The sequence below is a fragment of the Devosia sp. 2618 genome, assembly GCF_040546815.1.
In the GTDB taxonomy this organism is placed as follows: Bacteria; Pseudomonadota; Alphaproteobacteria; order Rhizobiales; family Devosiaceae; genus Devosia.
In genome coordinates, this window is sequence record NZ_JBEPOO010000001.1 from 2,410,084 (window position 1) to 2,467,754 (window position 57,671).

Annotated in this window: 49 protein-coding genes, 2 tRNA genes, 3 pseudogenes and 2 riboswitches (2 of these 56 only partly in view); of the genes and pseudogenes, 19 read left to right on the forward strand and 35 right to left on the reverse strand. The window is 59.0% G+C overall.

Translation table 11 applies throughout. The features are described from left to right. The 7 genes from mdtN to ABIE28_RS12165 all read right to left on the reverse strand — a co-directional run. Window positions 1-186, reverse strand: the beginning of a protein-coding gene (gene mdtN / locus ABIE28_RS12135) for a multidrug transporter subunit MdtN (RefSeq protein WP_354063263.1). It extends 861 nt beyond the left edge of the window; only the first 186 of its 1,047 coding nucleotides appear in the window; it begins with the start codon at window positions 184-186; its stop codon lies beyond the left edge, outside the window. Beyond that, the gene (locus tag ABIE28_RS12140; RefSeq protein ID WP_354063265.1) at window positions 186-458 is read right to left on the reverse strand and encodes a YtcA family lipoprotein; all 273 of its coding nucleotides are present in this window, start codon (window positions 456-458) and stop codon (window positions 186-188) included. The genes mdtN and ABIE28_RS12140 overlap by 1 nt, the downstream gene beginning before the upstream one ends. Window positions 459-596: 138 nt before the next feature. Next, window positions 597-1,484 (reverse strand): MurR/RpiR family transcriptional regulator, encoded by an 888-nt coding sequence (locus tag ABIE28_RS12145; RefSeq protein ID WP_354063267.1) that lies wholly within the window; start codon window positions 1,482-1,484, stop codon window positions 597-599. A gap of 18 nt (window positions 1,485-1,502) precedes the next feature. Next, complete coding sequence (locus ABIE28_RS12150; RefSeq protein ID WP_354063269.1) at window positions 1,503-2,321, reverse strand: ABC transporter ATP-binding protein; 819 nt, start codon at window positions 2,319-2,321, stop codon at window positions 1,503-1,505. Beyond that, window positions 2,314-3,330 carry a FecCD family ABC transporter permease gene (locus ABIE28_RS12155; protein ID WP_354063271.1) on the reverse strand — a complete coding sequence of 339 codons (1,017 nt, stop codon included), beginning with the start codon at window positions 3,328-3,330 and terminating at the stop codon, window positions 2,314-2,316. Before ABIE28_RS12155 ends, ABIE28_RS12150 begins: the two co-directional genes overlap by 8 nt. Then, window positions 3,327-4,346, reverse strand: coding sequence for a FecCD family ABC transporter permease (locus ABIE28_RS12160; RefSeq protein ID WP_354063274.1), 1,020 nt, complete (start codon window positions 4,344-4,346; stop codon window positions 3,327-3,329). The genes ABIE28_RS12155 and ABIE28_RS12160 overlap by 4 nt, the downstream gene beginning before the upstream one ends. A gap of 24 nt (window positions 4,347-4,370) precedes the next feature. Further along, window positions 4,371-5,312, reverse strand: coding sequence for an ABC transporter substrate-binding protein (locus tag ABIE28_RS12165; protein ID WP_354063276.1), 942 nt, complete (start codon window positions 5,310-5,312; stop codon window positions 4,371-4,373). Window positions 5,313-5,713: 401 nt separating this feature from the next. Between ABIE28_RS12165 and ABIE28_RS12170 the strand changes: the two genes are divergently transcribed. The 7 genes from ABIE28_RS12170 to ABIE28_RS12200 all read left to right on the forward strand — a co-directional run bounded on the left by ABIE28_RS12170 (window position 5,714) and on the right by ABIE28_RS12200 (window position 13,316). Continuing rightward, a complete protein-coding gene (locus ABIE28_RS12170) occupies window positions 5,714-6,877 on the forward strand; it encodes an ROK family transcriptional regulator (RefSeq protein ID WP_354063278.1) in 1,164 nt (387 codons plus the stop codon). Further along, window positions 6,874-8,127 (forward strand): M20 family metallopeptidase, encoded by a 1,254-nt coding sequence (locus ABIE28_RS12175; protein ID WP_354063280.1) that lies wholly within the window; start codon window positions 6,874-6,876, stop codon window positions 8,125-8,127. The genes ABIE28_RS12170 and ABIE28_RS12175 overlap by 4 nt, the downstream gene beginning before the upstream one ends. A gap of 25 nt (window positions 8,128-8,152) precedes the next feature. Further along, window positions 8,153-9,202 carry a substrate-binding domain-containing protein gene (locus ABIE28_RS12180; RefSeq protein ID WP_354063282.1) on the forward strand — a complete coding sequence of 350 codons (1,050 nt, stop codon included), beginning with the start codon at window positions 8,153-8,155 and terminating at the stop codon, window positions 9,200-9,202. 25 nt (window positions 9,203-9,227) lie between these two features. Further along, window positions 9,228-10,295, forward strand: coding sequence for a substrate-binding domain-containing protein (locus ABIE28_RS12185; RefSeq protein WP_354063284.1), 1,068 nt, complete (start codon window positions 9,228-9,230; stop codon window positions 10,293-10,295). A gap of 62 nt (window positions 10,296-10,357) precedes the next feature. Next, the gene (locus ABIE28_RS12190; RefSeq protein WP_354063286.1) at window positions 10,358-11,350 is read left to right on the forward strand and encodes an ABC transporter permease; all 993 of its coding nucleotides are present in this window, start codon (window positions 10,358-10,360) and stop codon (window positions 11,348-11,350) included. 13 nt (window positions 11,351-11,363) lie between these two features. Continuing rightward, window positions 11,364-12,563: an alanine racemase gene (locus ABIE28_RS12195; RefSeq protein ID WP_354063288.1), complete on the forward strand. Its 1,200-nt coding sequence runs from the start codon at window positions 11,364-11,366 to the stop codon at window positions 12,561-12,563. Window positions 12,564-12,572: 9 nt separating this feature from the next. Further along, a complete protein-coding gene (locus tag ABIE28_RS12200; RefSeq protein WP_354063290.1) occupies window positions 12,573-13,316 on the forward strand; it encodes an ATP-binding cassette domain-containing protein in 744 nt (247 codons plus the stop codon). 79 nt (window positions 13,317-13,395) lie between these two features. On the opposite strand, the gene ABIE28_RS12205 is transcribed toward ABIE28_RS12200, so the two are convergent. From ABIE28_RS12205 to ABIE28_RS12235, 7 genes are all read right to left on the reverse strand, one after another. Beyond that, entirely contained in the window at window positions 13,396-14,118 is a 723-nt protein-coding gene (locus ABIE28_RS12205) for an SDR family oxidoreductase (RefSeq protein WP_354063292.1), read from the reverse strand. Window positions 14,119-14,130: 12 nt separating this feature from the next. Continuing rightward, complete coding sequence (locus ABIE28_RS12210) at window positions 14,131-14,979, reverse strand: sugar phosphate isomerase/epimerase family protein (protein WP_354063294.1); 849 nt, start codon at window positions 14,977-14,979, stop codon at window positions 14,131-14,133. A gap of 92 nt (window positions 14,980-15,071) precedes the next feature. Beyond that, window positions 15,072-16,163 (reverse strand): autoinducer 2 ABC transporter substrate-binding protein, encoded by a 1,092-nt coding sequence (locus ABIE28_RS12215; RefSeq protein WP_354066445.1) that lies wholly within the window; start codon window positions 16,161-16,163, stop codon window positions 15,072-15,074. A 73-nt stretch (window positions 16,164-16,236) separates the two neighbouring features. Next, window positions 16,237-17,181, reverse strand: a complete 945-nt coding sequence (locus ABIE28_RS12220) for an ABC transporter permease (RefSeq protein ID WP_354063296.1) — start codon at window positions 17,179-17,181, stop codon at window positions 16,237-16,239. Beyond that, the gene (locus ABIE28_RS12225; RefSeq protein ID WP_354063298.1) at window positions 17,178-18,176 is read right to left on the reverse strand and encodes an ABC transporter permease; all 999 of its coding nucleotides are present in this window, start codon (window positions 18,174-18,176) and stop codon (window positions 17,178-17,180) included. The genes ABIE28_RS12220 and ABIE28_RS12225 overlap by 4 nt, the downstream gene beginning before the upstream one ends. After that, on the reverse strand, window positions 18,176-19,681 hold the full coding sequence (locus ABIE28_RS12230; protein WP_354063300.1) for a sugar ABC transporter ATP-binding protein: 1,506 nt from the start codon (window positions 19,679-19,681) through the stop codon (window positions 18,176-18,178). The genes ABIE28_RS12225 and ABIE28_RS12230 overlap by 1 nt, the downstream gene beginning before the upstream one ends. 15 nt (window positions 19,682-19,696) lie before the next feature. After that, window positions 19,697-19,846, reverse strand: a complete 150-nt coding sequence (locus ABIE28_RS12235) for a hypothetical protein (RefSeq protein WP_354063302.1) — start codon at window positions 19,844-19,846, stop codon at window positions 19,697-19,699. Between the two features lie 115 nt (window positions 19,847-19,961). Between ABIE28_RS12235 and ABIE28_RS12240 the strand changes: the two genes are divergently transcribed. The 5 genes and pseudogenes from ABIE28_RS12240 (at window position 19,962) to ABIE28_RS12260 (ending at window position 25,043) form a co-directional block, all read left to right on the forward strand. Beyond that, window positions 19,962-20,750, forward strand: a complete 789-nt coding sequence (locus ABIE28_RS12240; protein ID WP_354063304.1) for a DeoR/GlpR family DNA-binding transcription regulator — start codon at window positions 19,962-19,964, stop codon at window positions 20,748-20,750. A gap of 882 nt (window positions 20,751-21,632) precedes the next feature. Further along, complete coding sequence (locus ABIE28_RS12245) at window positions 21,633-21,806, forward strand: hypothetical protein (protein ID WP_354063306.1); 174 nt, start codon at window positions 21,633-21,635, stop codon at window positions 21,804-21,806. A gap of 106 nt (window positions 21,807-21,912) precedes the next feature. After that, the gene (locus ABIE28_RS12250) at window positions 21,913-22,146 is read left to right on the forward strand and encodes a hypothetical protein (RefSeq protein ID WP_354063308.1); all 234 of its coding nucleotides are present in this window, start codon (window positions 21,913-21,915) and stop codon (window positions 22,144-22,146) included. A 413-nt stretch (window positions 22,147-22,559) separates the two neighbouring features. Next, window positions 22,560-23,238: pseudogene (locus tag ABIE28_RS12255) on the forward strand (DDE-type integrase/transposase/recombinase); the annotation flags it as partial. A gap of 650 nt (window positions 23,239-23,888) precedes the next feature. Beyond that, the gene (locus tag ABIE28_RS12260) at window positions 23,889-25,043 is read left to right on the forward strand and encodes a sugar transferase (protein WP_354063309.1); all 1,155 of its coding nucleotides are present in this window, start codon (window positions 23,889-23,891) and stop codon (window positions 25,041-25,043) included. 91 nt (window positions 25,044-25,134) lie between these two features. Here ABIE28_RS12260 and ABIE28_RS12265 read toward each other — a convergent pair whose 3' ends face one another. The 7 genes from ABIE28_RS12265 to ABIE28_RS12295 all read right to left on the reverse strand — a co-directional run bounded on the left by ABIE28_RS12265 (window position 25,135) and on the right by ABIE28_RS12295 (window position 33,109). Next, entirely contained in the window at window positions 25,135-25,899 is a 765-nt protein-coding gene (locus ABIE28_RS12265; protein ID WP_354063311.1) for a glycosyltransferase family 2 protein, read from the reverse strand. Beyond that, entirely contained in the window at window positions 25,892-27,133 is a 1,242-nt protein-coding gene (locus ABIE28_RS12270) for an O-antigen ligase family protein (RefSeq protein WP_354063313.1), read from the reverse strand. Before ABIE28_RS12270 ends, ABIE28_RS12265 begins: the two co-directional genes overlap by 8 nt. Window positions 27,134-27,316: 183 nt before the next feature. Further along, window positions 27,317-28,177 (reverse strand): glycosyltransferase family 2 protein, encoded by an 861-nt coding sequence (locus ABIE28_RS12275; RefSeq protein WP_354063315.1) that lies wholly within the window; start codon window positions 28,175-28,177, stop codon window positions 27,317-27,319. Next, complete coding sequence (locus ABIE28_RS12280; RefSeq protein WP_354063317.1) at window positions 28,174-29,649, reverse strand: oligosaccharide flippase family protein; 1,476 nt, start codon at window positions 29,647-29,649, stop codon at window positions 28,174-28,176. Before ABIE28_RS12280 ends, ABIE28_RS12275 begins: the two co-directional genes overlap by 4 nt. A gap of 4 nt (window positions 29,650-29,653) precedes the next feature. Continuing rightward, window positions 29,654-30,733 carry a polysaccharide pyruvyl transferase family protein gene (locus ABIE28_RS12285; RefSeq protein WP_354063319.1) on the reverse strand — a complete coding sequence of 360 codons (1,080 nt, stop codon included), beginning with the start codon at window positions 30,731-30,733 and terminating at the stop codon, window positions 29,654-29,656. Then, on the reverse strand, window positions 30,717-31,745 hold the full coding sequence (locus tag ABIE28_RS12290) for an NAD-dependent epimerase (protein ID WP_354063321.1): 1,029 nt from the start codon (window positions 31,743-31,745) through the stop codon (window positions 30,717-30,719). The genes ABIE28_RS12285 and ABIE28_RS12290 overlap by 17 nt, the downstream gene beginning before the upstream one ends. Continuing rightward, window positions 31,742-33,109: a UDP-glucose dehydrogenase family protein gene (locus ABIE28_RS12295; protein ID WP_354066446.1), complete on the reverse strand. Its 1,368-nt coding sequence runs from the start codon at window positions 33,107-33,109 to the stop codon at window positions 31,742-31,744. Before ABIE28_RS12295 ends, ABIE28_RS12290 begins: the two co-directional genes overlap by 4 nt. 212 nt (window positions 33,110-33,321) lie before the next feature. Between ABIE28_RS12295 and ABIE28_RS12300 the strand changes: the two genes are divergently transcribed. Next, a complete protein-coding gene (locus ABIE28_RS12300; RefSeq protein ID WP_354063323.1) occupies window positions 33,322-33,957 on the forward strand; it encodes a hypothetical protein in 636 nt (211 codons plus the stop codon). 158 nt (window positions 33,958-34,115) lie between these two features. Here ABIE28_RS12300 and ABIE28_RS12305 read toward each other — a convergent pair whose 3' ends face one another. The 7 genes from ABIE28_RS12305 to ABIE28_RS12335 all read right to left on the reverse strand — a co-directional run bounded on the left by ABIE28_RS12305 (window position 34,116) and on the right by ABIE28_RS12335 (window position 39,991). Next, window positions 34,116-35,618: an AAA family ATPase gene (locus tag ABIE28_RS12305; RefSeq protein WP_354063325.1), complete on the reverse strand. Its 1,503-nt coding sequence runs from the start codon at window positions 35,616-35,618 to the stop codon at window positions 34,116-34,118. Next, window positions 35,563-36,054, reverse strand: coding sequence for a hypothetical protein (locus ABIE28_RS12310; RefSeq protein ID WP_354063327.1), 492 nt, complete (start codon window positions 36,052-36,054; stop codon window positions 35,563-35,565). The genes ABIE28_RS12305 and ABIE28_RS12310 overlap by 56 nt, the downstream gene beginning before the upstream one ends. 84 nt (window positions 36,055-36,138) lie before the next feature. After that, complete coding sequence (locus tag ABIE28_RS12315) at window positions 36,139-37,221, reverse strand: hypothetical protein (protein WP_354063329.1); 1,083 nt, start codon at window positions 37,219-37,221, stop codon at window positions 36,139-36,141. Between the two features lie 363 nt (window positions 37,222-37,584). Continuing rightward, window positions 37,585-38,127: a site-specific integrase gene (locus ABIE28_RS12320; RefSeq protein ID WP_354063330.1), complete on the reverse strand. Its 543-nt coding sequence runs from the start codon at window positions 38,125-38,127 to the stop codon at window positions 37,585-37,587. 140 nt (window positions 38,128-38,267) lie between these two features. After that, window positions 38,268-38,498, reverse strand: a complete 231-nt coding sequence (locus ABIE28_RS12325; RefSeq protein ID WP_354063332.1) for a hypothetical protein — start codon at window positions 38,496-38,498, stop codon at window positions 38,268-38,270. 185 nt (window positions 38,499-38,683) lie between these two features. Further along, window positions 38,684-39,388: a tyrosine-type recombinase/integrase gene (locus ABIE28_RS12330; protein WP_354063334.1), complete on the reverse strand. Its 705-nt coding sequence runs from the start codon at window positions 39,386-39,388 to the stop codon at window positions 38,684-38,686. Between the two features lie 33 nt (window positions 39,389-39,421). Next, the gene (locus ABIE28_RS12335) at window positions 39,422-39,991 is read right to left on the reverse strand and encodes a DUF6538 domain-containing protein (RefSeq protein ID WP_354063336.1); all 570 of its coding nucleotides are present in this window, start codon (window positions 39,989-39,991) and stop codon (window positions 39,422-39,424) included. A 244-nt stretch (window positions 39,992-40,235) separates the two neighbouring features. Between ABIE28_RS12335 and ABIE28_RS12340 the strand changes: the two genes are divergently transcribed. The 4 genes and pseudogenes from ABIE28_RS12340 (at window position 40,236) to ABIE28_RS12355 (ending at window position 45,496) form a co-directional block, all read left to right on the forward strand. Further along, window positions 40,236-42,077: an ORC-CDC6 family AAA ATPase gene (locus ABIE28_RS12340; protein WP_502913434.1), complete on the forward strand. Its 1,842-nt coding sequence runs from the start codon at window positions 40,236-40,238 to the stop codon at window positions 42,075-42,077. After that, window positions 42,067-43,080: a hypothetical protein gene (locus ABIE28_RS12345; RefSeq protein ID WP_354063340.1), complete on the forward strand. Its 1,014-nt coding sequence runs from the start codon at window positions 42,067-42,069 to the stop codon at window positions 43,078-43,080. The genes ABIE28_RS12340 and ABIE28_RS12345 overlap by 11 nt, the downstream gene beginning before the upstream one ends. A 201-nt stretch (window positions 43,081-43,281) precedes the next feature. Further along, window positions 43,282-43,488, forward strand: a pseudogene (locus ABIE28_RS12350) (DMT family transporter); the annotation flags it as partial. A 112-nt stretch (window positions 43,489-43,600) separates the two neighbouring features. After that, window positions 43,601-45,496, forward strand: a complete 1,896-nt coding sequence (locus tag ABIE28_RS12355) for a DUF7380 domain-containing protein (protein ID WP_354063341.1) — start codon at window positions 43,601-43,603, stop codon at window positions 45,494-45,496. 50 nt (window positions 45,497-45,546) lie between these two features. Here ABIE28_RS12355 and ABIE28_RS12360 read toward each other — a convergent pair whose 3' ends face one another. From ABIE28_RS12360 to ABIE28_RS12375, 4 genes and pseudogenes are all read right to left on the reverse strand, one after another. After that, on the reverse strand, window positions 45,547-45,942 hold the full coding sequence (locus tag ABIE28_RS12360; RefSeq protein WP_354063343.1) for a hypothetical protein: 396 nt from the start codon (window positions 45,940-45,942) through the stop codon (window positions 45,547-45,549). A gap of 78 nt (window positions 45,943-46,020) precedes the next feature. Continuing rightward, a pseudogene (locus ABIE28_RS12365) lies at window positions 46,021-47,502 on the reverse strand (helix-hairpin-helix domain-containing protein); the annotation flags it as partial. Window positions 47,503-48,261: 759 nt separating this feature from the next. Then, a complete protein-coding gene (locus ABIE28_RS12370) occupies window positions 48,262-48,471 on the reverse strand; it encodes a hypothetical protein (RefSeq protein ID WP_354063345.1) in 210 nt (69 codons plus the stop codon). Window positions 48,472-49,312: 841 nt separating this feature from the next. Continuing rightward, window positions 49,313-49,387: transfer RNA gene (locus tag ABIE28_RS12375), tRNA-Gln, on the reverse strand. Between the two features lie 175 nt (window positions 49,388-49,562). On the opposite strand from ABIE28_RS12375, the gene ABIE28_RS12380 reads away from it, so the two are divergent. Continuing rightward, window positions 49,563-49,639 (forward strand) — tRNA-Pro (locus ABIE28_RS12380). Between the two features lie 678 nt (window positions 49,640-50,317). Here ABIE28_RS12380 and ABIE28_RS12385 read toward each other — a convergent pair. Both ABIE28_RS12385 and ABIE28_RS12390 read right to left on the reverse strand, forming a co-directional pair. Beyond that, window positions 50,318-51,415 (reverse strand): ribonucleotide-diphosphate reductase subunit beta, encoded by a 1,098-nt coding sequence (locus ABIE28_RS12385; RefSeq protein WP_354063347.1) that lies wholly within the window; start codon window positions 51,413-51,415, stop codon window positions 50,318-50,320. Between the two features lie 122 nt (window positions 51,416-51,537). Then, entirely contained in the window at window positions 51,538-54,456 is a 2,919-nt protein-coding gene (locus tag ABIE28_RS12390) for a ribonucleoside-diphosphate reductase subunit alpha (protein ID WP_354063349.1), read from the reverse strand. Window positions 54,457-54,568: 112 nt separating this feature from the next. Further along, window positions 54,569-54,723, reverse strand: a riboswitch (cobalamin riboswitch). Between the two features lie 114 nt (window positions 54,724-54,837). Continuing rightward, window positions 54,838-55,025, forward strand: a riboswitch (cobalamin riboswitch). A 192-nt stretch (window positions 55,026-55,217) separates the two neighbouring features. Between ABIE28_RS12390 and metE the strand changes: the two genes are divergently transcribed. Next, a complete protein-coding gene (gene metE, locus ABIE28_RS12395) occupies window positions 55,218-57,473 on the forward strand; it encodes a 5-methyltetrahydropteroyltriglutamate--homocysteine S-methyltransferase (RefSeq protein WP_354063351.1) in 2,256 nt (751 codons plus the stop codon). Window positions 57,474-57,517: 44 nt separating this feature from the next. Here metE and ABIE28_RS12400 read toward each other — a convergent pair whose 3' ends face one another. Continuing rightward, on the reverse strand, window positions 57,518-57,671 hold the end of the coding sequence (locus ABIE28_RS12400; protein ID WP_354063353.1) for a spermidine synthase. The gene runs 524 nt beyond the window's last position; 154 of the gene's 678 nt are visible here — the last part of the coding sequence; the start codon falls outside the window, past its right edge; it ends in the stop codon at window positions 57,518-57,520.

Consider the following 57,671-nt stretch of genomic DNA (forward strand, 5'->3'; position numbering starts at 1 on the left):
GTTGTTGCTCACCTCAATGGCGATGACACGGCCCGGCACGGTGGACGAAATATGAACAATCGGCGCCTCGATTTCGGCGACATCGGAGCGCGGGCTGGTGACGTTGGTGGCCCAGGCCACATAGATCAGCACAATGGTGGCGACGATGATGCCGTAGCCGATGATTTTTCCGAGCAGAGAACGCATCAGCCGATCACTCCCGACCACACAAGCCATCCAAGGATGCCGCAACCGATCGTCAGACACAGGTAGACCAGCGGCGGCGCCGGCAGATGTTCATCGAGCCTCAGGCGGATCAGCAGTGCCCGAACGATCAGCGTGACCACGACGCCACCGACGGCGCAGATGATCCAGGCGGGGAAAAACGATCCGAAAACGGGCACCGAGGGGGCGCGGGCCGTACCGGTGCATCCCACCGAACAAAGCGCTGCCACCACTGCCAGAAAGAGCCTGATCATGTGAGCTTTCATGAACGTTCCAGGTTTCGATACCTGACCTACACATAGATTTCTGCGCGGGTAAACCTCGCGGCGCCATGGCCAAAGCTTTGCCCACCGACAAAATAGCGGTGACACTACGACGGCGCTTACGCAGAACTACTCGACGCTTTGGCGGAGTTGGCCGAGCCGTGCATGGGTATCGATGGCGCGGCCGACATTGCCGGCGGCGAGACAATGGGTGAGCAGATCGGCCACCACCATGGCCCCGATGGCAGAGCTCGCCAGCTTCGACGCGACGCCCATGGATTGGATGGCGACGGTGACCCGCTCGCGATAGGCCTCGTGCAGCTGCACGCCGGAAACGAGGATCGTCTTGGCGCCGATGGCATTGGCATGCGCGATCAGCGCTTCGATATCCTTGCGCTGCACCGCCGCTTGAAACACCACGAGCACATCGCCGGAACGCATGCCGACCACATCATTGGCGAGGGTGAAATTGCTCGATGCCAATACGCGGGTGCGCAGCCCTGCCCGCAGCAGACCGATTGCCAGATGGCGGGCCGGTTGCTCGGACGTGCCCATGCCAAGGCACCAGACCGTATCGGCGCCTTCCAGCGCGGCAACGGCGCGATCAATGGCGTCTGGATCCACTGCCTGCTGGGTGGCCTCGACCAGTTCGAGCGCGGCGGCAAACACCGCATCCCGCGCCGTGCCTGCGTCGCTGCCGACGGCTTGGTAACGACGCTCAAGCCGACGCGGCACCGAGCTGGTGCGGGCAATTGAACGCGTCACCTGCCGCTTGAGTTCTGGCAGGCCCGAAAAACCGAGCCGCCTGGCGGTGCGGATCACTGTTGCGTCGCTGGTGCCAGTCGACTGAGCGAGCATGTCGCCGCTCAGAAAAGCCAGTTCGGCCGGCGGCAGTTGCAGCAAATGGTCGGCGACAAGCCGCTCGGCGCGGCTGAAGCTGGCGGCATTCGCATCATACCGCTGCCGCAACAGCTCATGCGCCGTCGATGAGCCCGGATCGTCGTGGTCGTGATTCATGGCGGTGACGCTAGCATATCAAAGCGTCGGCTTGTCGAAGACGGCGCAGGCCAGAGGCAAACAAAGCGGTGTGCCATCAATGGGATGGGGGATAACCGTGGCGCTGACGCCGAACACCTTCAAGATGAGGTCAGGCGTCAGCAGTTCGGTCGGCGAGCCCGCTGCTAGAATGCCTCCATCGGCCACCGCGATGATGTGGTGCGCATATTGAGCGGCGTGATTGAGATCATGCATCACCATCACCACCGTACGCCCCTGCTCGGCATTGAGCTGGCGCAGCAGTTGCAGCACTTCCATCTGGTGGGCGATATCGAGATATGTAGTTGGCTCGTCGAGCAAAAGAATCGGCGTTTCCTGCGCCAGCGCCATTGCGATCCAGGCGCGTTGACGCTGGCCGCCGGACAGACGATGCAGCGGCCGCTCGGCTAGATCCAGCAGCCCCGCCGCTGCGAGCGATTGCTCGACGACTTCCTCGTCATGCGCACTCGGTTGGGACAGGAACCCCTTATGCGGATAGCGGCCAAAGCGGCAAAGCTGACGCACCGTCAGACCATCAGGCGCAATAGGGCTTTGCGGCAACAGGGCCAGCAGACGGGCCACCGCCTTGCGAGGGCTGGTGACGATGTTCTTGCCATCGAGCAGCACCGTGCCGTCCAGCGGATCGAGCACGCGACCAAGTGTGCGCAACAGCGTGGACTTGCCACTGCCATTGGCCCCGATCAGTGCGGTTATTTTGCCGTCAGGGATGGAGGCGGAGACTTTGTCGAGAATGACGACGCCGGGATAACCGACGCTGAGGCGGTCGGCATGCAGGCGGTCTAGATGCGGGTTAGCCACGGCGTCGTGCCTCCCAGAGCAGCAGGAATAACAGATACGGCCCGCCAATGACGGAGGCAACAATACCGGCGGGAATTTCATTGGGCAGCGCCACCAGCCGCCCAAGCAAATCGGCTAGCAACATGGCGAGAGAACCAACCAGCGCCGTCGCAGGCAACAAATGCACAGCGCGCGAGCCGACCATCAGCCGGGCGATATGTGGTGCCAAGAGGCCAAGGAAACCAATGCTGCCGACGCTGGCAACGGCACCCGCCGTCAGCGCCACCGCTGTCACGATCATGCCCGCCCGCAACAGGCCGGGGGAAATGCCAAGGCTGGTCAGGCTGTCATCGCCAAAGGCCGACAGGTCGAGCATTGAAGACACGATCAGCACCGCAGGCAGGCAGGCCAGCAGCCAGATCGACAGAGCCCTGATGTCACCGGCATTGCTGCCGTAAACGCTACCCGCCAGCCAGACCATGCTCTGGTCGATACCGCCGGGAAACCGCACCATCAGGTATTGCATGGCCGCCTGCGCCAGCGCGCCGATGGCGACACCAACCAGCGCCAAAGTGGTCACCCCACCGCCCAGTCCGCGACCGATCAGCAGCAATAGCCCAGCCGCCAGCCCTGCCCCGCCGACAACGCCGACCGGAATGGCCCAGACCTGCCAGATCGGGGGCAGGAAGATCACTGCCAGCATGGCGCCCAACCCAGCGCCCTTGGTGATGCCCACCACATCGGGAGAAGCCAGCGGGTTGCGCAAGGCGCCCTGCAGCAGCAGTCCGGCAACGGCCAGCGCTGCACCCGACATCAAGGATATGACGACGCGCGGCAGGCGGTATTGATTGATGATGAACGCATCAGCGCCGCCGAACAGCCCATCGACCACCTGCGATAACGATAGCGGCACGGCACCCAGCGACATGCTGAGCAGTGCCAGAAAGATTGTCAGCGCGAGCAGCAACAGGCAGACCGAGGTGGCGCGCAGCAGAGGGTGAACGGTTGTGGGCACAGAAAGAGCGGTCATCTGGTGCGATGCTTCCAGGTGATGATCAGGAACGCGGGCGCGCCGATCAGGGCGGTCACGATGCCCACAGGCAATTCGGACGGATAGCCGACGAGCTTGCCCGCCAGATCTGCTGCAACCAGCAATGCCGCACCGCCAAGCGCGCTCAGGATCAGCAGGGTGCGTTGGTCTTCGCCTGCAAGGCGACGGATAATATGGGGTACCATGAGGCCGACAAAGCCCACCGGCCCAGCCACCGCAACGGCGGAACCCGCCAGTACAACAATAAGAATGGACGCAAGACCGCCAACGCGACGCGCATTCTGGCCGAGCGAACGGCCGGTGCTATCGTCGAGCGCCAAGAGGCCAAAGTGATGTCCGGCGGCGATCGCCGTGCTGATGCCCAGCAACGTGAACGGCAGGATAACCCAGACCTTGGGCCACTGCGCCGAAGTCACCGAACCGGCGAGCCAGAACACGATATCCTGGGCCGCGTTGTTGGCGATCAGGATACCCTGCACCAGAGCCGCCAGCACCAGCTGAATGGAAATACCCGCCAGCGCCAGCTTCATCGGGGTAATCGCGCCCGATAGCGACAGCACCCACATTAGGAATCCGACGCCTGCAGCGCCAACAAAGGCTGGCAGCACCATGCCCCACAGCGCAACGCCGGGGAACGACACGACGCAAATGACAATGGCCAGCGCCGCACCGGCATTGATGCCAAAGGTCTGCGGCGAAGCGAGCGGATTGCGCGTCAGAGTTTGAATCAGCACGCCGGCGACACCCAGATTGGCGCCCACCAGAATGGTCAGGATGACGCGTGGCAGCCGCACATCATGGATCAAAGCGCTATCGACCGAGCCATCGCGGAAAAACAATGCCGTCAGCGAGCGTTCGAGAGACAGCCCAGCAGCGCCCACCATCAGACTGGCGATGGCCGCTGCGGCCATGAGCGCGAGCAAAACCACGCCGACCACGATGGATCGGCGCGCGTCGCGCTGGATAGGGGGCGAGGTGAGAAGGGGCACGGTCATAGCCGACGCCCCTCCCCCAATAGCTTATTTTGCATTGAAGACTTTGCTGAGGATATCGTTGGCAATCAGCTCGGCCGTGCGCAGATCGCGGAAGCGGGCATATTGATTGCGATCGACTTCAAATACCATGCCGGTCTTGACGGCCTCGATGCCCTGCCAGGCCGCGTTGTCCTGTACCTGATCAAAGATCGTGCCACCTGGATCGGTCGCCACCAGCATCACGTCTGGATTGACGGCAACGAGACGCTCAAGGCCAACGCCGCTTTCGACGGGCACATCAGCCTCGACGGCAGCCTGCACACCAATCGCGTCAAACACCGAACCGCTGAACGATGCCGACGTATGCAGCGACCAGGCATCGGTCGTGGCCACGGCCAGAAGGAAACGGCGGTTGTCGCCATCGGGGATCTTGTCGGCAATCGCGGCCATGGCGGCCTCGTGGTCAGCCACAACCTTTTCGCCCTTGGCCTTGTCGCCAATGGCGTCAGCGATGGTCACCACCGCGTCCTTGATGTCTTCATAGCTGCCATCCCAGCTGTTGAGCACGATGGTCGGCGCGATTGCGCTGAGCTGCTCGTAAACGGCAGCATGGCGGCGCAGATCCGCGATGATCAGGTCAGGCTTGAGCGCGCTGACCAGTTCAAGGTTTGGCTCGAGGCGCGTGCCAACCGAAGAATATTCGATGGTCTTGCCGAGTAGCTGCGCAATGCGCTCTGGCTGGTTGTCGTCGGTGACACCGACGGGCGTTACGCCCAGCGAATCCAGCGCCTGAACAAAGGAGAATTCCAGCGCCACGATACGGACTGGCTTACCGGTGATTTCGGTGGTGCCCAGCTCATGAGTGATCGTGCGGGTGTCCTGCGCCATAGCTGCGCCGGTCATGGTCAGCGCAAAAGCCAGCGCCGTCGCCACCAGCGATTTCCAGCCGGCCTTGGCCCGGCCAGTAGAGGTAAAATCTGCGTTCATATCGTCCTCTTTGCGGAGTGAGCCCGGCTCGTCACTGCGTGCGAACCCCAGCTCGCCGCGCCATCGCACGGCATGTCGCGCTTCCTACATTTCTGTAGCGAAGATGACAATATAACTTGTGTAAATTTCTCATGTTTTGTGGGGGAGGGCGGATTGGTGGGTCACCAAATTGCACCACCGCGGTGCCGTTTCCCCAGCAGTTGTCCCGCGCGTCATTGCCTCTAACTACCGTCCCTAAGGCCGCCCGCCTCCGTAAGCCTCAGGCGTTTTCCACCGACCCTTACCCACCCTTGACAGTTTTAAGCCTCCGCGCAATAGTTCGTTCTGTCACCGAACTAACTGGATGTCTTCTTTTGAGCCAGGCGCTAAACATCTCCAGACAGTTTTCACTGCGCGCGGTTATGGAATCGATCGTACAGGGCGGACCTGTGTCGCGGGCATCCATTGCCAAGCAGACGGGCTTGTCCAAGCAGACGATCTCGGAAGTGATGCGCCAGCTTGAGGATGAGGGCTGGGTGCAGGAAGTTGGCCGGACAAGCGGCCATATTGGCCGCACGGCGGTGACGTATGAGATAATCCCATCGGCGGCCTATATCATCGCGGTTGACCTGGGTGGTACCAAGGTGCGCGTCGCTGTCTGCGATCTGGCCAGCAAGGTCTTGGCCGAAGTGACTGAGCCTACGCATGGCGATGGTGGTCTAGCGGTCGTCGCCCAGATTGCACGCCTTGCCGGCGAAGCTGCGCTCAAGGGTGGCGTCGCGCGGGACCGGCTGCGGATCGCGGTGGTCGGCGTTCCCGGCGCTCCTCAGAACAGCGGCGCCGTGCTCCTCGCCCCCAACATCACCGGCTTTGACAGCATGGACGTTGGAGCTGCGCTAGAAGCTCAGCTGGGTTTTGAAGTCATTCTCGAAAACGACGTCAATCTGGCAGTGCTTGGCGAGAGCTGGCTGGGTGTCGGTCAGGGCCTCGACAATCTAGCCTTCATCGCGCTCGGTACCGGCGTGGGCAGTGGGCTGATGCTCAATGGCCAATTGGTGCGCGGGGCGACCAACGCGGCTGGCGAACTGGGCTTTTTGCCTCTCGGGGCCGATCCATTTGAGCCAGAGTCCTTAAGGGCCGGCGCCTATGAGCGGGTCGTTGCATCGCTAGGCATTGTCGCGCGCTATCGCGCTCTGTCAGGGGTTGATGCGCCCGTGCCGGTGATCTTTGAAAAGGCCAATACCGGTGAGGCACATGCCCTCACAGTGCTCGACGAAACGGCCCGCCTACTTGCGCGCGGCATCGGCGCTATTGCCGCCGTTGCCAATCCGGACAAGGTTATTCTGGGCGGCTCGATCGGCAGCAGGCCCGAACTCGTTGCCCGCGTCCAGTCGGCCTTGCCGCAATGCTTCCCTTATCCGGTCGCGGTGGAAGCCAGCGAGTTGGGCAGCCATGCAGCGCTGGTTGGCGCGGCGGCCATCGGGCTTAGCCATTTGCACAACACCCTGTTTGGTGCCGGAACACCAGAGTCGCGCATTTCTCTGCCGCCAGCGAACGCCGTTTCGATGCGGGAGGCGCTACGATGACACTGTCACAGGCTGCCCTCCGCAAGGCACTGGACACTGATGACGCGATCGCCCTGCTGCGCGGCGCCATTGGCCATGACAGCATTACCGGAAACGAGGCCAATTTCGTCGGCTTCCTTGACCAGCAGATGCGGGCGCGCGGTATCGAAGCTGTCACTACAGCCGATTTCGAGCCCGGCCGCCCCAATATCTGGGGTACGCGCAAGGGTACTGCTGACGGTCCGCGGCTACTGTTCATCGGCCATACCGACACGGTGCATGTTGATGGCTGGCGGGAACATTGGGCCGGCGACCAACGCGAGAACCCGTTTGGCGCGCCAGTCATCGATGGGGAAATCTGGGGACGTGGCTCTGGCGACCTCAAGGGTGGCATTTGCACCAGCCTTGCCGCATTGAGCCTGCTCGACCGTGCTGGCGTGCGCCTCAAAGGCAATGTGGATTTCGCCTTTGTCGGTGATGAGGAAAGCGGCCAGCCTGGCTCCGGTGTTTCCGCCGGGGTCAAGGCCCATGTCGCCCGTATCGCCTCGGGCGAACTGCCGCGCCCAGACTTCGTCGTCTATACCGAGCCAACGCGACTTGCCGTTTATCCGGCGCAGATCGGCTTTTTCATTGCCGACATCACCATTACCGGCAAGTCGGCCTATTTTGGCGTGCCAGAGTTGGGACATGACGCGCTCAAGGCCAGCCATGAAATCATGACTGCGCTATGGGCGCATTCGGACGAGATTTCGGCGCGCGCCCAGCACGACCTGGTGGGCCGAGGCTTCCTGCTCATCACTACGCTCAATGGCGGCGGCTTCATCGCCGTGCCAGAGCGCTGCACGCTGTCGCTTATCCGCAAGCTGCTGCCGGGCGAAAGCCTCGATGTTGCGGCTGCCGAACTGGAGACAGTAATCCGCGGCGCGGTGACCGATCCCACAATCACAATCGACATCGCCTACCCCGCCGGACGCGACCATGCGCTTGGCGGCACAGCGGCAGAGATCGACATCAACAATCCGGCTCTGGTCGCGCTCAGCGCGGCCGTGGCCGAAGCCATGCCCGGACGGGGCGGTGCCGAGGGGGCGCCGTTCTGGTCCGAGACACCGTTCTTCGTCAATCAGCTCGGCATTCCAGCCGTCTACTGCGCGCCGGGGGACATTCGAAACTGCCACACCTTCGAGGAACGCATCAGCGTTGATGAATATCTCAACGGCGTCGTGGCATTCGCCGACTTCATCACTCGCTTCTGCGGGGTGGAGGGGACCTAAAATACTACTTCAAGGGAGATCGTGCATGTATACCAAGACAATTCTGGCCGCCCTTTTGGCGAGCACACTAATGAGTTCTGCCGCTCTGGCCCAGACCGTTGGACCAAACGGGGAAACGGCAACGCCGAGCGCGGATGTCGTTCTGTCCGACGCCGATATCGCCGCGCTCCAGGGCAAGGGCTACAAGGCCGCGCTGCTCTGGCATACCTCGTCGGATTTCGTGAACGCCGTTTCGGCTGGTGCCGCTGACGAGTTCGCTCGCGCCGGCGTTGAAGTTGTCGCAACCACTGATGCTGGCTTTGACGCCGCCAAGCAGCGCTCCGACATCGAAACCGCGCTCGTAGCCGGTCCCAATGTCATCCTGTCGCTTCCTGTCGATCCAGTGACCTCGGCAGAGGCATTCCGCCAGGCCATCACCGACGGCGTCGAGCTGGTGTTCCTGTCCAACCTGCCAGCCGGTTATGTGCATGGTACCGACTATGCAGCCATCGTCACCGACGATCTCTACCAGATGGGCAAGCAGGCTGCCGATACGCTGGCTGCTGCCATTGGTGACAAGGGCACAGTCGGCTGGATCTTCCACGACGCCGACTATTACGTAACCAACCAGCGCGACAACGCCTTCAAGAGCGTTATCGAAAGCGACTATCCCAATATCGAAATCGTCGCTGAACAGGGCATCACCGATCCGGCGCGTGCCGAGGAACTGGCCAGCGCGATGCTGCTGCAGAACCCCGACCTGAACGGCATCTATGTGACCTGGGCCGAGCCTGCGGACGGCGTCCTGTCGGCGCTGCGCGCAGCCGGCAACACCGAAACCAAGATCGTGACGCTCGACCTGTCCGAGCCAGTTGCGCTCGACATGGTGCGCGGCGGCAATGTCGTGGGCCTGGTGGCAGACGAAGCCTACGAACTTGGTCGTGCCATGGCTGCTGCGGGTCTGAAAGGTCTGCTGGGCGAAGATGTCCCTGCCTTCATTGTCGCCCCTGCCCTGACCGTCACCGCCGCCAACGTTGCCGAAGGCTGGCAGCAGTCGCTGCACCGCGACGCCCCGGCCAGTGTTCTGGCCAAGTAACGTCAAATTTTAGAAGAGGACTAAAATGACCATGCGTTTCCCAACTCTTTGTTCCATTGGCCTGATCGCCGCCCTTTTGCCGGCAGTTGCCTATGCACAGGAGCCTATCACGGTGGGCCCCAATGGTGAGGCCGCAACGCCAGTCGCTGAACTTGAGTTGAGCGATGCGGAAGTCGAGCAAATCCGGCAAGGCAGCTACACAGCTGCCTTCGCCTGGCACGAGCTCTATGACTGGTCCGGGGCCGTGGCCCAAGGCGCCAAGGACGAGTTCGACCGCCTTGGCATCAAGGTTGTTGCCGAAACCACTGCCGGTTTTGACTCCGCCCGCCAGCAGGCCAATGTCGAAACCTCGATGGCGCTTTCGCCGTCTATCCTGATCTCACTGCCGGTTGATCCTGCAGCCGGTGCAAGCACTTACGCTGCTGCATTGCAGGGCGGCGCAAAGATCGTCTTCATCGACAATGCCGCAGCTGGCCTCACTCAGGGCACCGACTATGTGACCACCGTGTCGGCCGATCTGGTCGGTATCGGCGAAAAGACCTCAGAAGCCATGGCTGCCGCGCTCGGTGGCGAAGGCAAGATCGGCTACATCTTCCACGATGCCGATTTCCATGTGACCAATTTGCGTGACTCCGCCTTCAAGTGGATGATCGAGAACAAGTATGATGGCATTGGGATCGTCGCAGAAGCCGGCATGGCCGACCCTGCGCGCATCGAAGACATCGCCAGCGCAATGCTGCTGCAGAACCCGGACATCGACGCGCTCTATGTCCCATGGGCAGAGCCAGCGACCGGTGTCCTGTCGGTACTGCGCCAGCTCGACCGTTCGGACGTCAAGATCGTCACCATCGACCTCAACGAACCAGCCGGTCTCGACATGGTCCAGGGTGGCAGCATCTCCGCCCTCATCGCCGACGAGGCGTACAACATTGGCGTTTATGCCGCCCGTGCCGGTGCCGCTAGCCTGCTCGGTAAGGACGTTGCGCCTTTCCTCGTGGTCGACGCCGTTATCGTCACTGCCGACAATGTCGCCGAAGGCTGGCAGCAGTCGCTGCATCACGACGCGCCTGCTTCAGTACTGAACGCACAGTAAGTTCACGCAGGCCGGGCGGGACGCCATGTCCTGCCCGCCCTCCATTCCTACAAAGGACCGCCATGTCTGCGCCCAGCACCACCGCGCCCAAGGCCAGCCCGATCAAGACGCTGCTTACGAGGTTGAACTTCCAGCAGTATGTCGTTTATGTCGGCTTTCTGGCGATCTTCCTGTTCTTTGCCATCGTGCTGCGCGACAGCGGATTTCTGACCCAGCGCAACCTGATCAACATCGTCCTGCAGACTGCGCCCGCGACCGTCATGGCCATAGGCCTGGTGTTCGTTCTTTCGGCGGGCGAGATCGACCTATCCTTTGGCTCGACCGTCGCCGTCTCGGCGCTATGCGCGGCGATGGCAATGGCCGCTCTGCCTGACGTTGCGCTGCCGGTCGGCATCGCCGCGGGCATTGGCGCGGGCCTAGTGATCGGAGCCATCAATGGCGCACTAGTCGCCTGGATGCGGTTGCCGTCATTCCTGGTGACGCTCGCCACCATGGGGCTGATCGCCGGCGTGGCGCGCTCGCTGACGCAATTGCGCTCCATTCCGGTCACCGACCCACTGTTCACCGGTATTTTCGGCTCAGGGAATATCTTTGGTGTCCCGTCCCTAGTGATCTGGACCGTTGTCGCGGTCGCTGTCGGCCATTTCTTTTATCGCCAGACCCGGTTCGGCGCCCATGTGCTCGCTACCGGCGACAATGCCCGTGCTGCGCAGGTCAGCGGCATCAAAGTGCCACGCGTTCGGCTGTGGGTCTTCATGATCAGCGGCGGTCTCGCAGGCCTTGCGGGGCTGCTCTATGACGGTCGCCTGCAGGCCGCCAAATACACGCTGGGCGAAACTGACCTGATGACCGTCATCGCGGCCGTTATCGTCGGCGGCACACTGCTCAATGGCGGCAAGGGCTCGATCATCGGCGCGCTGTTTGGTTCGCTGCTGATGGGCATGCTCAACAATGGTCTCATCCTGATGGGGCTTTCGGTTTCCGATCAGATGATCGTTCGCGGTCTTATTATCCTCGCTGCAGTCGCCGTGTCGCTGCGCGAGAAAAGCCGCTGAGGAGGAGTTTCAGATGTTTCTCGACGTCCTGCGCCGCCGCAATCCGCGCTTCATCGAAGCCGCCATGGCCCTGCACCAGCAAGGCGCAATTCCGGCCAATTCCTATGTGCTCGACCTTGATGCCGTGGAGGCCAATGCCCGCACGCTCAAGACAGAAGCGGACCGCAATGGTCTCAAGATCTTTGCCATGACTAAGCAGGCCGGCCGCTCGTCGAGCTTCTGCCAAGCTGTACAGCGTGGTGGCATTGAGAAGTCCGTCGCCGTCGATATGGCCTGTGCTCGCGCCACCCATCGCGCAGGCATGCCTGTCGGCCATCTGGGGCATCTGTCGCAAGTCGCTCGCGCCGAGGCCGACGCTGCCGCCCGCACTTTCCGCCCCGACTACTGGACCGTGTTCAACGCCGAAAAGGCCAACGAGGCCGCTGGCGCTGCTCACAAAGCCGGTTATCGCCAAAACCTTCTGGCCCGCATCAAGGCCGATGGTGACACCTTCTATCGCGGCCATGAGGGTGGGTTCGACGCCGCCGACATCGCTGCGGTAGCCGACAGCTTGGATCGCATCGAAGGTGGGCGCTTTGCCGGTATTACCACCTTCCCTGCCCTGCTGTTCGACCATGCCACGCGCAAGGTCAAGCCGACGCCGAACCTGGCGACACTGGCTCGCGCCGCTGACGCCCTGCGCAAAGCTGGCCGTACCGACCTCGAGATCAATGCACCGGGCACCACCTCATCGGTGCTGCTGCAAGGTCTGGCCGAAGCGGGCGCCACTCAGTGCGAACCTGGCAATGGCCTGCATGGCACCACGGCCCTGCATGTCGTTGAAGACCTGCCCGAATTGCCCGCCGTGCTCTATCTCACCGAGGTCTCGCACCTCTCCGGCGGCAAGGCCTATTGCTTCGGCGGTGGTTTCTATATTGACCCGATTTTCCCCGACTATCCGGTCAAGGCGCTGGTATCGGCCGAGCCGACTACCCGAGCCGATGCGCTGCTGGAGGTGGAAATCCCGCCGCCATCAGCCATCGACTATTACGCCATGATCGACGCCACGACGAACCGCCCGCCGCGTCCCGGCGACACTGTCGTCTTCGGCTTTCGGGGGCAGGCTTTTGTCACCCGCGCCTATGTCGTCGGCGTCTCGGGCATTTCGAGTGGCAATCCCAAGGTCGAAAGCATCGAAAACAGCTTCGGCGACACCGCAAACTGGCCGGTTTAGGAGGCACACATGCTCGACACTCGCAGCGCTCCGGTGCTTGAACTCCAAAATATCCACAAGGCCTTTGGTGGCATCGTCGCCGTCGAGGACTTCTCGCTCGACGTCCGTGCGGGCGAAATCGTTGCCCTAGTCGGCGACAATGGCGCCGGTAAATCGACCCTGATCAAGATCATCTCGGGCGTACACGCGCCCACCACGGGCAACATCCTGCTCGATGGCGCCCCAATTTCCATGTCCAGCGCCACCAAGGCGCGCGAGCATGGCATTGAGGTCGTCTACCAAGATCTGGCTCTCGCTGATCAGCAGCAGGTCTATATGAATCTCTTCCTCGGCCGCGAAATGACCCGCGGACCGTTCAAGATGCTCGACCGCAAGGCGATGATTTCGGAAACCGAACGATTGGTCGAAGAACTCGACGTGCGCATCCCATCGGCACACGCCACCATTCGCGACTTGTCTGGTGGCCAGCGCCAGGGCATCGCCATCGCCCGCGCGACCCACTGGGCCCGCAAGCTCATCCTGCTCGACGAACCGACGGCAGCGCTCGGCGTTGCCGAGACGGCAAAAGCCGAAAAGACTGTGGCGGCCCTCCGCTCCCGCAATATCGGCATCCTGATCGTCAGTCACAGCCTTGATCAGGTCTTCCGCCTGTCCGACCGCATCTGCGTCCTGCGCCGCGGCAAACAAATCGGCATCCGTGAGACCGCCAAAACCGACAAAAACGAAATCGTCTCGATGATCACGGGAGTTTAGTGTCGACACAGCGCCCGGCGTTACTCCCAAATCTGGATAACGCTCGGTGGTTCCCTCCCGGACTCCAACAACGAAGTTCTCAAACCGCCTGAAAGCCACCATCCACCGGCAGGCTGATGCCGTTGATCATTGCGGCGGCGTCGCTGAGGAGGAAAAGTACCGCTTCGGCGACGTCGTCGGGTACGGCAAATCGGCCGAGTGGCGTGCGGGATAGCATTGGGCCGGATTTTTGAGGATCGCTCCATGCTTCGGCGGCGAGGGCCGTCAGGGTAACGCCTGGATTGATGGCGTTGACCCGGATGCCATGGGGGCCCAACTCGTTGGCCATCACGCGTGTCAAAGCGTCTAGTGCGCCCTTGGACGCGCAGTAGGATGCGTGGTCGGTGAAGCCGTTGAAGGCCGATATGCTCGAGATATTGACGATGGCCCCACCCAGCCCGGCTGCAATGCGGCTGCTGGCATAGAGCTGCGAGACAATCAGCGGCGCACGAACATTGATGGCCTGCACCTGATCAAAGCTCTCGGGGCTGGTGTCGAGGAATGACTCAAGAATGTTGATGCCGGCACAATTGACCAGGAAGTCAGCGGGCAGCGCGGCAAGAGTTGCGGTACGGGTCGCCTCAATATCAGCGAGATCGACCAGTACAGGTATGATGGCTGGATTCGCTGGCGTATCAAGCTCGAGCGGGCTGCGCGACAAGGCATAGACCCGGGCCCCACGCGCCACCAGCATCTCAGTTATGGCCCGACCTATGCCCTTGCCGGCACCGGTTACGATTGCTGTTCTGCCTGCAAAGGACATGGCTGTGTTCTCTTAGATAAGGCCGTATTGCTGGGCTTTATTGCGCAGGAACGGCAGTCCCTTGCTCATGACTTCTTCCACGTTCTCAGCAACCGGTCGCCACACTGCCAAGCCATAGGCAAACTCGGGCGGCATGTTGATGAAGCTTTCCATCGCAAGTCCGCCGTCAAACTGGATGGCGGCCAACGCCGCGAAGATTTCATCCCACCCACACGTACCGTAGCCAGGTGTGCCGCGATCGCTCTCGGAAAGGTGGATGTATTTGAGGTGCTCACGCGCTGCCAGGATACCGTTCGCAATGCCCCTTTCCTCGATATTCATGTGATAGGTATCGAGGTGAACAAAGACATTCTCGGCGCCCACGCGTTCGATCATCTGCACCGCCTGCCAACCGGTATTGATCAGGTGATTTTCGTAGCGGTTGACCGGCTCGATACCGAGCTGAATGCCCCTCGACTTTGCGCGACGGGCGGAGTGCTGCATCACCCGCGTAATATTGTCATATTCCGCTTCGGTGGGCGGAAGGCCAGTGCGCTGGCCAATACCACCGAAGATAACGCCGGAAAGCGCCTGAGCGCCGATATCGGCCGTCTTGTCGATGGCGACGTCCAAAAACTCCATAGCCGCTTCTGGCCGCACAGAAGCCCAAGCCCGCTCGGGTAGGCCCAGCGAGCAGACCGAGGCAAGGTGGTGTTTTTCCAGCAAGGCACGCGTATGCGCGACATCGATGATGCTCGGCTCGGGCATGGCTATTTCGATGAAATCGAGCTTGTGTCGAAGGGCCTCGGCAACGGCACGCTCGGCGCTATCTGGAGTCCAGACCATCGCCCAAACGCTGGTATGCGCACCAAAACCCTTCATGCCGACCTCCTCAGTGTACGGGGTGGCCGGCGCAGTTGGGTCGAACCCAATCCGCGCCGGTGTCGTTCGCAATCGCGTCCGTCAATCAGACCCTAGAAGTTGAAGTCGCCGATATTGTCCTTGGTGAAGACAAATGGTGCGCCGAGCAGGATTTCACTGCCGTTGATCACCGACAGATTGCCGAGCTTGCCAGCAGCAACGCTGGTGGCGCCGGGCTGCAGGGTGCCGTCCGCGGCAGCGCGGATCACGTAGGCCGCCGCATAGCCCAGATCGACCGGGTTCCACAGAACCACCGACTTGACGCAGTCCGCCTCGACGTAAGGCTTCATGGCATTTGGAGTAGCGAGGCCCACCACTGCGACCGAACCACACTTGCCGGCCTGGGTGACGGCATCCGCGGCTGCCGGCGTTGCCACGCTGGTCATGCCCAGAATGCCCTTGAGATCATCGCCATATTTGTTGATGAGCGTATTGGCCTGGTTGAACGACAGGATATTGTCTTCCTGCGCTTCCACCGTTTCCAGCCACTTTAGGCCAGGATGGCACTTGGCCGCATAGGCGCCCATTTCCGAGATCCAGCGCGCCTGATTAGGCGTGGTGAAGGTCGATGTGACAATGGCAAAGCTCGCATCCGGGCCTGTTTCGGCGGCCAGGCTATCGATCATCGACTTGGCGATGCCGTTGAACTCGGCCTGATTGACGAACCACTGGCGGGCGTCTGGTTCCGAGTTGGCATCATATCCAACGACGTTTATGCCAGCGGCAAGTGCCTTCTTGAGCACAGGAGCAATGGCCACCGGGTCATTGGCGGCAAACAGAATGCCGTCGACACCGCTGGTGATGTAGTTGTCGATCAGGGTGATCTGATCATCGATATTGGCTTTGGTCGGGCCGTCGGTGGTGGCCTTCATGGTGCCGATTTCTTTGGCCGCTTCGGCAATGCCCTTGGAGGTGGCGTCAAAATAGCCGATGCCGATGAGCTTGGGCACATCAACGACCGTTATCTCTTTGCCTTTGCGATCGGGCGGATTGGTGGGGACGCCACCGTCATAGGGCATGGCAGCGGGGGTAGCTGCCGTGGCGTCGCAGGCCAGCGGATTGTTAGGCAAGTCATCGCCACCGGTCCACGCCGTTTGGGCGTGAACAAGGCTGGTCGTCAATGCAAGGGTGGTCAAGACTGTCATACCGATACGGAACATAGTCGTTTCTCCTCATGCGCTTTGGCTTATTGGGTCGGCAAAAACTCTTTCGTGGCTTTCATCGGTTGCCGTTCCGCTGAAAGATGTTGGTTAAAAGGATGGTCAGGATCAGCGCGGCGCCGATCAGCACAATGGTGCCGTCGCTCTTGATGCCCGCGAGCGACAGCCCGTTTTTTAGGGTCTGGATCAAGACCAGGCCCAGAAGTGTACCGATGATCGTGCCGCGCCCGCCAAAGATCGACGTGCCGCCCAGCACCACCGCGGTGATGGCGTCCAGCTCCAGTCCGGTTCCCATATCCGAGCGCGTGGTGGACACACGCGACACGAAAATGACCGCCGCGAGTGCCGCTGCAAAACCGGACGCCGAATAGATCGCCAGCTTGGTCAGATCGACCTTGAGCCCCGAAAAGCGAGCGGCGGTTTCGTTCGAGCCGATGGCATAGGCGGCCCGCCCCCAGGTCGTGTAGGCCAGCACTATGGTTGCCAATAGAGCCACGATACCCAGTATCCAGAGCTGGGTGGGAACGCCCAGCACCTGGCCTTGGCCGAGTACGAAGAACCAGTCTGGATAACCACGGACCGAACGCGCCTGGCTGATCCCTTCGGCAATACCGCGATAGAGCGCCAGCGTCGCGAGAGTTGCGATCAGTGGCGGAACGCGGAAACGGGTGATGATCAGGCCGTTAACCGCGCCCGCGAGGGTGCCGACGAGCAGTCCCAGCGCGATGGCCACAGGCAGCGGCAGGCCCAGATCTTTCCAGAACACACCGAGCAGAATAGCGACGAGCCCAAGAATAGAGCCCACCGAAAGGTCGATCCCGCCGGTCACGATGACGAAGGTCATGATGATGGCGATCAGACCAACCTCGGTCATTAGCCGACCCTGATTGAGCAGATTGTCGACTGTGAGGAACTTGTCGGACTGGTTGCCCAGAATGATGAGGGCAACGACTACAAGGACAGCCAGTATAGTCTCGTGGCGGATAAGTTTGCGCCAGTTCATCGCTTGGCACTCCGCGTCTCATTGGTGCGTCTTGCCATGTCGATCAGCACGGTAGTGAGGATCAAAAGGCCGATGACCGCTCGCAGCCAATAGGCCGACACGTTGATGAAAATCAGCGCTGATCCGATGGCCGAAAACAGAATGGCGGCCAGCGTTGCTCCCACGACTGTTCCGGTTCCACCCAGGATGGAGACACCGCCGATCACGGCTGCGGTAATCACCGTCAGCTCGAGATTGGGCGGCACGGTCGACTGGATGATCTTGAGTTGGGTGGCAAACAGTATGGTCGCCAGGCCCGCAAAAGCGCCGTGAATCATGAACACCAGCACCGTCCGGCGTTCGATATTGATGCCGGCGGCACGCGCTGCTTCGGCATTACCGCCAATGGCATAGATCGAGCGTCCGGTGGCAGTGTAGCGCATCCAAAGCGCCGCCAGTGCCGTGAGAACGATCATGGCAACTACAGGCGCCGGCACGCCGAGCAACCGCTGTTGGGCGAGGAGAAACTCAGGCGGCAGGTCGTTGATCCAGGCGCCGCCGGTGACGCTGACCAGACCACCGCGCAAGATCGAAAGCATGCCCAAAGTCACGACAATGGACGGAATACGGCCATAGGCCACCAGCACGCCAACCACGGCATTGATGCACATGCCGACCAGGACAGGCGCCAGCCAGGCGACCCAGACGGGATATCCCGCGACTGCGAGAGTGCCCGAAATCGTCGCTAGCACCCCGATCAAGGCGCCGACCGAAACGTCGATATGGCCGGTGATGATGATCATCGACATCCCGATCGCCGCCACCGCGATATAGGCATTGCCGGAAAAGATCGTCGTCAGGTTGTTGGCGCCTAGGAAGCGCGGATTAATCAACGAAACAAGGGCAAAGAGGATCAGGATCGCACAAAAGATGACGATCTCCTGCCCGTAGCCCGACACAAACCGGGCAAGCGTACTGCGCCTTACGCCGCTGGTCTTGGGGAGAGGTTCAACCATCACGCCGCCTCAGTGTTGCTGACACGGGTCATCGCCGCGCCGACGCTTTCGGGATTGGCATCGGCCCGATCCAGAGTGGCGGTCAATCGCCCACCATTGATCACCAGAACGCGGTCGCTCATTCCAAGCACCTCGGGAAGTTCACTTGATATCATCAGGATCGCCATGCCCTGAGCGGCGAGCCGCCCCATCAATGCGTGAATTTCTGCCTTGGCGCCGACATCGATGCCGCGTGTCGGCTCGTCCATGATCAGGATGCGCGGTTCGGTTTCCAGCCATTTGCCCAGCACGATTTTCTGCTGATTACCGCCGGAAAGCTGGCCGACGACCTGCTGCGGACCGCGCGCTCTGATCCCAAGCCGCTTGATGGCTTCGGCAGCCCGCGTAGTCTCCTGCTCGGCGCGGATGAAAATCCCGTTGCTGACCCGGTGCAACGACGCCATGGAAATGTTCTGACCGATGGTCATCGGGCGAACCAGCCCTTCGAGCCCCCGGTCTTCGGGCACATAGGCAATGCCGAGGTCTCGGGCCTGACGCGGCGATGTGATCGACACCGCGTGCCCGTCAATTTCGATGACGCCGCTCGTTGCCGGCGTGATGCCAAAAATGGTCAGGGCCATTTCGGTGCGGCCCGAACCGACCAATCCAGCGACGCCCAGAATCTCTCCTCGGCGCAGTTCGAACGAGATGTTCTGCACCCGGGCGCCACACGACAAACCAGATACCTTAAGAACGACCTCCCCGATTTGCGGTTCGACTTTTGGGAATAGCTGGCCGATTTCGCGGCCCACCATCATCGTCACAAGACTTGCCTCGTCCACCTCAGCAATAGCCCGGGTGCCGATGAGTGCGCCGTCGCGGAGTACGCTGACGCGGTCAGCCAGTTCAAAAATTTCGGGAAGTTTGTGGCTCACATAGATGATGCCAACGCCCCGCTCGCGCAGCCGTTTGATCACCACCATCAACCGCCTGACGTCCGCATCGGCGAGTGCCGCTGTTGGCTCGTCCATGATCAGAACTCTTGCGTCCTGGCTCAAAGCCTTGGCGATTTCCACGCGCTGCCGATTGGCCACAGAAAGCGTGCTGACCTTCGCATCGATATCGAGATCAGGGCTATCGAGGGAGTCGAGCAGCTCGCGCGCCCGCTGGCGCATCTGCGTCCAGTCGATTGTGCCCCATGTGGTACGAGGCGCATTGCCGAGAAAGACGTTCTCGGCGACCGTCAATTCAGGGAATAGCAGCAGTTCCTGATAAACCGTGGCAATGCCCAGCCGACGCGCCTCTCTAGGTGAAAGGACTTTAGCCTCTTCACCACCAATACTGATGATGCCGGAATCTGGAGCGTGAACACCTGCAATGACCTTGATCATCGTGGATTTTCCCGCGCCATTTTCCCCCATCAGAGCGTGGACCTCACCGGCCCGCACGTTGAAATCAACATCCTTGAGAACGGATATTCCCGCGAAGGATTTTGATACCTTGCTCAGGGCGAGGATGACGCTCATGGCGTAGCCACTCCGTCAGCTGTCTGCGACGCCACCAAGCGCGCGCATGCACCACAGGTCCGGCAAGACCAAATCCGCATCGATCTCCTCCACCGGGCTTTGCCCGCTGTCCTCGCTGATGACCATCCTGTGGCCTGCGCCCGGCTTTGCCAGTGCTGCGAGCAAGTCTAAGCACCGATTAGGACATATGGTCAACAGATGATTATTTGAAATCTTTCTCGTTGAAGAACATCCCACTTCGTGCCAGTTTCGGACAAACAAATGACGATCGATAATCACCATGACTGTGTATAGTGAGGCTGAACGCCATCGCATCATTCGCGATGCGCTCAAGCATCGCCCCTTCGCAACGGTGCGCGACCTGCTGGATTTGCTCGCAGTATCCCCGGCGACGGTGCGACGCGACATCGCCAAGTTGCATGAGGATGGGAAGATCCGGAAAGTGTTTGGCGGCATAGCCTTGCCGGAACACGCAGAGTCCGAACGGGTCCATGCGCGGCCATTCGAGGAGAACCGGGTTCTCAATGTCGCGGTCAAACAAGCCATCGCCATAGAGGCCGAAAAGCTCTGCCGCGACGGTGATACCATCATCGTCAATGGCGGGACGACCTGCTACATTTTTGCCCGGCTCCTCGCGACACGGGCGCTGACGGTTTTCACCAATTCCATGCCAGTGGCGGCGACCCTATGGGAGAGCGGAGTGTGCCACCTGGTGGTTGGAGGTGGCGAGCTTCATCGGGAGCCCGGCGTACTCTTCACGCCTAATGCCCCCGAAAACGAGTTCTACGCCTCCAAATTCTTCGTCAGCGCGCAAGGGATAGGGCCGGAGGGCCTTATGGAGTCCCATCCGCTTATGTCTCGCCTGATCGACGACCTGGCGAGGCGCGCCGATGAGGTCGTTGTGCTGGTCGATGCCAGCAAGTTTGCCATACGCGCCCGCCACTCGGTCATCCCGCTTTCACGGATCAGCACCCTGATCACAGACAGCAATCTCACCGACATCGACGCCAAAATGCTCGCCGACGAAGGTGTCGACGTGATCATCGTAGACGGAAATACGTCGGCCTGAAGTTATATCACAATGTCCAGCCTAACACTCGCCTTTAGCGCGCGCGTCTTATGGCCGACGGCGCATCAGGGACAGACTATCCCTGACTTAGGTGGAATGGCGCAGCACGCCCGAGGGGGGCCTCAACACGGGGTTCGACTTCCCGACGACGCTTCAGCCGCGACCTTGCGGAGGGACGTTTCTATCTCTCCGCCGCGATAGGAGGGCGCCGTAGTCCGCACGGGCGTTTTTTCGGCCAGCTTTTTCAATGGGCGAGATTGGCGATGCGGCGCACGTTGGTGACGGGCACAGTTTGTTCTAGGATGTGAGCTATCGTAGAGAAGCGCTCCGCCATTGTCCTCCACAAGACGGCACTGACGACGTCGGTACCGACCGTTAGCCCGCGGCGCCGGCCGGTTTCTTCCCGCATCTTGGCACTCAGTCGTTACCCACCGCCTATTCCCGCCGTCACGGTACACTCAGTGCCCAACCAGCACGACGGCGAAACCAGGCCTCGCATTGACCGAGGGCTTCGCTTATCAGGACGAAACGAAACCGCAGGAGGTATGGCGCTTGGCGAGCCAAGCGAGCGGCTGCCGTCCACGTCAATCGTAGTCTACATACCGGACCATGATCAGATTCGGCCACCGCATTAAAGGTGATCGCATAACGCGCATAGCTAACGACGGTGCGGTCAAGGCGCGGACCTCGGTCTATTTGCTCTCGCCGCAGGTCCTGATGCTGTGCAAGATGAGGGCGATTGGGGCCGTGGGCAATGTTGTGGACGATCGATGTGTAGCCACTAATCTTGTACCCATTCATGGGTGATACGGTTCTCGATCAGTTAGTTAGAAACATGGTGAGCGTTAGAGGCGGCGAACACTATCTAGCACCAGGAGCACCGTGTCCTTTCCAACGCCCGATCCAGCGCCAACGGATATCCCACCGCCACCTGACGTGGCGCCGATTGCTGACCCCGATCAGGAACCGTTCCAGCGTCCTCCCGAGCCGGACGATGAAGACTATCGAGACCCCGGAACTGTGCTTGTTTCCGAAGATATCCCGCCGCCCGTCTAGACCCAGACCAGGTCCTTTCCACCGCGATGGCTCCGAACGGCGCGATTAGTGTCGGCCTCGCGATTGCGGGCGTGCTACACGGCGGGGCAATCGAAAAGGATCCGTGATGCCAACTTTGTTTTTTGTTCAGGGCTTTCGGCAAAAAGGCCGGAAGTTTGAACCGGATCAGCCACAGCAGGCCAAAACTGCCGAAGCCGCGATAGCGTCTGCCGAGCGGATTGCCCCAGCGCGCACCGGGGTATGGGCCTATTCGGCCAACGTAGACGTCGAAGCCGACACCTACGATGAACCACAGGTGTTGTTCAAGGCAGGTACACTTCCACCGGGCGTCGCTGATTGAAACTCATGGCGGTTCTATGAGCACAGGCACCAAGGCGGATACGCCCAAACTCGCCCACGCCGTTTTGCGATCTGCAAGCGCTTTTCCCAGCCATCCGGGTGCTTTGCCTTTTTGACCGCGGCCTTTGAAAATCGACTTCGCCAGCGCCGCGAACGCCCCCCCCTCCCCAAGACTTAGTCACAAGGTCTGCTGCGTTGAAGTCTGCGTACTGTTAAAGCCGCTTGTCATAAATCCCCAGTGTTCTTCGGACCACGGGCGATAATAGGGTTGCTCCCGGCGAGCGGCATCTTCTTTTCGGCTCGGGTCAAGACCATTTTCGGCCAACTTCTGGCGCACATCCTTCGCAAGCGTTGGGTAACTTTATCTGCTTGCCGTTGGTATGATCTGAACCCTTAGATATTGAAGGACGATCGAACGCTTGGCTCAAGAAGCTGCTGGCCGAAGCAATGCTGGACAACGCCATCCTCAAGGATGTCGCCGCAAAGAATGGTGACGCCCGACGCGAAGCGTGATGCTGTGGCCCACGCCTGCTTGCTGCATGGCGTGAGCCAGCGGCGGGCGTGTGAAGCTCTTGAGGTTGATCGATCGAGCATGCGGAATCGCAGCACTAGGCCCGCCGACCAGGAACTGCGCGAAGCGATGAAGTCCGTGGCGTCGGAGCGTCCGCGGTTGGGCTATCGGCGCATCCACGTGATGTTGCAGCGCCAGGGGATCGCGATGAACATCAAAACGCTCAGGCGGCTCGATGGCGAGTGGAGGCTTTCAGGTGCGCAAGCGCGGCGGTCGAAAGCGAGCTCTAGGCACCCGGCGACCTATGCTCGTTCCTGACCGGCCCAACAAGCGCTGGAGCCTCGACTTCGTCTCCGATGCCTTCACCGATGTCGCCGCTTCCGGGTGCTGACCGTGGTGAACGACCATACGCGGGAGGGCCTGGCGCTGGTCGTCGATACATCGCTATTCGGCCAACGGGTATCACGCCAGCTCGACGGCATCATCGCCAGGCGCAGCCGCCCCCTCACCGTGGTCAGCGACAACGGGACCGAGTTCACCAGCATGGCGATCCTGCGCTGGCCTCAGGATCGGCAGACTGATTGACACTATATTGCTCCCCGCAAGCCGATGCAGAACGCGTGAGGGGCATGCCAGCCCAAATTCTTCCATAACGCCTACCCAAAAGCTTGATGTAGCTATTGAAGTGGCTTTGGGGCAAATTACCGGACAGTTCAACACGATCCCCTTCTTTTCAGAGATAGGCCGTCGGGCAACCGCTCGGAGCTGCCATGATAGCACACTCTGCCGCGAAGCAGAGTTTACGTCCGTGCAGTCATGAGCTCGGAATGTGCCGACGCCCGTGCCTTCGGAGCTCGACAGGGACCTAGCTATCGAAATGCTCAAGTGGAACTACAACCTGCTTAGATGCGATGCAACCAGCTTCGCATGATCGTCAAAAGCTATATTTCGCTGGCAAAAATCTACTCCACAGATAAGGAGTAGGTTGGAAAAATAACGTCACACATCACGTGCTTATTATCTTCAGCGGGATATAATGGCATGCCCCCAGAATACAATTAGAAAGAAACATGCGAAAAACTGAGCGTACCGCACGGCGAAGACTCAGCGGGGATTTGACCCTTGTTACGTCTCTTGGAGGCCGTACTCGGCAACATCGATACCTTGCCCACTTCCGCTCGTTCTTATGGACGTCAGTGCTATCGATCGCGTTGCAGGTGGTGACCTACCTGTTGTCGGACGTCCGCTCCAACGATATGCCTGCCGAAAGAGTGATCATTACGATGACGGCTCTGGGCCTGCCGGTCATCATAAACTCGCTCGTGCTGGCTGCCTTCCGTCGCCACGACTCACCGATCATTTCGGCTGTCGTGGTTTATGGCGCGCTGTTTTGTGCCATGGTCACTGTTATATCGGCTACACGGATGCAGATAAGCTATGGCGCCCTAGCCTCCTGCGCCGCGATAGGGACCTTTTTTGCGTGCGCCGCAAACTACCGCTTCCACTTACTAACTGGCGAAAAAATACGCATCATGCCCTTCGAGGGAGCGGAGCAGATTGCTGAACAAATTCCAGGGTCGCAGATCCTGACACCGGAGGAGCTGGAAAGCTCGCCAACAGAGATAAATTTCGACGTACTGCTAATCGATGATCACTCGTACAAGACGGCCGAGTGGGCGGAGTTCATCTCGCGCATGCATGTTCTGGGCATCGACATCGTCAATTGCGAGAGCTTTCTCGAACGCGTTTCTGGTAGCGTAAGAGTTCAGAAGTTCGAGTTTTCTCAGGTCGCTTACTCGCCAAGCCAGTTATTGTACGCTCGGGTCAAACGCTATCTCGATCTCACCTTTGTGATCTTGTTTTCACCGCTGCTCATAACCATTTCCGTACTGGCGGGCGCATATATCTACGCCCGAGATCCTGGGCCTATATTGTTTGTGCAAATCAGGCGTGGCTACGGAAATCACCCGTTCCGCATGTACAAGTTCAGAACGATGTTCCAAGGGACAGCGGGCGGGTCAACCGTTGCAGGTGATCCGCGCATTATCCCGGGCTGCCGAATCCTACGAAAGTTGCGCATCGACGAAATTCCGCAGTGTTTTAACATCTTGAAGGGCGACATGAGCCTGATCGGACCTCGACCGTCGGCAGAATATCTGGCTAAAAAGCTGATCAAAATGGAGCCTAAATACGCTTACCGCTGCGTAGTTCCGCCAGGCATCACCGGATGGGCCCAAGTCAATTCCGGGCATATACACAATCTGGACGACGAGATGATCAAGCTGTCCCAAGACTTGTACTATATAAAGCGGTTCTCGATTGATCTTGATCTGGTCATTCTCGTCAAGACGATAAAAACTGTCTTGTTCGGTTCTGGAGCAAAATAGGCGCAAAATCTGCGCAGCTGCTATGTGCAGGCTGGCAAATGTTAGCACTCAACTGACAGAGAGGGTGATACTTGGTGAGTTTGCCTGCGGCTCAAGAGCCCAGCAGTGGCTTCACGTAGGTGTTCAGAACTCCGGCGGCAGCATAGTGGGCAAAATAATAGGTAGAGCGCGCCAAGTCCAGCTTCTCGACATCGCGATAGACTGACCAAGTATATTGCGCGGCTTTGAGCTTGTTGGACGATATCGAACCGCTCCGCACCCGATATTGCGCCAGACTTTCAGTAAGGGGGTAAGCGGCATCAACCTCTTTGAGAATGCGCAGCCACAGTGCAAAATCCTGCCGCTTGCGAATGTCGGGCATATATATCTTGCCGAGCTTGTGAGTATCGTAAACCGCAGTGAGGCAACCGATGACGCAGGATTTGAGAAGATTCCGGTACGTGACCGGGCTTTCAACACGGTGGATGCTAACTAAACTTCCCGCCTCATCTACGCGGTCATAGGAGGAGAACGAAAACGCCACATCCTTTTCCTGCATGAATGCGATCTGGCGTTCGAGCTTTTTCGGCTTCCACAGGTCATCGCTGTCGAGAAATGCAATGTATCGCCCCGCAGCAGCCTCAATTGCCGCGTTACGTGCCTTGGCAGCGCCACCATTTTTCGCGCTCATGAGCAAGCGAATTCGTGGGTCACCTGCCTGCAATTTTCTCACGATATCTATGGTTCCATCGATGGAACCATCGTCTGATATCATAATTTCCCAATCGGGGAACGTTTGCGCCTGAATGGAAGAAATCGCCGAAGAAATGTACGCTTGGCTATTATAGGCCGGCATGACAATTGAAACTTTAACCATTGGTCAAATCACGAATTATGAAATTTGAATAGTACACCCCTAAAAGGCCATAAAAAATAGCAGACATATGAGGCTGATCCGTCATAACGCTTGAAAGCGACAAAAATGGCAAAGTCACTATAAAGGCTGGAATTGCCCAAAAAAGCGGCGACGCTGACCTGTATCCCCTAACGTATAGCTGGATTGACCTTGCGATGGGAAAAGACCAGAAAACTACATAGGCGAACATTCCTATCAATCCAAACCGATAATAGTATAGTGCCGGCCAAGACTCGAGCAGCCTGTAATATCCCTTACCTACTCCTGCTCCCCACAATAAGTAAGGGTTGTTGTTTAGAGCCCACTCTATCTGTGCAAACCTGAGGCCCAACGAATTATCTCGGCCAATATTTCGATGCCAATTGAGTACATAACTCCGGAATCCTGAAATTAGGTAACCCAGCCTTTGAGATGCGTAGTCAGAATATTGCCAAATAACACCAATCGCCACTGCCAGAGATACCACTAAAACTACCTTAGTGGGCCATCGATTGAAGCACCATATCCGAACTAAAAAGATCAAAGAAAGAATTGCCGCACCAAAAACAGCAGATCTACTTTGGGTGAATACAATCAACACCAGAAAAACGATTGAAAAAAATGCAGATAAAATCATTGAGCGAGCATCGCTGGGACGAACCGAAAATATCCAGTAGCTTGCTAAAAGCGCATATATTGCCGCAGCAAAGTATGTCGTATGAAAAAATGTGATGGGCTTACCGAAAAATCGCTGTCGAGAATAAAACCCTTCAATTAAAATGAAATATTTTGGAAATAAAATTACGCCCAAACCGAACAACGCTATCAATATTGAAAATACAAGAACGGACGCATGAAGCTTTTTTCCAGAAACTTCAATCTTGACATTTAATCCAATAATGAGGAACAACGAAATTCCTATGTACTTAATTATTTCGAAGTAATCTTCGATAATTGATCTTTCTAAATCCATGACTATAGAAATAGAAGTTAATAAAATTAACAAAATTGGAAGCATTATTACTGTTAGATGTATTGCCCTTACCTTCACTCCACTTCCGTAGATGCAACAGCAACCGATGGCCGCTAACACCGCATTTAACGCAAATTGAGTTTCCGGCCCAACAATCGCGAGACATGACACAGTCATAAATGCAGAAATTATGAAAACTGCAAAATTTGAAGCAGATATACTGCTGTACTTACTGTATTTCATCGTGTTTTCATAATTTCAAAATTCTGAATGGAGCCTATATCGCCGGTCTTTGATTTTTGCACTATTCGTGGAAGCCGCTTTACGCCCCAGGTGGCCATTTCGCATAATGCTCGTGATCGGCGGCTTCATTCCAGTGCTGTTGTTCGTCATGCGGCATTTCATTGTTGCGGGATTAGGCTCTCGTCAGCGCCGCTCCTCGACTTTGCCTGCCAGAAGCCGGGCGACTTCAGCAACCTCCACCCACCAAAGCTGAAGTTGAACACCAATTGCATTAGCGCGATACCGAACAGGCCACCTGTCATCTCGTGCAAATCTGGAGACTGCGAGAACCGGCGGGAACAGCGTCCTTAAAATGACGAGCAACTTTCTTCTGACAGAACGCTGATGGTTCAACTGGCCACCCTTGATACGACGCGTTTTTATGACCAACTCATCCCACGTGGAGCGCGCAGGATGCTCCACGACGGCTTCTGCACAAAAAACCAACTCTGTACCGGCCGCCACCGACCTCCGGCAAAAGTCCGCGTCGCCCCCAGACTTCCTCGACGCGTCAAATCCACCCACCTTGTCAAAAAGCGCTCTCGATGTCGCGAGGTTCGCGGTTGCGGCGTACCCCTTTGACACGTAACGCTTCTGAGGTATTCCGCGTAAAATGTCGTACATTTCGAAGCGGTTAGGCGCCTGTGACGCGCCGACCATAGCCACTTCTCCAGCAATAATTGCGTTCAAGTCGCGGCCTAGCCGTTCAACTATGTTTCGCAGCCAATCCGTTCTCGGGATACAATCAGCATCGGTGAAAACAAGAATTTCGCCAGAACTCTTCGACACGCCAAAGTTTCGCGCCGCATATGAACCGGGCGTGGAACATGAAACGATCATAATATTTGCTGGAATGGCCTTAGGGTATTGAGGGTCATCAGATCCATTGTCGACCAAGACAACCTCGGTCTCGGCTGACAGTTGGGGCATCAATGCCGCCAATAGAAGCGGAACTCCGTCCCACTGATTGTATACCGGAATGACCACTGACACCCGAACAGTCATGCTTGTTCTTTTCCCTGCTTGTTCCGTTTAAAGGCGACTGCCACCACCTCGCCAAGCACAGATCTTGATGCCGGCCAAAATGTCGCAGCTAAAATGAAATATAATATCTCCGAGGCAATAGAAATTGCGAAAAATCCATCACCAAAAACTCGAATAACAGCGACGGGTATAATGTACATTGGAATAAAAAATACAATAAAACATATAAACCCACACAGAGTTATTTCACCTACTTTAACTCCCGTAACTTTTTGAACCCAAGCCATCTGAGCCAGCCAGACCAGAAGGTATGAAACGCTAAGTGACAATGCGATACCAAATCCGCCCCAAATTGCCCCAATGATTATCGCTGAAATAATGAACGGTTGAGCAAAAAGATGAAATAGGAACTGCGACCCGGTACGTCCCTTGACAATAAAAATCCAATACGGGACCTGCGCGAAGGTTCTGAACACGCCGCCAAAAACCATTGCCTGAACAATGATGGATGTGTCGGTCCAACTTTCCCCAAGCAACCAGGGAATAACGGTACCAGCCGTCCCACCGATCAGGCCATATGCCGACGATGCGCAGATCGCGGTGCAGAGCTGAACCTTTTTAAGGGAAGCCAGCAAGAGATCATCATCGTCGCGAAGCTGGCCCAGCAATGGAACAGCCACACGGGTCAATGGGACCAAAATCTGAGTGACGGGAGCCATTACCAGACTGTAAGCACGGTCATAAAGCCCAACAGCTGCTGCGCCCCAGCCGTAGCCGAGGACGACATTATCGCCCCTTTTGGCCAGATACGCCAACAGTTGGGTCCCTGCCAGACCAGCTCCGAATTTCGCAAAGCGCGTAATTGAGACTTTTAGGTCCGGCGCACCTGGCCGCCAGGACGCAAACGACGCTGCCATAGCCAACTCACTAATGGCAGTCGCCAATAGCATGACCACGAGGGCCATGTAGCTTCCCGTTAAGTAAGCGACCAAAATGCCCAAGCATAAACCAATAGCTTGAGATCCGGCTTCGACCAGTCCCAAAATACCGAAGCGCAGGTTCCGATTGAGGTCGGCCTTAAACTGGGCACACGCGCCATTGAATAGAATGACGCTTGAGCATAGCCACAATACCTGTGTCAGTCTGACATCGGAGAAAACAACTGCCAAATGTGGCGCCAAAACCAGCAACGCTGCGAACAGCGCGAGCGAAATGGCGACATTTGCCCAAAAGAGGTTTGTTCGTTCGGCATCCGATATTGTCTTTGCCTGAACGGCAGCCATCGAGAGACCAAAATCTCGAACAAGATCACCCAGCCCGGTCACCGCCAGGACCATGGCGATGATGCCAATATCCTCGGGGGAGAGAAGTCTCGCCATGGCGATAACCGACACAAAGTTGAGAATTATTCTAGAAACTTGCCACGACAGGGTCGAAAAACTCCCCCGAAATGCTGCCCGGCCTATTTCACTTGCTGGTACGGGTGGCTTCACGGCATCAATAACTACCGACGATCATTGTAGACACTTTCCGTGCCTCTTCATCGATAGCCAATTCCGCATTCTTCAGGGCCATCTCGACAACAGGCAGGCGAAGCAATGTAGCTTCCAGATGCTGAATTAGGTCAGCTTGGTTCGACGTAGGCTCCGACACAATATTTTCCAAATTTATTGCATCAAAATGCCGTTGTACCTTGATATCCTCTCGTTCCACGCAGGCACATGGGCAAGCACCCTCGGTCATCGCAACAATAAGGACATGCAGCCTATCACTCAAAACGAGCGCGCTTTTCTGGTATATACTTCGCAATGCAATTTCGTGGTTTAAATGATGCCCGTTCCACGGAATGTGCTTCACTTTCAACCTTGCTGCGATTTCTGCCGACCTTGGCTCATCGCGCCCAACCTGAGTGACCACCAAAACCTCGAGTGATCGTCGCGCAGCGAAAGCGCTCACGGCGTCGTACCATCCATCGCTTGGCGCAGGACGATCAGAGCGCATTGAGACTACCAGGCTTTGCCTCGGCCAGTCTGCCTTATCGCCAACACTTGCCAGTTTTGAAAAGGCCCAATCCGGGACGATATTTCCGATTCCAGCATATTGATATGACTTACTGTCTCGCCAGGACACATGGTTGAAGACTGAAAAAATCAACCGAACTGGCAATAGCTTTGGCGGCCTATTGCGGAATCCAACGCCAGCAATAACCGCTTGGCCTCCAGACAGCCTTGCTCGTAAGGCAAAAAATATGGTCCTCAAAAACCGCAGACAACCCTTTGGAGTTGTGGTGATTTCGCCCGGCTTTGCAATATATGACACCGCGCCTTCGGAGCCCAGGAACGCGGATGTCCATTTTCTGACGTCGCGGTACAGCACAGCTGTTTCGGGCACAACAAGCCCCTCCACAAAATCGTCACTCGCCGGCCCTACATAGAGATGTAGTTCGCCTGCATCTCTAATCTCAGCGATTAGAGCCCTACGCAGAACGACGTCTCCAATGTTGTCGTCCTGGCCTGAGCAATTAACGAATACTCTTTTTATCTTTGTGTATTCGGTACCTTTAGCTAACGGCTTCATAGCTTTTCCTGTACCACTCAACAAACCTGCCAACTCCCTCGCGGACTGATGTCTGGGGTTTGTAGGCAGTGGCTTTTGTGAGTTCGGTGGTGTCTGAAAGCGTGTCGAGGACGTCACCGGGTTGGAGGGGCAACAGGTTGCGGATGGCTTTTGTGCCTAGAGCGGCTTCGAGCGCATCGATGTAGTCGGAAAGCTTGACCGGATCGGAATTGCCGATGTTGAACAGGCGGAAGGGTGCGCTGGATGTAGCGGGATCTGGCGTTGCCGCATTCCATGATGGATTGGGCGCCGCTGTGCCATCGGATGCGCGGACGACCCCCTCAACGATATCATCGATGTAGGTAAAATCGCGGGTGTGTTTTCCGTAGTTGAAGACGTCGATCGGCTCGCCTGCCAGAATATTGTGTGTGAATTTGAAAAGCGCCATATCCGGCCGGCCCCACGGTCCGTAGACCGTGAAGAACCGGAGCCCGGTCGTGGGCAGACCGAACAGATGTGAATAGGAATGCGCCATCAGTTCGTTGGCCCGTTTGGTCGCTGCGTAAAATTGCAGCGGATGATTCGCACCGTCATGTTCGGAGAAGGGCATTTTTGTGTTGCCGCCATAGACCGACGAGGTCGAGGCATACGTTAAATGTTCGACGCGATTGTGGCGGCAGGCTTCGAGGAGGTGCGTAAAGCCAACCAGGTTGGACTGCACGTATGCCATTGGGTCTTCCAGACTGTACCGCACACCCGCTTGCGCGGCCAGATGGACGACACGATCGAAACTGCCTGTGGCGAAAACGCCGTCCACTGCCGACTTGTCAGCCAAATCGGCGCGGATAAAACTGTACCGGTCTTCGTGGGCAGCACCAAGCATGTCGAGCTCGGCCAAGCGACCCTCTTTGAGAGCAGGGTCGTAGTAGGCGTTGACAACATCAAACCCGACGACGGTGTCGCCACGCTCGATCAGTTTCCGCGCGACGTGATACCCGATAAAACCCGCATTGCCTGTTACAAGTATTTTCATGACGCCTGCTCGCTACCCGATGCTGCAGGAAAAACGGGGGAGCGCCCGATGCTGAAATACGTCCACCCGTCTGCCCGCAATCGCTGTGGAGCATAAATATTGCGGCCGTCGAAGATGACGCGAGCTGCCAGACGATCCCCCATTTCCGCAAAATCAGGCGCGCGGAACTGCTGCCATTCCGTACATATCGCCAATGCATCGGCGCCATTGAGCGCCGCGTATTTGTCGCCAACTAGCATCAGGTCGTCGCGGTCGCCATAGATGCGGCGCGTCTCATCCATCGAGACTGGATCAAACGCTTGCACCCGAGCTCCGGCGCTCCATAACGCCTCCATCAGCGCGCGAGACGATGCTTCTCGCATGTCGTCGGTGTTTGGTTTGAAAGCCAGGCCCCAGACGGCAATGGTCTTACCGCGCAGATTTTCGACACCGCCGAAATGGCCAGCCACCTTCTGGAACAACACGGTTTTCTGCCGATTATTTACCACTTCCACTGCGGCGATCAGGGGGGCATCATAGCCAATCTCGTTAGCCGTGTGCCCCAGCGCCTGAACGTCTTTGGGAAAGCACGAGCCGCCATAACCAAGGCCTGGATAGATGAAGTGGTAGCCAATGCGTGGATCTGCGCCAATGCCGCGGCGCACTTCCTCGATGTCAGCGCCAAGGAGTTCGGCCAAATTGGCGATCTCGTTGATGAAGCTGATCTTGGTGGCCAACATGGCGTTGGCCGCATATTTGGTGAGTTCTGCGGAGCGAACGTCCATATAGATGGTGCGGTCATGGTTGCGATTGAACGGCTCGTACAAGTCTTTCATGGCATTGCGAGCAAAATCGGAAGACGCGCCAACGATGATGCGATCAGGCTTTAGGAAGTCGCTGACGGCCGCGCCTTCTTTGAGGAATTCGGGGTTGGAAACGACGTCAAACGACAGGTCGGAATTACGCGCGTCGAGCACTTCAGCCATCTTGGCACGAACCTTGTCGCTGGTGCCCACCGGCACCGTCGACTTGACGACAATTATCTTGCAGTCCGCCATCGCCGCACCAATCGAATTGGCAACAGCCAAGACATAGCTAAGGTCGGCACCGCCATTTTCGTCAGGCGGCGTTCCGACCGCAATAAACTGCACTTCAGCGTGCGCGACTGCTTTTGCAACCTCAGTGGTAAAGACAAGTGACCCCGCAGCCATACTGCGGACGACCACGTCGTCGAGACCGGGCTCGTGAATGGGTATTATTCCAGCTTGCAAGGCGGCGATCTTGGCCGCGTCCAAATCGACGCAAACCACCTGATGGCCGACATCGGCGAGACAGGCGCCTGTTACAAGACCAACGTAACCCGTCCCAAAAATAGAAACTTTCACTCGCCTACTCCAGCACAATGCAGCCCTATTAACCGCTATGTTGTCCCAGCGGTAGGAATTTTTGAACGGCTTTTCCGAGCTATGCTGGCAAAGCCTCTCACAAACGCAGCTGCCGGAAGCGTTATTCGCTAGCATGAAGTCTGTGTAACGGCTAGTTGGGGCCACTGGAAAATCGATGATGGCGTTTTTCTCGACATGTTGGGGAGGTCGTAGTGAACGAGAATATGGAACAAGAAGTTAGCTTGTATGACTTAGCAGATTGGGCCTGGTCGTATCGTTTTCTTGCACTTGTATTTGTGGTCATTGGCATTGCCGGGGCAGTCGCAGCGTGGGCTGTTCCGAATGTTGCGACACCAAGCTATCGAGCTAGTTTCACCATCTATACAGCTGGAACCCCGGTCCGAACCGCAGCGGAAATTGCAGAAATTCTTGCAGGCCAGCTTTCAGACACGGCCGCGATTATAACATCCGATCCCGGGGCCAACCCTGTTACCGCCGAGATGTCGAGTTCAGGAAACGATACGGCCGCTAGCACTGCAGCAAACGTAGAAGCAAGCCTGGTCGCCGAAGTGCAAGAACGCCAGTCTGTCACTTTGCCGCTAATTTCCGGTACGGAAGGCGCTTTAGAGCTCAACCTGACTGCAGACAGCTTTCTTGCAGCTCACAGGGATGGGTTGATCAAACTGATACAGCCTGAATTCAGTGAGCAAAGTCCAGGACGGTCTATTAGAGATTCTATCATCATCATTGTTGCATCCGGCGCGTTGTTTTTTCTGATCGCGGGAATGCATAGCTTCTGGATACATTGGCGTCGGCACCGTCGTGAAAAATTGGTCACAAACAAGTAACGTCGGAGATGCTATCTAGACGCCTCACTAGGATGTTCTACAGCCCGACCTGCAAGCACGTCCTCAATGGAAGGCTATCGCCTGTCAAGTTCAGGCGACAGCATCAAATTTGACCGCGAACGTGTTCAGAACGCGGAATGTTCGGGACTATTCAATGTTCATATCCCAGCCCGGATCTCGAGCAGTTGCGGCTCTGTCCACCCACGCTTTGACTTGGTCAAAGCCGAGACAGCATCGCAATATTCAAAAACCGCTATAATCTCGCTGGCGACCAAAACCTTCTGTTCGATTAACTTATCTGCCAGCATCAACGTCACTTTATGGTATGCTTCGATGATCGATATCGCGCGGGCTAGCTGACGCTTGAGGTCAGCGTTTACATCCGCCCGATACTCGGCATTCCGGACACCTAAGGCGGGTCCATGGACCAAGTTATCGCGCATGCCCTGACTTGCGTAGCCTTCTATGAGCCTTGTAGTGGCTTTGGCCAGATCGCCTTCGGCCCCGGCATTGGCGCCTTTGCCGAGAACGATATCGGCGGCGCGGCCGCCTAGGGTGACGGCAACGTCGTCGAGGAGGTCCGTCCAGACCGGCACGATGGTGGGAAAGCGGATCAAGGTATGTCCGCCGCTTTCGCCTTCGGGAATGATGGAAACGCTCTCCACTTTTCGGCCAAGGCTATGGGCCACCACAGTATGGCCTGCTTCGTGGATGGCGATGGCACGAATGTCGGCAGACGTGCGGGTGTCCACCGGAACCATCGCTGAAAGAAGATCGCCTATCGCAAGGGGACGCCCGGCCAGGCGCGCCGCTGCCCTGCCCTCCTTGACCCAGCCCTCCACTGCCGCAGGCACGGCGCCGCTTCCAACGCGAGCCAATTTCACGAGATCACTAGCCGCGATCTCCGCCCCCAAATAATGGCGCAAGACCGCGACCACCTCGTCTTCGCTTTGCGGGGGCAGAACGCGCACACGCTGCTGCAATCTTCCCGGGCGGACCAGGGCGTCATCGAGGCGATCATAGTAGTTGGTGGCGCCGAGCAGCAGTACTTTCTTGTTGGATTTCCTGACACGGTCAATTTCAGTTAGAAAGAGGTTGATTATCGTCGTCCACCAGTCCCGGCCGCGATTGTCCATCGTGGCGCGGTTGGGAATTGCGTCAAGTTCGTCCAAGAATCCGATCGCTGGCTCGCTCGCAAGGGTAGCGTCCATAAAACTCTTGAGGTTTTTTGCAACGCCACCCAGGGCACCGTCACCGCTGGTGAACCATGTGCCCACCGAGCTGGGCACGAATTTCCAGCCGGCAGTGTGCGCCAGGCTTTCGGCAATCAATGTCTTGCCGGTACCGGGCGGGCCGTCCAGCGTGGCGAAGACGATGTCTTTGGGCGGCAACGCACCTGCCTGTACTGCTGCAAGATCATGCAGCACCTGATCGGTCCAGGCACGCACCGGCGCGGTCAGCGGAAGGCCCGGCAGCAATGTAACATATGTGGCTGCCAGTTTGAGCTGACGTTCGATGGCGCGCCGCAGGTTATCCACGCATTGCCCGGCAGTCAGTTCCTGCCGTACAGCGCTAGCGAGAACCTTGATGGGGAGGCTCGCCATGTCATCGTTGACATTGCGTGCCCGACCGCCCGTGACGGCATTGATGACCTTGCGCAACAAAAGGGGGGCTGAGCGTGGGAATATCGATGGTGAGATCGGCCACCGCCAGAACGGCTTCGTCCAGGACTTCTTCCGGGTCCTGCGACACGAACAAAACGCTGCGGCCCTGGCGCAGGAATTCCAGCATGTCCCCGCCCACGCGGTGATAGACGCCTCCCTGCCGGAGTTTCTCGGTGACCGATTTGATAGCTGGAGCGTCCTGCATGCGTTTGAGCATTTTCGGGAGCACCTCAGCATAGTCGGCATGCGGCACCTTGAGGATGACAAGGTGGGGATGGCGCTTGAGAGCGGTCCGGCTGGCGCGAGTCAGCGCTGCATCCATTGAAACCCTGGCGAGGGTTACCGCAGCATTGGGACGAAGGGGGCTATCGGGAACCGGATCGTCGAAATCGGGGATTTCGTCGTCGATGTCGTCATCGTGAAACAAGGTCATGACAGGTCTCCTAGCGCGGACCAGACTTCCAATCTGTTCCGTGCGAATGAGGGACAGTGGGAAATCGATGGGAGCGGTGTGCCGTCAGGAGGCGACCAGCGCCGCGGTGCCCGGATCGTAGCCACCATCGGGGTCGATCGGGCGCCATGCCGCCAGGCTCTTGCCCTTGGAGCCAGTGCAGAACTGCGCAACGGCGCTACCGCTCTTGAACACCAAATCGCGGGTCGGGACATAGCTGCGGCCACCCGGCCCGGCATGCAGCCAGGATGCCCGCAAATAGCTGGTGCAGGCATTGGCGCTGCGCACGGTTTCCGGCTTGACCTCGGCCCCCTGCAACAGAACCCAGTGCTGTTCCGACTGACGCGCGGCCAAGGCAATCAGCCCGCTTCCGAGATTGAGTTCGACGACATCTGCACGCGGCATGGCATCGAGTGGGCGCAACGGGCCGACGCGGCCCGGCTCGCCGCGCGGGCCGGCCAGCACGGCGCGCGCAGAAGAATAGGTGAAGAACACATCATGCTGGCGGAGTGTGAGGCAGGCCCGCGCCACAAATGCCTCGAGATCGCTATAGCGTTCAGCATCGATGGTGACACCGTCTGGGACACCATTGACCACCTGCCTCTCCCTGGCGGCATGGACGCGTGCCCACAGCATCCGCTCCGCCGCCTTTGCGTCATCAATGCTGAGCGTGTCACGGGCATCGACGATGACGAAGACGCTGTCCACGTCTTCGATCGGCTGCTGCCCGGTGGCCACGCGCATGCCCACGTCGCCACCCATGCCGATATAGATCGAGCTCTTGCTGATGAGGCCGTAAATGCCTGGACGGCGGAGCAGATCAACGCGAGAGAAATTGCGGCGATCGCTTCCTGCGCCGACAAACACTTGTGTAGCGAACGCTGCGCCGCCGAGACACTGCAGCGTTTTGGGGAGTTCTGCAGCGGTCGCATCTCCATCAGATGGTAGCGTCGGCTTGGATTTCTCAGACTCAGGATCGGGATCGGCACGCTGCACAATCGTATGCGCATCTAGCGGGCCACGAAGCTCCACGACAAGGATGGTGAGGTGCACCATGATCATGGCGGCGCCGACAGGATCGGGGTGATCGGAACGCTTGGCGACGATATCGCCAATCGTCGTGCAGCCGGTCTCGTCGGCGATGATCAAAATCCTGACCTGGTCGACGCCGACATGAGTGCGTGCCGCACCAGACCGTTCTCGATCCGGGCATCCTCAAAGAGCAAAGCACATGTGGGGGACTTGTTCGCCACGCTGATGGCGATAGAAGAAGACTTAGCTAAGTTAGCCTCTGTTCTAAGCAGGGGTTGGGATGGTCAGGTCGACGGCGGGTTTGCAGACCTTCCGTCGGCCGCCCTTTTGCAGAGGACGGTCCAACCATATCGGGCCTTTTGGCACCGACGCCTCTCAAGATGAGGATCCGCTTTCGGAAAGCAAGAGGCTTTCGAGCGCGTTTCAGGTCTCGTTGGAATCGTGGCTAAACGACATGTTGCGGGCCGCTTTGCCAATCGCCTATGTGGGCGTGGGCGCCCTATAGCGCGGTGTAAAGGCCTTCGCCTCACGGATAACCTGCGCCATGCTGACCGCTATTGGCTTGCCTGCCAGTTTCAACCCATGCCAGCCGCTGCGGCGCTTGGCGTAATGACTGGTGGCGGTGCGCATGGAGGCGTGACCGGCAGCGGCGGCAACTTCGTGCGGGGTCATCCAGGTTTTTGCCGTCGCCATGCCGACATGGCGTAGCGTGTAAAAGCTCACCCGCCGAATGTTCAGAGTCTTGCAGATGCGGGCGAGCCGCGCCGAGAGGCGATCGTGGAATTTCTTCCAACTTTCGGCCGCAGCGGCAACTTCGCCAAAATGGCTGAGGAATTTTACCAGCGACGCCTTGGCTTTGGGCGCCATATTGTCTGACGAACGTTTGCGGACGTCTCCGTTGGCCCTGCCATTGGTGGCCTTAGCATTCGGCACGATCAGCGTGTTGCCGTCGACGCGGGCTCCCAGATATTCCACCGGCCGCAGGAACAGCGCCACGCCATAGGCAAGTAGCCCGCGGATCAACTGGTCATCGGCTCGCCTCGAGTTGTCCAGATGTTGCATGAGTGCGAGAAATTGATCCCGCTTCAGGCTCTTGCGCTTCCGGGCCGATGTCTGCTTTGGGCCGCTGGTCCTGGGAATTGGCCCCGTCTGCAGGCGTGCTATTATGCGCTCATGACTACCGCATGCAGGCATATCGCGGCGGCGCGATACTGGCGCACCGTGCTTTCGGCCCAACGCGCATGCTGTGAGGTGAACCAGTCGATGACCTGCTCCATGCCGGTTCCGAAGCTGTCAAGGCACGCTGCCTGTTGCAGGGCCAGAAAACGCCGGACATAAGCGGCCTCCGTTTCCGCCGTTTTGGTGACCGTCCTTCCAGTGCAGTCCCGAACCATGACCTGTGCTCCCCTCGTTACTCGACGCTGGGGAAAGACTGCTGCACGGGTCTGAAATGAACAACATCACGAGCGCGTGATTGAAAGAAATCCCGATACTGCTCGTTCAGGCGCAACCCCGGTCCCGGCATTCTGCAACGGGAATATCGAATGCCAGAATGGTATTACAATCTGCCGGATTGCCGTTACCTCGGGGCGCGCTTCTGCGCTTTCCCTGCCTTCGACCAGGGCGCAATCTCCTTGGCCACAACCCAAGGCAAAAGCCGGATCGGCTGCGCTTTGAGGTGGGCGGTCACCACCGGCAGCTTCAGCAAGTGGACCATCTGCCGCTGCAGGCTAATCGGATTGCAGTAGCGCTCGGTCGTTTCCGATTCCCCGCCATGGCCGAGAAGGTCGGCGCGAAATTCCCGCGAGACTTCTTCCTGCTTCAACTCGTCGCCAAAGAAGTGGCGGATCTGGTGCGGGGTGAAGTCCACCGCCCGCAGGGATGGCAGCATCTGCTTGTAGAGCCGGTCGCCGAGCGGCGAGCGGGTCGAAGGGGAATACAGATCGGGAAAAAGGCGCTCGCAACCAAGCGCACTGATGGCCTCGACATAGTCGAGGAAACCAAGACGGATGACTTCGGGATGCAGCGCCAGGTTGCGGACCGACTGCAAATTCTTGACCCGGCGGAGGGCATTGGGGGCGACGTGGATATAGGGGATGTCGCCGTTGTCGGTGATCACATCATCCACCGCCAGGCCGCAGTGTTCTTCCCGCCGCGCGCCTTCATAAGCGGCGAGAATGGTGCAGAAGAACTCCGCACGATGGAAGAATTCCGTTCCGGGCGTATCGATATCGTCCCAATGCGCATAACCAGTAAAGACCGGGCTCTCGAACAGCGTCTGCACCTTCGCGCCGGGCCTGTGGCGGGCAGCGTCGCTTCATCCGTCACAGCAGGCGATGGGGTTCCGTCGCCACGCATCTCCTCCAGCAGCGCGCCAAAATCCAGCTCGGAGACCGGCCGGTTCCCATAGCGCTGCTCGGCGCCCAGCAGGGCTTCGCCCAAAGCCCTGAGATAAACCGGCTGGGCCTTTACCAGGCTGATGGCATTGACCGGCGCACCAGCGCTTTCGATGTGCTGCGCCCTGCTCGGACAACAGCTTGTAGGCGAGACCCTGTGCCAGTTCCGTGTCGAGCAGTTCCGTTCGCTCAGTTGTCGGATTGGCACGCTCAAGGGCAGCCAAAAGATTCAGTTTCTGCTGGTGCTCAACCAGCACCGCCTTGAAGAGCGAACTAAGCTGCTCCCGGCTGATCTGTGCGCGCTCGTCCATGAAAACCTCCATTGCCTGCGCATCGAGCGGCGGGACCAGGCGACGGGCGACAGCCACGTCCTTGGTTCTGAGGTTCACCTTGACATGAGAGATTTGCAAGCGTCTTGCGAGGTGATCCGGCAATCGGCGCTGCCAGTAATAGACAGCGCCTCGACGTAGACGATGGGGTCCGCGTGCCATTTGTACCTGCCTTATGTATCACAGGCATGTACCCCCGTTACTGCGACTCAAGCCCTAGAGCAGGATTGCTCTGGAAAACTCGAAGCCCGCAACGCAAGGGAAATTGACAAGCGCATGTCCGGCCCACGTAACACTGCGACGCAAGTGCCCCAGTATCTGGGGATTCTCATTTTAACACCGCGACGAAATTCAACTTAAGAATGCGACGCGGGGGTGGATTTTCAGCTTAAGACTGCGACTGCGAATTAACTCTAATAAATCCAGATACTTAAGAGATCTCTTCCGACCTGGGCAGTCGGACCTGGAGTTCTTCAGGTTTTTCTCGCTGGCGGTCGAGTTGGTGTGCGTGGACAAGGTACTCAGCGCAGTGCACGAGCTTCGCCTGGCTGACGAACTTGAACTCCAAGCCGTTCACGAGATCGCGGTCGTCGAGGATTTCGTCGCCGAGTTTCCAAGGCTTACCGGGGCCGATCAGGCAGTCCGGACGTTTTCGGATCTCGCCCGGATGTGTCGCAATCTCGTCAGACGCATGAACGAGGCAAGCGGACGCGGGCAAGTGGCCGAACTCGTCGGAGGATTGCCTGCGCGCGAACCCTACGAACTCTTGGGGACCCTCTGCGATAAGCTTTCGGGGGTTATCCGCTTCAAGACGGCAGCTTCGAGGCCCACACCGGGCTTCAAATTCTGCCTCGATGACTGCGAAGTCCTCAGCCCGACACAACTCCGCTCCATCAATACCTTGGTCAGGAAGAGCCGCTTCCCTGTTTCTTGGGTGATCTGCGCCGTCGGTGAGACGATCGAGGGAGGCGACACGTTCATTAAGGAACGGCCGTTGACCGACGCCGACCGTCGCGTGATCTCGCTCGACGAGCGGGACCGTCCCGAGTTCGTGTCGCTTTGCGAGGCGGTTGTCAGCTTGCGGACCTATTTCTCGCTGCCGCAGAACGACAGGCCGCCGGTGACCGGCGATACCATTGCCCGGCAGTTTTCCCTGCGCGAGAAACTCGGGGTAGTCGGTGTGAACGACATCCTCGGGATCGTCCTGGCACGCTCGACGAGACCCCTCGCAAGGCAAATCGCCGCCGCTGCCACTCGCCTCTCGGATCTCGCCAGATCGTCCAAGGGAGGCGTGCCGAACACGATTCTCGGTGACGTCCCCCCATACTACCAAGCCTACCTGTTATGGCACTGGACAGGGAGAGAAGATGCGTTCGTCGCTACGGCTGCGCCAAGCGACATGGTGCGGATAGACCAACACCTCACGCAACTGTCGTCACCGGCATTCCAGGCTTGGATGCGACGCAAGATGGTCGGGACCATGCTGCATATCTCGGCACGCCTCGGTTTCAAGCAGCTACCATTGTCGGGCAGCAACATCGTCACGTCATTGGCAGACGGATCGATCCGGGATTTCCTCGAGATCATGGCGGCGATCTATGACGCGTACAAAGCCAGCAATAGCAAGGTCGACGCTAGCCAGACGCTGAAACGTTTCGTCACGTCACGGACCAAGATCGCCACCCGTGTGCAGACGATCGGCATCTACAATGCCAGCACTCAGTACTTCGACGGCGTGGGCGCCTTGAGCGATGCGAGCTCGACCTCCATGGCGAGGTTGATCGAGGCTCTCGGTAAGTACACGAGCCGGCTGCAGAGCACGGCCGACGACCCTTCGGTGCTTGCCACCACGGAGCGGGGAGTATTCGTGCTCGACGGAAACCAGTACCTGTGGCCCGAGGACGATACCGTCACCCAGTACGTTCGCCAGGTTATCGCGCGTGCCGAACTTTCAGGCTACTTGCGGACGATCACCTTGAAGCGGCGGCCAGCCGGGACGGCGACCTCGCCTCGATCCTCCGGGACCTTGACCGGCTTCAGGCTCCATCGCCGGTTCGCGCCGTTCTTCATGTTCTCCTACCGTGGCGCGTACGAACCCGTCCGGGTGTCGACGGAGTATCTTGCGGCCCTTTGCGCTGCAGAGTCCGCTATCACGCCCGATGCCTGGGTCGCCGGCGCTGCGCCACTCGAGGCGGACACACTCGAACAACTCTCGCTGCCTCTTTCCGGGGATGACGATGAAGCCTGATGCATCTATCGGCGCTTTGCACGTCACCCAGGGCGAGTTGACGAATGACGCTCTTCTCAAGAAGTACGATCTGGGGGTGGCGGCGATCAGTTGGGAAAGCCGGACGGTGACGGCTCTCCCCTTCATGGCCGGTCGCTCGGAAGAAACCGTGATGCTGAGATTCGCATCGACCGATAAAAGCGTGGACGACCTGAAAGACGTCATGCAGTCAGACGCGGACAAGATACTCGGTTCGTACAGCCTGCACTCCCTTGAACGATCGACTGTCTGGAACGAGAACGTCGCTGATCTCGACAGGCTGGTGTCGGAGGCCGTCAGGAGAGCCGGCAGGCCGATCTCGGTGCTGCTGGACATGTCTTGTCTTCCGAAGCGCTATTCACTGCTCTTGCTCGGTCGGGGCTTCCGGCAGGAGCATGTTGCCCGGATGGACATTCTCTACGCCGAGGCAGAACGGTACGAGATGACGAGGCTGAAGCATTCGGGCGCGGTGAACATCGTATCGGAGGGCGCGTCGACTACGGTTCAAGTGCCATACTTCGAAGGAGACAATTATACGCCCGACAAGCGAGACCTGTTCATCTCTCTCGGCGGCGAGCTGACAAACGCGGTCCCCATCGTCGAGCGCTTCGAGGCCAGCGACCTGCGACTGTATTCGGTCGAAGACACTCAAGCGCGGGTACCGAGCGCGCAGTTCGAGGGAGAAGCGCCGATAAGGCAGCGCTTGTCCGAGATGCCGAACGCGTACAACATGACGTTCGCACTTGGCGATGTGCTCGGATTGGCCGAGGATGTGCTGAGGACCAAACAACTGCCAACAACATGCCTGGCGATAGGTCCGAAGACCCACGCCTTGGCATTCGGACTGGCCGCTCTGGCCGACGACTCGATCCAATTGGTTTGCCGTTCGCCAGGTAGGTACTTGGCAAACGACGCCATACCTTCCGGTAAGATCTTCCTGTACCAGATCCAGGACCGCTTCGAGCCCAGAGCCTATTGGAGCTGAAGTGTGGGGTTGCTTGGTGGACCTCGTACCAGAAAAGTACGCCTTCGCCCCCTCATTAGTGCTCGTATGTCCAGATCGATGTTAGTGACATTGCTGTCACCCAATTCTCCGATGCCCAGCCCGATGAACTGGGCATCTGGGCAGTGTTTCCATCACGTCGCTTTGTCCCTGCGCGAGTGAAGGCGCTCAGGCGGACTTTTCGGCGCCGTCTTTATCGGCACCGCCATTTTGATGGTGCCCCGCCTCGGCGCGGCGACGGCCATGGCGCTTATCGTGGTGGGCCAGATGCTGGCGTCCATCGCCATCGACCACTTCGGCGTTTTGGGCACGACGCAGCATAGCGCGGGTCCGGTACGCATCGTTGGGGCATTGCTGCTCCTTGCCGGCGTTGTCATGGTCAGACTCTGAGAGATCGAATCCCGATCTTTGGACGTACGGAGCCGACGGTCACGTTCTGACCCCAAAGCACCGTCGCGCTGCTATCATGGCGCATGAAGCACCAGGCAAAGGATTCGAAGCTATGACGGGCGACGCGTGCGACGATGGCGAGGCGACAGCACAGGCTGAAGCGCCCTGGCCGCCGCAAAGCGTCGTCACACCATCTGACTTCCGGAAAGTCGACTACAATGCCATCGTCCGGGGCCTGAAGTCAGCCTATGACGGTCGCCTGGAGACGGCCTTCATGGAGGTCGCGCGAGCGAGCAGGGACAAGGAGCCTGATTTCAGCGTCTATCGCTTGCTGGGGTCGGCATGTGGCCTGCATTTCAGGTTGCATGACAAAGCCGGCGCCTTCGGGCCCAAGATGACCTACGGCAACAGCCGGACGCCTATTCCTGAGGATTGGCTCGGCGACCAGACAGACCATATCTTCGAAATCCTTGATGACGTCGAGCACCCGGCTCTCCGGGCAAGATTGGCCGATGTCGTCTGGACCAATGATCGCAAGAAGGGAAAGGCGGCGGCGATCGCCGTGGTCGCCTATTGCGAATGCGTCGAGGGCCTTCTGAGCGGAACTTACGAGGACCGTTTTGCGACGGAAAACGAGGTATCCCTCGAGGAAGTTGACCTCATCGAGCGGGCGTCGCAGATCCACTCCCGGTCGAACAAGCGAACGGCGCCAATGCACGATCGGGTCGCGACGTTGCTGGAAACCCTCTATGTCGCCGCCTTGGGCCATGTCGACGTCGTACCCTTAAGTCGACTGGCGACGCTCCGGTCACGGTATTCCCTGATCACAATGGATCAACTGTCCGCGGACATGGAATCTGCGGCATCCGCTGCCGAGCAACTTCCCGATCCCAACCCGATGGTGATCAAGGACCTCTGGGATACGGCCGCCTTCGCTCACGGCGAGGCCAAACGCTTAGACGATCAACGCCGGTGTCAACTCGCGGGTGTCGAGCAGACACTCAGGATGGCGCCGCAAACCGGCTCCGCTTCTGGAGCCGCGCACTGGTACCGACGGGCGATTGGCGAGTTGAGGCAGATACCGGGCACGGAGGCACGGCGTGAAGAACTCCGTAAGGAATTGCGGAGTCTCCAGGAAAAGTCGCTCGAGGAGATGGGGGCGTTCGAAATCCCGATCGACCTGTCCGACATCGTCAGCGGGACGATCGAGATCTTTGAGAAGCTGACATTACCGGAGGGGCTCAGGCAATTTGCCCTACTTGCGCGTCCGCAGAGCGTTGCCGACATGCGCGCAAAGGCGATGGAACCGGAAACCGGCATTGCGGGTCTGTTTTCGGCTACACATCTCGATAACGAGGGAAAGATCGTTGCGGAAATCGAGGGAGCGTCCCTTGACGGTTCAACTCCCAGCGAAGAGCGGATCAAGAGCAAGATGGTCCAGCAACTGCAGTTCGCTATGGACATCGCAGTGAAAGGCCAGATCGAGCCCGCACGTCGATTCCTCTCGGGAGAGTTTCCGCTCTCCGAAAGGCACTTTCGCTTCATCGTCCTCCAGAGCCCGTTCGTTCCTCACCAGCATGCGGCGACCTTTGCACTCGGTCTTGCGCGCCTTGTGCAGGGAGACCTCCTCTCGGCCGGTCCGATCCTCATCCCGCAACTGGAGCACTGCCTGCGGCACGTGCTGATCAACGCGAGCACGGATACTTCGAAGATGCGTAACGACCTCACACAGGAGGATCGGTCGCTCTCAACCCTGCTGGACAGCTATCGCAAGGAACTGGTCGATATTTTCGGCGAGGACATCGTCACCTATATCGATCTGATCTTCAATCATCGCCCGGGACCCGCTTTACGACACGAGTTTGCCCACGGCAAGGTCGGCGACCGCAGCTACGGGGATCCGGCGATCTACTTCGCCTGTTGCTTCATCTACCTGCTGGTGTGCCTGCCACTGCAGTCGGCGTGGGCGCAATATGTCGCGCCGGCGATCGAGGCTGGCTCGTTCTGACCGAGGGCCGTCGAAACAGACGACGGCACGCGGCCGGCTGCGAAGACAGCTCATCTACCGAACTTGCGGCCACCCCTGCGCTTGCCGACCCATGGCAGCTCGGTCTGCGCTACGGCCTCGCGAGCGCGCTGCATGGCGACGAGTTCATCCGTCGATAGCGGCACGGTGCCAGCGCCATGCGAGCCTGCGAATTCGGGGCGGCGTCCGGCGTGGCCCAGAGCGAATGTCGGATGGTACCACCCACATATCGAGCATCGTAACCGGCCCGAAAGGTGGTCTCGTCCCAAGTAGAAGTCGAACGCCCATCCCAGATGAGCGGCAAGAACGTCCAGTTCCAGTCGGGCATCATGGCTGCAGACCCAGTAGTGACTGCAATAGGCGTGGATCGCACGGCCAGTGTCACGGAAGTCCTCGAGTGTGCGTATCAGGCGCGTGAGCGTGATCAATGGAAGTTCCTGCCCGTAGGCAAGGCATCGGTGAGGCGCTTGACCACCGTTGCTTGATATTACTCCTGCTCCCTGTTTCTACCCTTCGGGCCACCCGACTTTGCTTCGTCGGCCCTGGCGATGACCCGTTCGCCGAATATCGGTGCCGCCAGCGATCCTGGCCATATCCGGCGTCAGATCGACGAATTCTTTGGCGATGACATGGATTACGATGCCTTCACGCTGCAGAATGCCCCGCACGCCGAGGACCCTGGCGCCAAGCACGACCCGCCGGTTGGCCTCGAAAACCTTGGGCCAGACGATAATGTTGGCGACGCCGCTCTCGTCCTCGAGCGTCGCGAAGATCACACCGCTTGCAGTGCCTGGCCGCTGCCGGACAAGCACCAGTCCTGATACCATCACGGTGTGGCCGGGGTTCATGGTCCGCAACTCGTCGTTCGGCACGAACCGCCGCCGTGTCAGGTCTTCCCTCAGAAAGCTCATGGGGTGCGCCTTGAGCGAAATCGACAGTGCCCGGTAGTCGTGGATGACTTCCTCGCCCGGTGGCATGGGCGGCAATCCACTTTCGTCGTCGACCCATCGTGGCGGCGCACCGCCGGACTGAAACAATGGCAGGGTCTCGGCGCCATGCATGCCGATCAACCCTGTGATGGCCCACATGGCATCGCGCCGGTTGAGCCCGATAGACTGGAACGCGTCCGCATCGGCCAGCGCCGAGGACCGATGGAGAAAGCCCCGTCCGCAGCCAAAGGTCACGAACGCTGTCGTAGCCGCCTCCGCGACGGGCGACGATTAGGTTGGCATGCTCGATGCGCAACCCCTTCACGAGGTTGAAACCGAGGCGTACGCCCATGGAGCCCCAGATGTCCTCTTCCATTTCGGAATGCTTGGGCGCCAGGGTCAGGCCGGCCTGGTTGGTTCGCTCCATCACGTTTTCGAGGTCGCTCAGGTTGATATCCACCGGCCGGACGTCGACACCGTGGTCCATGGCGTCACGGATGATCTGGCTGGGCGCATAAAAGCCCATGGGCTGGCTGTTCAGCAGCGCGGCGGCGAAAACGTCCGGGTAACGGCATTTGATCCAGCAGCTGACATAGACCAGCAGCGCGAAAGAAGCGGCATGGGATTCCGGAAAACCATACGACCCAAAACCCTCGATTTGCCGAAAACACGCCTCGGCGAAATCCCGGGTGTAGCCGTTGCCGAGCATCCCGTTGATGAATTTGTCTTCGAAGATCCCGACCCCGCCGGTCCTTTTGAACGTGGCCATTGCGCGCCGCAAACGGTCCGCCTCCGCCGGTGTGAAACCGGCGGCCACGATGGCGATCTTCATCGCCTGCTCCTGAAAGAGCGGCACACCGTACGTTTTTTCAGGACATGTTCGAGTTCGGGTGACGGATAGGAGGTCGCCTCCAATCCCTGCCGTCGCTTGAGATATGGGTGCACCATCGCGCCCTGAATCGGCCCGGGGCGCACGATGGCCACCTCGATGACCAGGTCGTAGAATTCACTCGGCTTCAACCGCGGCAGCATGGACATCTGCGCCCGGCTCTCGATCTGGGCCGGCTGAGCTCGCCAGTGTCCTTAGAATACCAGCATCTGGGGCGCAAACCCTCTCAAAAGCCGGAATCCTGATGGAGAGCATCACCGTAAAAGGTGCCCAAACACACCGACGGTACAGTCGGCGGTCGCTTGATGAATTCGTGGGTACATTGGCGAAATCGTCCGCGGTGACAGGCAACTCGGACACCACTCTCCGGCAAGCAATGAAAGCTGTATGGTGGCCGTACGGAAATTCTGCAATCGCGCTCGTGTACGTTTCCCTTTTCCCATTCAACCTCATTGGGGTGGGGCCTCATCACCTGGACTGGCGTGACGCGATCTGCGTGGCAGACGTTGACCACTTCCATAACGAACTGCCTCGTCTCGCCGAGCGCTTTGGGGCTGGAGGAATACATATAACTAAGTCTGGAGTGATGAATCGGTTGAGGTGCTCCAACGCGACCTTCGACAGTCTGGTATGCCGTAACCTGTTGCGGCCTGCGAAGGGCCCGCTAAAGCACCACCGCTTCTTGGTTAGTGACGTTGAGGCGTTTCGCAAAAAGTACGTTCTGCTGGACGAGGCTGCGTCGACCTTTGGGTTCAAAAGTCCGAAGCAAGCATTCTTCATGGCCACAAGGCTGGGCATGCGCCCAAAGTATGCCTGGGGCAGCAATATGCCACTCTTGTTTGAAAGGTCCGACTTCGAAAGGGTGCGGAGTGCCTTGAACTAAGAGGGGCGCCTCGAGAGGCGCCTCTCCGATATTTGTTGTTGTCTGCCTAATGTATAGTGTCCCGCCGACTGTGCAGGAAGGTGCGCAACACCTGGTGGCGGTCGTTCCTCACTGCAGCGTTGATGTGGCTGCCGAACGTATCGTCGTCGGCGAAAGCCACGTCATCGTCCACTTCTACCAGAGTAACGGTCGCCCGACGGACATGCGGCATCGGCAAGGGTGAGCGCTTGCCTGGCAGTTCAATGTTTAGGGTCATGAGACCTCCTGAGTTGTGCACTCGGAAGCCAAAACAAGGTAGCGGCTTGACTAACCGAATCAGTCAAGGCAGTATTGTTTTGCGCTTTAGAGTGCGATTGGAAAGACTATGTGGGAGCCTGGGCGTGTGAGATTGGCTCCCATTTAGTTTTCAAGAACATCTCCTCTCAAACATCATTTCGGCTACACCGCCGACACAACGATAATGCCTGATTCCTTTTAATGTTCACATCCCATTTTATTTTCTAATCCTTTGACTTATCAGAACAATATCTATCCTTGATATTTGAATACTGTAATCCTTTGAATCATCAATTTAGCAAGGATTGACGCCCAATCTATCCTTGGTGGCGAAGGATAGATCGGCGCGAGGCGCCCCGAGAGGCTGTCAGCTTTCAATCGAAATTTTGGATCTCCACCGGCGACATCTGCCGGCGGATTGAAAATGCCCATGCGAAAAACTACCCCTCGCCTCGGGATCAAATAGTCTTGGATCGCGGAATTGGTGGTAGCTTGATGAAGCTTGCAGCCCGAACCGCCAGCAATATTGCGCACCTCTCCGGTAGGGTGCTTTCAATCTGTGAGCTGATTGCAGATTTAGGCGGCGTCGTCTGAAGGTGCGACCTGCCGGCGCCCGGAGCATTCGCTCAACGGAATCCCAAAGCGTGTCCGGTGAACGATCCCATGAAGCACGCCGGAACACAGCGTGGTCCTGAGATCCAGGCACGGCCGGATCGGACTAGCTGCCAAATCTGGGCCGGTTTTCGACCCGCCCCGGTAGCGTCGCAGTCTTAAAGCGCAATCGTCGCAGTTATTCGCGGTGCGGACAGCGCACCAAATCATGGCTGGGGCGCCAGGATTCGAACCTGGGAATGTCGGTACCAAAAACCGATGCCTTACCACTTGGCGACGCCCCAACTGGCGCGGTTCCTACACGGTTTGATGATGCTTCGCAACACAGCGGTTGAGGTCTTAAATAGGCTCTTGTGGATGCTTGAACGGCTCCGTGGGCGGGTCTATAACGCGCGCCATCGCGACTGGCAGCGGCTTGCGGCCCCTGCTATCCTCTATCAATCCGTGTCGCGATTTTATCGGAGTATGGCGCAGCCTGGTAGCGCACCTGCTTCGGGAGCAGGGGGTCGAGTGTTCGAATCACTCTACTCCGACCAACAGAACCGGGCGCTTCCGAGTTTTTGGCGGCGTCCGGTTTTTCTTTGCCGACAGAAATCCTCAGGCATCACTAGTGCAGCCAGGACGTGCCAAGCGCGTTTTTCACCCAAGTTGTGGGAGCTTAGCTTCTTTCTGAAGCGCGCTACGATCAGGTTACTGAACTAACCGACGGCTTAAGTCCGTTCTTTTATCCCAACGCTTGTCAGCATCATATTCTTGGCGACGCTGCCTCGTTGCTAGAAACCCACAGAAAAGCTGGCCTTTGCGCCGTGATCATGGCCATCGGAAAGGAACCTGCCACCATAAAACCCGCGTAAGTTGGCGGCCGAAGACAAGTTCAAAGTTAGGGCCGCCTCCACCACCGTTGCGTTCTGGCTGATGGGGGCTCCCAAACGGTAAATGCACTGGAACCATCAAAGGAATACGTCGACGTGGGCGTCAGGTCGCCAATAGCCGATTGCCAACCGATAGCACGAAGCCCTGACCACCGGCGTGCTGCACAATCCAGGCGCGATCCTGCTCTTCACCTACGAAGGCAACAAGTAATCAAACGAACGGCGGGTGTGAGCCCGCCGTTCGTTTGATTACTGGCTATCGGACGTGCTCGGCGCTCGCGCCGCGGCCAAGTCCCCTGCCCCGGTAAAAAGCCCGGCCTCTTGCAAGGTCGGGCTTTTTGGTTAGTCCCAGCTCAGCGCGCCGCCGTTCTGGTATTCGATGACGCGGGTTTCAAAGAAGTTCTTTTCCTTTTTGAGGTCCATCGCCTCGCTCATCCATGGGAATGGATTCTCGGTTTCCGGGAAGACCGGCGATAGACCCAGCTGGGCGCAGCGGCGGTTGGCGATGAAGTGCATATATTGCTCGCACAGCGCCGCGTTGAGCCCGAGGAAGCCCCTCGGCATGGTGTCGCGGCTATAGGCAGCTTCCAGCTCGGCCGCCTTCTGGATCATCTCGCGCACTTCGGTCTGGAACTCGGCCGTCCAGACATGGGGATTTTCCGCCTTGATCTGGTTGATGACGTCGATGCCGAAGTTGAGGTGAATGCTCTCGTCGCGCAGGATGTATTGGTACTGCTCGGCAATACCGACCATCTTGTTGCGGCGGCCCAACGACAAGATCTGCGCAAAGCCGGTGTAGAACCACATGCCCTCAAAAATCACGTAGAACGCGATCAGGTCGCGCACGAAGGCTCGGTCGGTTTCGGGCGTGCCGGTGGTGAAATCGGGATCATCGAGGTGCTGGGTGAAGTTCAGCGCCCAGGCCGCCTTGTCGGTGATCGAGGGCACTTCGCGATACATGTTGAACAGCTCGCCCTCGTCGAGCCCGAGACTTTCCACGATGTACTGGAAGGTGTGGGTATGCACGGCCTCCTCGAAAGCCTGGCGCAACAGATATTGCCGGCATTCGGGATTGGTCAGGTGCCGGTAGATCGCCAGCACAATGTTGTTGGCCACAAGGCTTTCCGAGGCGGCGAAGAACCCCAGATTGCGCTTGAGCGTGTGACGCTCGTCGTCGGTCAGGCCGTCCTTGGACTTCCACAGGGCGATGTCGGCCTGCATGGAGACTTCGGTCGGCATCCAGTGGTTGTTGCAGCCATTGAGGTACTTTTCCCAGGCCCATTTGTATTTGAGCGGCAGCAACTGGTTCACGTCGGCGCGGCAGTTGATCATCGCCTTGTCATCAACGGAAACGCGGCCGCCGGTTGGATCGATGCGGGCATCGGTGGTTGCCGGAGCGGCGGCGGGTTTTGGCGTGTCGGAGGTCCAGTCGAGGGACATTTTTATTCCTTTGCATTCGCAGCAGACCTCATCCTGAGCGTGTCGAAGGACGAGGTCGTGGCACCATGCTGGGCACGACCTCGTGGTTCGACGAGCTCACCATGAGGTCTACTACTGGTTGATTACTGGCAGGCTTCGCAATCTGGATCGTCGATCAGGCAAGCCGGACCATCGATCACCGGCATGACCAGCCCGGTCCGCACCGGTGCTGCCTCAACGACCTGAGCAACCGGCGCCGCGATCACGGGCGCCGAAACCGCTACCGCATTGAGCTTGCCGTCCGTGCCCTTGAGCGTCGACTTCTCCACATGCGTCGCCGAGCGCGAGCGCAGGTAATAGGTCGTCTTGAGGCCCGCTTTCCAGGCCGAACGATAGAGATTGTCCAGCGCCTTGCCCGATGGATTGGCGAGGTAGAGGTTGAGCGACTGCGCCTGATCGATCCATTTCTGGCGGCGCGAGGCGGCAGCGATGATCCAGGCAGAGTCCATTTCGAAGGCCGTGGCGTAGATGGCCTTGAGGTCAGCCGGCACCCGGTCGATCTGGCCGACCGAACCGTCGAAATATTTGAGGTCCGAGATCATCACAGCGTCCCACAGGCCACGCGCCTTGAGATCGCGCACCAGTTGGGCGTTCACCACGGTGAAGTCGCCAGACATGTTCGATTTCACATAGAGGTTCTGATAGCCGGGCTCGATCGACTGGCTGACGCCGCAGATGTTGGAAATCGTCGCGGTCGGGGCAATCGCCATCGTGTTGGAATTGCGCATGCCGACGGTTTTGACGCGCTGGCGCAGCGTGTCCCAATCGAGCCGCTGGGTGCGGTCAATATTGATCTCGCTACGCGTCCGGGCCAGCAATTCCTGGCTGTCGATGGGCAGCACGCCCTGGCTCCACAGCGAGCCGTTGAACGATGCGTAAGCACCGCGCTCTTCGGCCAGATCAGCCGAGGCCGAGATGGCGAAATAGCTGATCGCTTCCATCGAGCTATCGGCAAATTCCACTGCTGCGTCCGAAGAGTAGGCCAGGCCCTGCGCCTGCAGCGCATCGGCAAAGCCCATCAGGCCGAGGCCGACCGGACGGTGACGGAGGTTGGATTTGCGGGCCTCCGGGATGGTGTAGAAATTGATGTCCACCACGTTGTCGAGCATGCGCATGGCCGTATCGACGGTGCGCTTGAGCTGATCGAGATCGAGCCCGTTCGGCCCGATATGGGCGAGCAGGTTGATCGAGCCGAGATTGCACACGGCAACCTCGTCCTTGGACGTGTTGAGGGTGATTTCGGTGCAGAGATTGGACGAGTGCACGACGCCGACATGCTGCTGTGGCGAGCGGATATTGCAGGGGTCCTTGAAGGTCACCCAGGGGTGGCCGGTTTCAAAGATCATGGTCAGCATCTTGCGCCACAGATCGAGCGCCTTGACGGTGCGGAACACCTTGAGCTGGCCGGCAGCGGCCTTGGCCTCGTAGCCTTCGTAGGCCGCCTTGAACGCTGGACCATAAAGGTCGTGCAGGTCCGGCGCTTCGTCGGGGGAGAACAGGGTCCAGTCGGCACCCGCTTCGACGCGCTCCATGAACAGGTCCGGCACCCAGTTGGCGGTGTTCATGTCGTGGGTGCGGCGGCGGTCGTCACCGGTATTCTTGCGCAGGTCGAGGAATTCTTCGATGTCGACATGCCAGGTTTCGAGATAGGCGCAGACCGCGCCCTTGCGCTTGCCGCCCTGATTGACGGCGATGGCGGTGTCGTTGGCAACCTTGAGGAAGGGTACGACGCCCTGGCTCTCGCCGTTGGTGCCCTTGATGTGGGCGCCGAGGCCGCGCACGGGCGTCCAGTCATTGCCCAGACCGCCGGAATATTTTGCCAGCAGGGCGTTGTCCTTGACCGCCTTGAAGATGCCGTCGAGGTCGTCGGCCACCGTCGTCAGGAAGCAGGAGCTCAGCTGCGGGCGCAGCGTGCCCGAGTTGAACAGCGTTGGCGTCGAGGCCATGAAGTTGAAGCTCGACAGCAGGTTGTAGAACTCGATGGCGCGCGCTTCGCGGTCGATTTCTCGGATGGCGAGGCCCATGGCGACGCGCATGAAGAAGGCCTGCGGCAGCTCGAACACCGCCCGGTCGACATGCAGGAAATAGCGGTCATAGAGCGTCTGGAGGCCCAGATACTGGAACTGGGTGTCGCGCTCCGGCTTGATGGCGGCGGCGATGCGCGCCACGTCGAAGCGGGCCAGTTCGGGGTCGATCAGTTCGGCTGCAATGCCCTTGGCCAGGTATTGCGGGAAGTATTCGGCATAGCGGGTCGCCATGTCGGCCTGAGTTGCCAGTTCGGTGCGGCCCGAGACATAGCTCAGCGCTTCGCGGCGCAGCTTGTCCAGCAGCAGGCGCGCCGAAACGAACGCATAGCTTGGCTCGGTTTCGACCAGCGTGCGGGCGGCCAAGATCGGCGCCAGCGCCAGCTCGTCGAGCGAAATGCCGTCATAGAGATTGCGGCGGGTTTCTTCGAGGATGACTTCGGGCTGCGCGCCTTCAAGGCCGGCACAGGCTTCGGTGACGACGGTGGCCAGACGCGCTTCATCGAGCGGCACGCGGCTACCATTGTCGAGCGTCATGGTCAGGCTGGTGGCGCTGGTTTCGACGGGCTTGGTGGCAGCAGCGCGAGCGCGGGCATGTTCTTCGCGATAGAGCACATAGGAGCGCGCAACCTTCTGGTGCTCGCCGCGCATCAGCGCCAGCTCGACCTGGTCCTGCACGTCTTCGATGTGAAAAACGCGGCCATCCTTGGCGCGGCGGGTCAAAGCGGTCACGACTTCGGTGGTCAGCTGTTCGACGATCTCGTGCACGCGGCGCGATGCGGCGGCCTTGTTGCCTTCCACGGCCAGAAACGCCTTGGTCAGCGCCACGCCGATCTTGGAAGAGTCAAAGGGGACGCTGCGGCCATTGCGCTTGATCAGCGAGAAGCCGGGCTCGGCGGCGACACGGCGGTCGTCGGCGTCGTGATAGGCGGGTGCGACACCATCGTCGGCACGGCTTGCAATATCGAGTTCAGTCATTGGACCCCAGGACCCCGTAGGTGGATGGCGGGGTACAGAAGGGGCGCGCGCGAGGACGTGACCAAGCGGCCAAGCCTGTGCTTCGCGACCAAATGGGACACCCCGCCCGTGGACGAATAAACCTGTCGTGGCAGGTATCTGGCTGGCGTGCTGAAGCACGCTTTCACAGTTGCGGGGGCAGCGCTGGACTGGAGGATGAACCCCGCACCAGCTTCCCTATTATCACCCGTCCTTGCGACCCGGATGACCACGACACACTAGATGTAGTGGTCCTATTCTAGATTCGCGTCAATGCCTTGCTGAGCAATTTTCCAGTCCATGTGGACAGCGGGGATATAACGATATCTTTATATCCCAATTGACAGCCGTCGCTTTGCCGTGCATCTTCAGCCTGCCCATGGTCCTCGCAAGAGGATAACAGGGAATCCGGTGCGGCTCATGCCTAGTCCGGAGCTGCCCCCGCAACTGTAGGCGGTGACGGATATCCACATGCCACTGGTGCAAACCGGGAAGGCGGATGTTCGGCCAATCCCGCGAGCCAGGAGACCTACCTTGGGATTGAACACTCCAATCACGCCGGTCGGGTGGACTGGTCGAGGACATGCCATGACGATTTTCTTGCCGCCGATTGCAGCCACAAGCCCAAGGCGAATGCGTCACTTCTGACGCCTGTTCAGCCCGCTTTTCCGCTTTTTCCGCGACCCGGCCATGGCGACCGTTCCGGTCTGCCGGTGGGCGCACCATTTTGCATCGGCACCATCATGACCAGATCCGCCAATCTCGGCTTTCCGCGCATCGGCGCACATCGCGAACTCAAAAAGGCCCTCGAATCCTACTGGAAGGGCGAAACCGACGCCGTGGCGCTTGAGGCCACCGCCGCCCAGTTGCGCGCCCGCCACTGGCAGCTGCAGCATCAGGCCGGGATCGACATCATCCCTTCCAATGATTTCTCGTTCTACGACCACATGCTCGACATGACCGCAGCGCTCGGCGCCATCCCGCCGCGCTTTGCCGGTATAGACAATCCACTGGCGCTCTATTTCGCCATGGCGCGCGGTACCAAGGATGCGCCGGCGATGGAAATGACCAAGTGGTTCGACACCAACTACCACTACATCGTGCCCGAATTTCACGCCGGTCAGCGCTTTGTGCTGTCGACCCGCAAGGCGCTGGATCAGTACAGCGAAGCCAAGGCGCTCGGCATCGAGACCCGCCCGGTCATCGTCGGCCCCGTCACGTGGCTGAGCCTGGGCAAAACCAAGGATGAAGGGCTCGATCCGCTGTCCCTGCTCGACGCAGTCCTGCCCGCCTATGTCGACCTGCTCGCCGCACTCAAGGCCGAGGGCACCCAATGGGTGCAGATCGACGAGCCAATCCTAGTGCTCGATCTCAGCCCTGCCCAGCGCGACGCCCTGAGCCGTGCCTACGCGGCGCTCGCGCCCGTCGCGCCCAAGATTATGCTCGCGACTTACTTCGGCGCCCTGCTCGACAATACCGAGCTGGCCGCCACCCTGCCTGTCGCCGGCCTGCATATCGACCTCGTCCGCGCCCCCGAACAATTGCCTGTGGTGCTCAAGGCTCTACCTGCCGACAAGGTCCTGTCGGTTGGCGTGATCGATGGCCGCAATATCTGGCGCGCCGATCTCGATGCTGCCTTTGCCTTGGTATCGAAAGCCTGGGATGCGGTGGGGCCGGATCGGCTGGAAATTGCGCCATCCTGTTCGCTGCTGCACACCCCGGTCGATCTCGACGGCGAGACCGAACTGGATGCTGAGCTGCTGTCCTGGCTTGCCTTTGCCAAGCAGAAGCTGGCCGAAGTCTCAGCCCTCAGTCTTGCCATGCAAAAGGGCAAGGGCGCGGCCAAGGCGGCGTTCGATGCAAGCGCCGCCGCCATTGCCGCCCACCGCAATTCGCCCCGCATTCATCAGCCAGCGGTCAAGGCTCGCGCCGCCGAGGCCATCGATCTGGCGCGACAGTCTCCGTTCCCCAGCCGGCGCCAACAGCAGCGCTCGCGCTACAACCTGCCCGCCTTCCCGACCACGACCATCGGCTCCTTCCCCCAGACCGCCGAGGTGCGCGAACAGCGTTCGGCCTTCAAGAAGGGCCGGATCGACGAAGCGACCTATAACGCCTTCCTCGAAGCTGAGACCGAACGCGCCGTGCGCATTCAGGAACGGCTCGATATCGACGTGCTGGTGCATGGCGAGTTCGAGCGCAATGACATGGTGGAGTATTTCGGCGAACAGCTCGATGGCTTTGCCTTTACCAAAAATGGCTGGGTGCAGTCCTATGGCTCGCGCTGCGTCAAGCCACCGGTCATCTATGGTGATGTGAGCCGTCCTGCCCCGATGACCGTGCGCTGGTCGGCCTATGCCGCCTCGCTCACCGACCGACCAATGAAGGGCATGCTGACCGGTCCGGTGACCATTCTGCAATGGAGCTTTGTACGCGTCGACCAGTCGCGCTCGGAAACCTGCCGCCAGATCGCCTTGGCCATACGCGACGAGGTGATCGATCTCGAAGCGGCCGGCATCGGCATGATCCAGATCGATGAGCCCGCTCTGCGCGAAGGCCTGCCGCTGCGCAACGCCGATTGGGTCATCTATCTGCGCTGGGCCGTCGACTGCTTCCGGGCGTCGGCCTCAGGGGTCGGCGATGCGACGCAGATCCACACTCATATGTGCTATGCCGAGTTCAACGACATCATGCCCGCCATCGCCGAAATGGATGCGGACGTGATCTCCATCGAGACCTCGCGGTCCGACATGGAACTGCTGCATGCCTTCCGCGACTTCAAATATCCCAACGAGATCGGCCCCGGCGTCTGGGACATCCACTCGCCCCGCGTCCCCAGCCAAGGCGACATGGAGGCCCTGATGCGCAAAGCCGCCGAAGGCATCCCTGCCGATCAGCTTTGGGTCAATCCGGATTGTGGTCTAAAAACCCGCGGCTGGCCGGAAGTCGAAGCGTCGCTGACCAATCTGGTGGCCACTGCGAAGGCCTTGCGCGCATCGTAGGCCAAATGCCCCCGGACTTCGGTTCGGGGGCGTTCCCTACCACTTTAAGCCTTGCGCGCCAGCCAGATATGGTGCCGCTCGCCACCGCTTTTGCCACGCGCCCGCACCGGCACTTCTTCCACCGCAAAACCCGCCGTCACCAACCGCTTGGTGAACGGCGCGCTGGTATGGGACGACCATACCGCCAGCACACCGCCA

What these genes read in the sequence shown, in the direction of transcription:
- ABIE28_RS12370 (WP_354063345.1), bottom strand. Translation starts at nt 48,471, where the DNA reads ATGACCCTAAACATTGAACTGCCAGGCAAGCGCTCACCCTTGCCGATG.
- ABIE28_RS12155 (WP_354063271.1), bottom strand. Translation starts at nt 3,330, where the DNA reads ATGACCGCTCTTTCTGTGCCCACAACCGTTCACCCTCTGCTGCGCGCC.
- ABIE28_RS12140 (WP_354063265.1), bottom strand. Translation starts at nt 458, where the DNA reads ATGATCAGGCTCTTTCTGGCAGTGGTGGCAGCGCTTTGTTCGGTGGGA.
- ABIE28_RS12175 (WP_354063280.1), top strand. Translation starts at nt 6,874, where the DNA reads ATGACACTGTCACAGGCTGCCCTCCGCAAGGCACTGGACACTGATGAC.
- ABIE28_RS12205 (WP_354063292.1), bottom strand. Translation starts at nt 14,118, where the DNA reads ATGTCCTTTGCAGGCAGAACAGCAATCGTAACCGGTGCCGGCAAGGGC.
- ABIE28_RS12310 (WP_354063327.1), bottom strand. Translation starts at nt 36,054, where the DNA reads ATGACCTTGTTTCACGATGACGACATCGACGACGAAATCCCCGATTTC.
- ABIE28_RS12145 (WP_354063267.1), bottom strand. Translation starts at nt 1,484, where the DNA reads ATGAATCACGACCACGACGATCCGGGCTCATCGACGGCGCATGAGCTG.
- ABIE28_RS12265 (WP_354063311.1), bottom strand. Translation starts at nt 25,899, where the DNA reads ATGGTTAAAGTTTCAATTGTCATGCCGGCCTATAATAGCCAAGCGTAC.
- ABIE28_RS12230 (WP_354063300.1), bottom strand. Translation starts at nt 19,681, where the DNA reads ATGAGCGTCATCCTCGCCCTGAGCAAGGTATCAAAATCCTTCGCGGGA.
- ABIE28_RS12240 (WP_354063304.1), top strand. Translation starts at nt 19,962, where the DNA reads ATGACTGTGTATAGTGAGGCTGAACGCCATCGCATCATTCGCGATGCG.
- ABIE28_RS12215 (WP_354066445.1), bottom strand. Translation starts at nt 16,163, where the DNA reads ATGACAGTCTTGACCACCCTTGCATTGACGACCAGCCTTGTTCACGCC.
- ABIE28_RS12185 (WP_354063284.1), top strand. Translation starts at nt 9,228, where the DNA reads ATGACCATGCGTTTCCCAACTCTTTGTTCCATTGGCCTGATCGCCGCC.
- ABIE28_RS12390 (WP_354063349.1), bottom strand. Translation starts at nt 54,456, where the DNA reads ATGACTGAACTCGATATTGCAAGCCGTGCCGACGATGGTGTCGCACCC.
- ABIE28_RS12160 (WP_354063274.1), bottom strand. Translation starts at nt 4,346, where the DNA reads ATGACCGTGCCCCTTCTCACCTCGCCCCCTATCCAGCGCGACGCGCGC.
- ABIE28_RS12250 (WP_354063308.1), top strand. Translation starts at nt 21,913, where the DNA reads ATGCCAACTTTGTTTTTTGTTCAGGGCTTTCGGCAAAAAGGCCGGAAG.
- ABIE28_RS12165 (WP_354063276.1), bottom strand. Translation starts at nt 5,312, where the DNA reads ATGAACGCAGATTTTACCTCTACTGGCCGGGCCAAGGCCGGCTGGAAA.
- ABIE28_RS12190 (WP_354063286.1), top strand. Translation starts at nt 10,358, where the DNA reads ATGTCTGCGCCCAGCACCACCGCGCCCAAGGCCAGCCCGATCAAGACG.
- ABIE28_RS12200 (WP_354063290.1), top strand. Translation starts at nt 12,573, where the DNA reads ATGCTCGACACTCGCAGCGCTCCGGTGCTTGAACTCCAAAATATCCAC.
- ABIE28_RS12355 (WP_354063341.1), top strand. Translation starts at nt 43,601, where the DNA reads ATGACGGGCGACGCGTGCGACGATGGCGAGGCGACAGCACAGGCTGAA.
- ABIE28_RS12220 (WP_354063296.1), bottom strand. Translation starts at nt 17,181, where the DNA reads ATGAACTGGCGCAAACTTATCCGCCACGAGACTATACTGGCTGTCCTT.
- ABIE28_RS12275 (WP_354063315.1), bottom strand. Translation starts at nt 28,177, where the DNA reads ATGACTGTTCGGGTGTCAGTGGTCATTCCGGTATACAATCAGTGGGAC.
- ABIE28_RS12180 (WP_354063282.1), top strand. Translation starts at nt 8,153, where the DNA reads ATGTATACCAAGACAATTCTGGCCGCCCTTTTGGCGAGCACACTAATG.
- ABIE28_RS12345 (WP_354063340.1), top strand. Translation starts at nt 42,067, where the DNA reads ATGAAGCCTGATGCATCTATCGGCGCTTTGCACGTCACCCAGGGCGAG.
- ABIE28_RS12325 (WP_354063332.1), bottom strand. Translation starts at nt 38,498, where the DNA reads ATGGTTCGGGACTGCACTGGAAGGACGGTCACCAAAACGGCGGAAACG.
- ABIE28_RS12385 (WP_354063347.1), bottom strand. Translation starts at nt 51,415, where the DNA reads ATGTCCCTCGACTGGACCTCCGACACGCCAAAACCCGCCGCCGCTCCG.
- metE (WP_354063351.1), top strand. Translation starts at nt 55,218, where the DNA reads ATGACCAGATCCGCCAATCTCGGCTTTCCGCGCATCGGCGCACATCGC.
- ABIE28_RS12335 (WP_354063336.1), bottom strand. Translation starts at nt 39,991, where the DNA reads ATGGCACGCGGACCCCATCGTCTACGTCGAGGCGCTGTCTATTACTGG.
- ABIE28_RS12290 (WP_354063321.1), bottom strand. Translation starts at nt 31,745, where the DNA reads ATGAAAATACTTGTAACAGGCAATGCGGGTTTTATCGGGTATCACGTC.
- ABIE28_RS12270 (WP_354063313.1), bottom strand. Translation starts at nt 27,133, where the DNA reads ATGAAATACAGTAAGTACAGCAGTATATCTGCTTCAAATTTTGCAGTT.
- ABIE28_RS12285 (WP_354063319.1), bottom strand. Translation starts at nt 30,733, where the DNA reads ATGAAGCCGTTAGCTAAAGGTACCGAATACACAAAGATAAAAAGAGTA.
- ABIE28_RS12195 (WP_354063288.1), top strand. Translation starts at nt 11,364, where the DNA reads ATGTTTCTCGACGTCCTGCGCCGCCGCAATCCGCGCTTCATCGAAGCC.
- ABIE28_RS12225 (WP_354063298.1), bottom strand. Translation starts at nt 18,176, where the DNA reads ATGGTTGAACCTCTCCCCAAGACCAGCGGCGTAAGGCGCAGTACGCTT.
- ABIE28_RS12210 (WP_354063294.1), bottom strand. Translation starts at nt 14,979, where the DNA reads ATGAAGGGTTTTGGTGCGCATACCAGCGTTTGGGCGATGGTCTGGACT.
- ABIE28_RS12170 (WP_354063278.1), top strand. Translation starts at nt 5,714, where the DNA reads ATGGAATCGATCGTACAGGGCGGACCTGTGTCGCGGGCATCCATTGCC.